49 protein-coding genes, 1 pseudogene and 1 riboswitch (2 of these 51 only partly in view) are annotated in these 57,075 nt (G+C 68.4%); of the genes and pseudogenes, 18 read left to right on the top strand and 32 right to left on the bottom strand.

Going from position 1 to position 57,075, the window contains the following annotated elements; all coding sequences use genetic code 11:
* The 4 genes from ACORQU_RS02605 to ACORQU_RS02590 form a co-directional block, all read right to left on the bottom strand.
* A protein-coding gene (locus ACORQU_RS02605) for a carbohydrate porin (RefSeq protein WP_491643225.1) crosses the window boundary here: on the bottom strand, positions 1-638 show its 5' end (the start). Its footprint begins 664 nt before the window's first position; 638 of the gene's 1,302 nt are visible here — the first part of the coding sequence; it begins with the start codon at positions 636-638; its stop codon lies beyond the left edge, outside the window.
* 100 nt (positions 639-738) lie between these two features.
* A complete protein-coding gene (locus tag ACORQU_RS02600; RefSeq protein WP_271646819.1) occupies positions 739-2,085 on the bottom strand; it encodes an ABC transporter substrate-binding protein in 1,347 nt (448 codons plus the stop codon).
* 196 nt (positions 2,086-2,281) lie between these two features.
* The gene (locus ACORQU_RS02595; RefSeq protein WP_271646818.1) at positions 2,282-3,235 is read right to left on the bottom strand and encodes a sugar-binding transcriptional regulator; all 954 of its coding nucleotides are present in this window, start codon (positions 3,233-3,235) and stop codon (positions 2,282-2,284) included.
* A gap of 37 nt (positions 3,236-3,272) precedes the next feature.
* A complete protein-coding gene (locus ACORQU_RS02590) occupies positions 3,273-3,962 on the bottom strand; it encodes an HAD family hydrolase (protein WP_491643222.1) in 690 nt (229 codons plus the stop codon).
* Between the two features lie 303 nt (positions 3,963-4,265).
* On the opposite strand from ACORQU_RS02590, the gene ACORQU_RS02585 reads away from it, so the two are divergent.
* The 6 genes from ACORQU_RS02585 (at position 4,266) to ACORQU_RS02560 (ending at position 12,158) form a co-directional block, all read left to right on the top strand.
* A complete protein-coding gene (locus ACORQU_RS02585) occupies positions 4,266-6,431 on the top strand; it encodes a RelA/SpoT family protein (RefSeq protein WP_491643220.1) in 2,166 nt (721 codons plus the stop codon).
* 106 nt (positions 6,432-6,537) lie between these two features.
* Positions 6,538-6,924 (top strand): RidA family protein, encoded by a 387-nt coding sequence (locus tag ACORQU_RS02580; protein ID WP_271646815.1) that lies wholly within the window; start codon positions 6,538-6,540, stop codon positions 6,922-6,924.
* 87 nt (positions 6,925-7,011) lie between these two features.
* Positions 7,012-9,174: an ATP-dependent DNA helicase RecG gene (recG, locus tag ACORQU_RS02575; RefSeq protein ID WP_491643219.1), complete on the top strand. Its 2,163-nt coding sequence runs from the start codon at positions 7,012-7,014 to the stop codon at positions 9,172-9,174.
* Between the two features lie 177 nt (positions 9,175-9,351).
* Complete coding sequence (locus ACORQU_RS02570; RefSeq protein WP_491643217.1) at positions 9,352-10,290, top strand: nucleoside hydrolase; 939 nt, start codon at positions 9,352-9,354, stop codon at positions 10,288-10,290.
* A 108-nt stretch (positions 10,291-10,398) separates the two neighbouring features.
* The gene (locus ACORQU_RS02565; RefSeq protein WP_093138572.1) at positions 10,399-10,641 is read left to right on the top strand and encodes a type B 50S ribosomal protein L31; all 243 of its coding nucleotides are present in this window, start codon (positions 10,399-10,401) and stop codon (positions 10,639-10,641) included.
* 236 nt (positions 10,642-10,877) lie between these two features.
* Positions 10,878-12,158: a citrate synthase gene (locus ACORQU_RS02560; protein WP_491643214.1), complete on the top strand. Its 1,281-nt coding sequence runs from the start codon at positions 10,878-10,880 to the stop codon at positions 12,156-12,158.
* Between the two features lie 156 nt (positions 12,159-12,314).
* Here ACORQU_RS02560 and ACORQU_RS02555 read toward each other — a convergent pair whose 3' ends face one another.
* The 6 genes from ACORQU_RS02555 to ACORQU_RS02530 all read right to left on the bottom strand — a co-directional run bounded on the left by ACORQU_RS02555 (position 12,315) and on the right by ACORQU_RS02530 (position 18,338).
* Entirely contained in the window at positions 12,315-13,325 is a 1,011-nt protein-coding gene (locus tag ACORQU_RS02555) for an HlyD family secretion protein (RefSeq protein ID WP_491643212.1), read from the bottom strand.
* A gap of 108 nt (positions 13,326-13,433) precedes the next feature.
* Positions 13,434-13,637, bottom strand: coding sequence for a DUF1656 domain-containing protein (locus ACORQU_RS02550; RefSeq protein WP_271646810.1), 204 nt, complete (start codon positions 13,635-13,637; stop codon positions 13,434-13,436).
* Complete coding sequence (locus ACORQU_RS02545) at positions 13,624-15,780, bottom strand: FUSC family protein (RefSeq protein WP_491643210.1); 2,157 nt, start codon at positions 15,778-15,780, stop codon at positions 13,624-13,626. The genes ACORQU_RS02550 and ACORQU_RS02545 overlap by 14 nt, the downstream gene beginning before the upstream one ends.
* The gene (locus ACORQU_RS02540) at positions 15,777-16,295 is read right to left on the bottom strand and encodes a MarR family winged helix-turn-helix transcriptional regulator (RefSeq protein WP_491643209.1); all 519 of its coding nucleotides are present in this window, start codon (positions 16,293-16,295) and stop codon (positions 15,777-15,779) included. The genes ACORQU_RS02545 and ACORQU_RS02540 overlap by 4 nt, the downstream gene beginning before the upstream one ends.
* 85 nt (positions 16,296-16,380) lie before the next feature.
* Entirely contained in the window at positions 16,381-17,220 is an 840-nt protein-coding gene (locus tag ACORQU_RS02535; protein WP_491643207.1) for a M23 family metallopeptidase, read from the bottom strand.
* An 8-nt stretch (positions 17,221-17,228) separates the two neighbouring features.
* Positions 17,229-18,338, bottom strand: a complete 1,110-nt coding sequence (locus ACORQU_RS02530) for a phytase (RefSeq protein ID WP_491643205.1) — start codon at positions 18,336-18,338, stop codon at positions 17,229-17,231.
* 126 nt (positions 18,339-18,464) lie between these two features.
* Positions 18,465-18,589: riboswitch (SAM riboswitch) on the top strand.
* 93 nt (positions 18,590-18,682) lie between these two features.
* On the opposite strand from ACORQU_RS02530, the gene metX reads away from it, so the two are divergent.
* The 3 genes from metX to ACORQU_RS02515 are packed head-to-tail and all read left to right on the top strand — an operon-like array spanning position 18,683 to position 22,025.
* Entirely contained in the window at positions 18,683-19,720 is a 1,038-nt protein-coding gene (gene metX, locus ACORQU_RS02525) for a homoserine O-succinyltransferase MetX (RefSeq protein ID WP_491643203.1), read from the top strand.
* On the top strand, positions 19,717-20,937 hold the full coding sequence (locus ACORQU_RS02520) for an O-succinylhomoserine (thiol)-lyase (protein WP_271646804.1): 1,221 nt from the start codon (positions 19,717-19,719) through the stop codon (positions 20,935-20,937). Before metX ends, ACORQU_RS02520 begins: the two co-directional genes overlap by 4 nt.
* Complete coding sequence (locus ACORQU_RS02515) at positions 20,934-22,025, top strand: homoserine dehydrogenase family protein (protein WP_491643201.1); 1,092 nt, start codon at positions 20,934-20,936, stop codon at positions 22,023-22,025. Before ACORQU_RS02520 ends, ACORQU_RS02515 begins: the two co-directional genes overlap by 4 nt.
* Positions 22,026-22,443: 418 nt before the next feature.
* On the opposite strand, the gene ACORQU_RS02510 is transcribed toward ACORQU_RS02515, so the two are convergent.
* The 5 genes from ACORQU_RS02510 to ACORQU_RS02490 all read right to left on the bottom strand — a co-directional run bounded on the left by ACORQU_RS02510 (position 22,444) and on the right by ACORQU_RS02490 (position 29,568).
* A complete protein-coding gene (locus ACORQU_RS02510) occupies positions 22,444-22,602 on the bottom strand; it encodes a hypothetical protein (RefSeq protein WP_491643199.1) in 159 nt (52 codons plus the stop codon).
* Between the two features lie 250 nt (positions 22,603-22,852).
* Positions 22,853-23,854, bottom strand: a complete 1,002-nt coding sequence (locus tag ACORQU_RS02505) for an alpha/beta fold hydrolase (protein WP_491643197.1) — start codon at positions 23,852-23,854, stop codon at positions 22,853-22,855.
* Between the two features lie 287 nt (positions 23,855-24,141).
* Positions 24,142-27,222, bottom strand: a complete 3,081-nt coding sequence (locus ACORQU_RS02500) for a ligand-binding sensor domain-containing diguanylate cyclase (protein ID WP_491643195.1) — start codon at positions 27,220-27,222, stop codon at positions 24,142-24,144.
* A 206-nt stretch (positions 27,223-27,428) separates the two neighbouring features.
* Positions 27,429-28,811, bottom strand: a complete 1,383-nt coding sequence (locus ACORQU_RS02495) for an L-serine ammonia-lyase (RefSeq protein WP_491643193.1) — start codon at positions 28,809-28,811, stop codon at positions 27,429-27,431.
* 31 nt (positions 28,812-28,842) lie between these two features.
* A complete protein-coding gene (locus ACORQU_RS02490; RefSeq protein ID WP_491643192.1) occupies positions 28,843-29,568 on the bottom strand; it encodes a GntR family transcriptional regulator in 726 nt (241 codons plus the stop codon).
* Positions 29,569-29,747: 179 nt separating this feature from the next.
* Between ACORQU_RS02490 and ACORQU_RS02485 the strand changes: the two genes are divergently transcribed.
* Positions 29,748-29,978, top strand: coding sequence for a glutaredoxin family protein (locus ACORQU_RS02485; protein WP_491644933.1), 231 nt, complete (start codon positions 29,748-29,750; stop codon positions 29,976-29,978).
* Between the two features lie 6 nt (positions 29,979-29,984).
* Here the strand turns inward: ACORQU_RS02485 and ACORQU_RS02480 are convergent, their stop codons facing one another.
* The 4 genes from ACORQU_RS02480 to ACORQU_RS02465 form a co-directional block, all read right to left on the bottom strand.
* A complete protein-coding gene (locus ACORQU_RS02480; protein ID WP_491643190.1) occupies positions 29,985-30,386 on the bottom strand; it encodes a nuclear transport factor 2 family protein in 402 nt (133 codons plus the stop codon).
* Between the two features lie 208 nt (positions 30,387-30,594).
* Positions 30,595-31,164, bottom strand: coding sequence for a YceI family protein (locus ACORQU_RS02475; RefSeq protein ID WP_491643188.1), 570 nt, complete (start codon positions 31,162-31,164; stop codon positions 30,595-30,597).
* Positions 31,165-31,168: 4 nt separating this feature from the next.
* Positions 31,169-31,753 (bottom strand): cytochrome b, encoded by a 585-nt coding sequence (locus ACORQU_RS02470; protein ID WP_491643186.1) that lies wholly within the window; start codon positions 31,751-31,753, stop codon positions 31,169-31,171.
* Positions 31,750-32,436, bottom strand: a complete 687-nt coding sequence (locus ACORQU_RS02465) for a YceI family protein (protein ID WP_491643184.1) — start codon at positions 32,434-32,436, stop codon at positions 31,750-31,752. Before ACORQU_RS02465 ends, ACORQU_RS02470 begins: the two co-directional genes overlap by 4 nt.
* A 200-nt stretch (positions 32,437-32,636) precedes the next feature.
* Here ACORQU_RS02465 and ACORQU_RS02460 point away from each other — a divergent pair, with 200 nt between their 5' ends.
* Both ACORQU_RS02460 and ACORQU_RS02455 read left to right on the top strand, forming a co-directional pair.
* Positions 32,637-36,185, top strand: a complete 3,549-nt coding sequence (locus tag ACORQU_RS02460) for a sensor histidine kinase (protein WP_491643182.1) — start codon at positions 32,637-32,639, stop codon at positions 36,183-36,185.
* 79 nt (positions 36,186-36,264) lie between these two features.
* Positions 36,265-39,798, top strand: coding sequence for a sensor histidine kinase (locus ACORQU_RS02455; protein ID WP_491643180.1), 3,534 nt, complete (start codon positions 36,265-36,267; stop codon positions 39,796-39,798).
* Between the two features lie 12 nt (positions 39,799-39,810).
* Here the strand turns inward: ACORQU_RS02455 and hemE are convergent, their stop codons facing one another.
* The 6 genes from hemE to ACORQU_RS02425 all read right to left on the bottom strand — a co-directional run bounded on the left by hemE (position 39,811) and on the right by ACORQU_RS02425 (position 44,309).
* Positions 39,811-40,881, bottom strand: coding sequence for a uroporphyrinogen decarboxylase (hemE, locus tag ACORQU_RS02450; protein ID WP_491644931.1), 1,071 nt, complete (start codon positions 40,879-40,881; stop codon positions 39,811-39,813).
* A gap of 29 nt (positions 40,882-40,910) precedes the next feature.
* Positions 40,911-41,468 (bottom strand): GNAT family N-acetyltransferase, encoded by a 558-nt coding sequence (locus ACORQU_RS02445; protein ID WP_491643178.1) that lies wholly within the window; start codon positions 41,466-41,468, stop codon positions 40,911-40,913.
* 2 nt (positions 41,469-41,470) lie between these two features.
* A complete protein-coding gene (locus ACORQU_RS02440; protein ID WP_271646789.1) occupies positions 41,471-41,728 on the bottom strand; it encodes a WGR domain-containing protein in 258 nt (85 codons plus the stop codon).
* A gap of 55 nt (positions 41,729-41,783) precedes the next feature.
* Positions 41,784-42,896 (bottom strand): 3-dehydroquinate synthase, encoded by a 1,113-nt coding sequence (gene aroB, locus ACORQU_RS02435; RefSeq protein ID WP_491643176.1) that lies wholly within the window; start codon positions 42,894-42,896, stop codon positions 41,784-41,786.
* Positions 42,893-43,438, bottom strand: coding sequence for a shikimate kinase (locus ACORQU_RS02430; RefSeq protein ID WP_491643174.1), 546 nt, complete (start codon positions 43,436-43,438; stop codon positions 42,893-42,895). The genes aroB and ACORQU_RS02430 overlap by 4 nt, the downstream gene beginning before the upstream one ends.
* 61 nt (positions 43,439-43,499) lie before the next feature.
* Positions 43,500-44,309, bottom strand: a complete 810-nt coding sequence (locus ACORQU_RS02425) for a kinase (protein ID WP_491643172.1) — start codon at positions 44,307-44,309, stop codon at positions 43,500-43,502.
* A 49-nt stretch (positions 44,310-44,358) separates the two neighbouring features.
* Between ACORQU_RS02425 and pdxH the strand changes: the two genes are divergently transcribed.
* From pdxH to ACORQU_RS02405, 4 genes are read left to right on the top strand one after another with little or no spacing between them, the layout of a single operon-like run.
* Complete coding sequence (gene pdxH, locus ACORQU_RS02420) at positions 44,359-44,976, top strand: pyridoxamine 5'-phosphate oxidase (RefSeq protein WP_491643170.1); 618 nt, start codon at positions 44,359-44,361, stop codon at positions 44,974-44,976.
* Positions 44,973-45,326 carry a YqfO family protein gene (locus ACORQU_RS02415; RefSeq protein ID WP_491643168.1) on the top strand — a complete coding sequence of 118 codons (354 nt, stop codon included), beginning with the start codon at positions 44,973-44,975 and terminating at the stop codon, positions 45,324-45,326. The genes pdxH and ACORQU_RS02415 overlap by 4 nt, the downstream gene beginning before the upstream one ends.
* Complete coding sequence (gene aac(6') / locus ACORQU_RS02410) at positions 45,323-45,766, top strand: aminoglycoside 6'-N-acetyltransferase (RefSeq protein ID WP_491643166.1); 444 nt, start codon at positions 45,323-45,325, stop codon at positions 45,764-45,766. Before ACORQU_RS02415 ends, aac(6') begins: the two co-directional genes overlap by 4 nt.
* Positions 45,767-45,770: 4 nt before the next feature.
* Positions 45,771-46,568 (top strand): cobalamin-binding protein, encoded by a 798-nt coding sequence (locus ACORQU_RS02405; RefSeq protein ID WP_491643164.1) that lies wholly within the window; start codon positions 45,771-45,773, stop codon positions 46,566-46,568.
* A gap of 9 nt (positions 46,569-46,577) precedes the next feature.
* Here ACORQU_RS02405 and ACORQU_RS02400 read toward each other — a convergent pair whose 3' ends face one another.
* From ACORQU_RS02400 to ACORQU_RS02390, 3 genes are all read right to left on the bottom strand, one after another.
* The gene (locus ACORQU_RS02400) at positions 46,578-47,045 is read right to left on the bottom strand and encodes a DUF4426 domain-containing protein (protein WP_491643162.1); all 468 of its coding nucleotides are present in this window, start codon (positions 47,043-47,045) and stop codon (positions 46,578-46,580) included.
* 9 nt (positions 47,046-47,054) lie between these two features.
* Positions 47,055-47,894 carry a pyrroline-5-carboxylate reductase gene (gene proC, locus ACORQU_RS02395; protein ID WP_491643160.1) on the bottom strand — a complete coding sequence of 280 codons (840 nt, stop codon included), beginning with the start codon at positions 47,892-47,894 and terminating at the stop codon, positions 47,055-47,057.
* Between the two features lie 285 nt (positions 47,895-48,179).
* Entirely contained in the window at positions 48,180-48,860 is a 681-nt protein-coding gene (locus ACORQU_RS02390) for a YggS family pyridoxal phosphate-dependent enzyme (RefSeq protein WP_491643158.1), read from the bottom strand.
* A gap of 102 nt (positions 48,861-48,962) precedes the next feature.
* Here ACORQU_RS02390 and ACORQU_RS02385 point away from each other — a divergent pair, with 102 nt between their 5' ends.
* Both ACORQU_RS02385 and ACORQU_RS02380 read left to right on the top strand, forming a co-directional pair.
* On the top strand, positions 48,963-50,000 hold the full coding sequence (locus ACORQU_RS02385; RefSeq protein ID WP_271646779.1) for a type IV pilus twitching motility protein PilT: 1,038 nt from the start codon (positions 48,963-48,965) through the stop codon (positions 49,998-50,000).
* 95 nt (positions 50,001-50,095) lie between these two features.
* The gene (locus ACORQU_RS02380; RefSeq protein WP_271646778.1) at positions 50,096-51,226 is read left to right on the top strand and encodes a PilT/PilU family type 4a pilus ATPase; all 1,131 of its coding nucleotides are present in this window, start codon (positions 50,096-50,098) and stop codon (positions 51,224-51,226) included.
* 134 nt (positions 51,227-51,360) lie between these two features.
* Here the strand turns inward: ACORQU_RS02380 and ACORQU_RS02375 are convergent.
* The 4 genes and pseudogenes from ACORQU_RS02375 to hslO form a co-directional block, all read right to left on the bottom strand.
* Positions 51,361-52,102: pseudogene (locus tag ACORQU_RS02375) on the bottom strand (IS3 family transposase); the annotation flags it as partial.
* A 150-nt stretch (positions 52,103-52,252) separates the two neighbouring features.
* Positions 52,253-55,114, bottom strand: coding sequence for a TonB-dependent receptor domain-containing protein (locus ACORQU_RS02370; protein WP_491643157.1), 2,862 nt, complete (start codon positions 55,112-55,114; stop codon positions 52,253-52,255).
* A gap of 254 nt (positions 55,115-55,368) precedes the next feature.
* Positions 55,369-56,232 (bottom strand): XOO1806 family protein, encoded by an 864-nt coding sequence (locus ACORQU_RS02365; protein ID WP_271644960.1) that lies wholly within the window; start codon positions 56,230-56,232, stop codon positions 55,369-55,371.
* Between the two features lie 123 nt (positions 56,233-56,355).
* Positions 56,356-57,075, bottom strand: partial view of an Hsp33 family molecular chaperone HslO gene (gene hslO, locus ACORQU_RS02360; protein ID WP_491643155.1) — the 3' portion only. Its footprint extends 180 nt past the window's final position; the window shows 720 of its 900 coding nt (coding positions 181-900); the start codon falls outside the window, past its right edge; the stop codon is at positions 56,356-56,358.

Below are 57,075 nucleotides of genomic sequence, written 5' to 3'. Positions count from 1 at the left end.
TCATAGCCGCCCACCTTGAAGAACCACTGATGGTCCGGAGTGAAGCTCACCACCCCGCCCCAAGCGCTCAGCGGCGAGCCGTACCAGCTGCTGCTGATGTTGTTGGACGAGCCACCGCTACAGAAGGTCAGATGCTGGAAGTTGCAGCTCAGCGCGAAAAAGTCCGCATCCGGATACAGGCGCCCGGCCTTGATGCTCAGGTGGTCGTCGAACAGGCGCTGGGTCAGCGAGAACTGGGTCAGGCGGGTGACAGTGCCGCGGCCATAGATCTGCTGGGACTGCAGCAGCGTGGGAATGTTGGCCTTGTTGTTGATCAGCTCGCCATTGCGGTTGGTGATCTCCACCTTGAACTCCGCGCCGCGCCAGCCCCACAGCCTGTCCAGATCGAAGTAGCCGCCCAGGAAGAACTGGTCGGCGTAGGCGGTCTCGTGGCTGTCGCCGCCGGAGGTGTTGTGCGCGGTCTGGCTGAAGTGGCCCAGCTTGAACTGCACGCCGTCGTTGGCCAGGTCACTGCGCCAGCCGCCCCAGTCGCCGCCGATGTGCTGATTGGGATCGAACTCCGCGGCCCGCGCGGCATTGGCGCTGACCAGCCCGGTGGCCAGCAGCGCCAGCGCAAGGGGAGTGATGCTGATTTTCATGGGTTGAACCTCGCTGTCTTGAACCTGCGGGCGCGCATGCCGCGCGCCTTCCGCGAACAGAGATGGGTCGGCCCCGCCAGCGGGCGGGGCCGCAGCCCGATTACTTGGGATAGCCGGCGCGCTTCATCTCGCGCTCGGTGGCCGCCTGGGCGTTCTTTAATGCCTCATCCACGCTGATCGACCCGGTGAGCGCGGCGGAGAACTGCTGGCCCACCGTGGTGCCGATCGCCTGGAACTCGGGGATGGCAGCGTACTGCACGCCCACATAGGGCACCGGCTTGACCGCAGGGTTGTGCGTGTCAGCGCTGTCGATCGCCGCCAGGGTCTGCTTGGCGAAAGGCGCGGCCTTGAGGTACTCGGGGTTGTTGTAGAGCGAGGTACGCGTGCCCGGCGGCACGTTGGCCCAGCCATCCTTGGAGGCGACCAGGTCGGTGTAGTGCTTGCTGGTGGCCCAGGCGATGAATTCCTGCGCCTTGTCGGCCTTTTTGGAACTGGCCGGGATGGCCAGGTTCCAGGCCCACAACCAGCCGGTCGTCTTGCCCTTGCCGGTATCCGGCGCGGCGGCGAAGCCCACCTTGTCGGCGACCTTGGATTCCTTGGGATTGGTGATGAACGAAGCGGCTACGGTCGCGTCGACCCACATGGCGCACTTGCCGGCGTTGAACAGGGCCAGGTTCTCGTTGAAGCCGTTGGAGGACGCGCCCGGCGGCCCGGCATCCTTCATCACGCTGACATAGGTCTGCAGCGCGGCCTTCCACTCGGGCTGGTCGAACTGCGGGCGCCAGTTCTCATCGAACCAGCGTGCGCCAAAGGCGTTGCCCATCGCGCTGAGCAGGGCCATGTTCTCGCCCCAGCCGGCCTTGCCGCGCAGACAGATGCCGTACACGCCGTCCTGCTTGTCGGTCATCTTGCGCGCGGCATCGACCACGAAGTCCCACGAAGGCTGTTCGGGCATGGTCAGACCTGCCTTCTGCAGCAGGTCGGTGCGGTACATCAGCATCGAACCTTCGCCGTAGAACGGGGCGGCGTAGAGCTGGCCTTCGTAGCTAGCGGCCTGCCGGATCTTGGGCAGCAGGTCGTCCACGTCGTAGTCCGGGCCGAACTTGAGTGGCTTGAGCCAGCCGCGCTCGGCCCAGATCGGTACCTCGTAGGTGCCGATGGTCAGCACGTCGAACTGTCCGCCCTTGGTGGCGATGTCGGTGGTCACGCGCTGGCGCAGCACGTTCTCCTCCAGCGTCACCCATTCGAGCTTGATGTCCGGATGCTGGTCGGTGAAGTCCGAGGTCAGCTTCTGCATTCGGATCATGTCGCTGTTGTTGACCGTGGCGATCACCAGCGTGTCCGACTTGGCCGCCGCGTCGCCACCGGCTGTGTCGCCGCTGTTTCCGCATGCGGCCAGTGCCGCGGTCAGGGCCACGCAGATCGTGGCCTTGGTCAGTGCGCTCATTCCGCTCCCTCCCAGAAATGATGTGAGCAAATGCCCTGTGGGTGCGCATATGCTCATGATGAGGCGTGGCTGTAAAGCACTTTCGATCGTGCACTGCAGCATCGTGAAGTGCGTGGCAAGGGGCTCGTGCTGGTCGAAAAGCGCGCACGCGCATGCCCGCGCCGTTGCCCCGGCGCGGGCATGCGGGACTTGCGGATCAGTGCGCCAGGATGGCCTTGGCGGTGCGCTCGTCGGTGATCAGGCCATTGAGGATGCGGCCCTTCAGTGCGGCCTTGATCGGCACCACCTTGACCTCGCCCACGGCTACGCCGATGGTCAGGCTGGTCGCCGGCACCGGGTGCGGAATGCTGGTCAGGCGCTGGTTGCTGCCACCTTCGATCACCTCGCCCTCGGCATTGAGGGCCCAGCCGATGACCTCACCCACGGCACCCAGGCGGATCAGTTCCAGCAGTTCGGTGCGGCTGATGAAGCCATCCACATGCAGGGGCGCGGTCTGGTCCAGTTGGCCCACACCGACCAGGCGCAGGTCGGCATGGCCGGCCAGGTCGCGAATGCGTCGCACGGCCTCGATGCCCAGCAGCGTCTGGCGCTCCTGGGCCGAGGACAAGAAGACTGGCAGCGGCATCGGGTAATGCTGCGCGCCGGTCAGGTCGGCCAGGCGGGCGACCGCATCGAAAGGGCTGGCCGAGCCATCCGGCGAGATGTTGCCCACTAGCGACACCAGCTGGTGGTTGCGTGTCTGCATGGGTGGAATGCGCTCGACCGCCGCGCGCATGGCGCGCCCGGTGCCGATGCCGATGATGCTGGGCGTCTCGCTGCGCAGCGTGGATTCCAGCAGTCCGGCGGCGCGTTCGGCCACGCCCGTGACCAGGGTGGGATCGGCCGGATCGCTGGGAACCACCTCGCAATAGCGCATGCCGAAGCGGTCCTGCAGTTGCGCGGCCAGGTCCATGCACGCGGCGATGGGGTGTTCCAGGCGGAAGGTGATCAGGCGCTGAGTCAGGCACAGCGACACCATGCGCTGGGCGGTCGCGCGCGAGACCTTGAGCTTGCGCGCGATCTCGTCCTGGGTATTGCCGGCGATGTAGTACAGCCATCCGGCGCGCGCGGCGGCATCGAGACGGGTGGTGTCGTTGTCGGAACTGGCCATCGGCATTGGGTCCCCGGGCGGTGAAGCGCGGCCTATCCTAGCCGCGCGAAGGGGTGGTGCCGGCCATGTCGAGGGCATCGGCGACACCGCGCATGTCGTCCAGCACCCGTGTCGCGCCGGCGTCGGTGAGCAAGTCGCTCGCCGCCTGGCTGCCCGCATGGTGCGCGCCGCCGGTGAAGCCCCAGACCTCCATCTGCGCGGCCTGAGCGGCGCGGACTCCGCTGGGACTGTCCTCCAGCACCAGACATCGGGCCGGTGTGGCGCCAAGTTGCGCGGCGGCGTGCAGGAACAGGTCTGGCGCGGGCTTCCCATGGCGGACCATCTCGGCGGTGTACACGTGGTCGCCGAAGAACCTGGCCAGCCCGGTGAGGTGCAGGCACAGGCGCACGCGCTCCAGGTGGCTGGAAGAGGCGACGCAGACCTGCGGCCCCCATGCCTCCAGCAGCTCGGCCACGCCTGGAATCGGCTGCAGCTCCTCGCGGAAGCGGGCCAGCAGCGTGGCATTGAGGCGGGCCTCGAAGTCCTCCGGAAGCGCGATGCCCTGTTCCAGCGCATGCGGCCTGACCACACGCAGGCTGCGGCCGAGGAAGTGGCGTTTTACCGACGTGACGTCCGCCGGAACGCCCTCGCGGCTGAGGGCTTCGGCCAGGACCGCGCAGGAGATCGGCTCGCTGTCCACCAGGACACCGTCGCAATCGAAGATCAGCAGGTCAGGACGCGCTTCCAACGCAGTGGCCCCGAGATGAAAGGAGCCAGGAGCATAGCAGTGACGGGCAAATGCCACTGCAATGGGCGAAAACTCGCTCAAGTATCCCTTGGCCTCCGGGGCCTTCCATCCAGCGCCTGCCCCAGCGCTGGCGCAGCGCTGCGCCAACTCGCGGTCGTCCTCTCGGCCCGAGCGGCGTCGGAAGCGGACCAGGACCTGGCCGCCAGCGACCGCGCGGCGCGCCTGGGGCGATGGGTGAATCGCGGTGGCCGCGCCCGGACCGCACGCATTGCCGCCACCGGGTGGCTGGCATAGGCTTTGCCGATGAATCCAGGTAGTGCCAGCCACGTGCTGTTCCCCACTTCGCCGCAGGACGATGCACCCGAATACGTGCAGCGTTTCGAGGCGGCCGCCAGCTACCTGCCTGCCGATCAGCTGCCGCTGCTGCGCAAGGCGTGGGAGGTGGGTGCGGTGGCGCACGCCGGGCAGACGCGCAAATCCGGCGAGCCTTATATCACCCATCCGGTGGCCGTGGCCCAGGTGCTGGCCGAGCTGGGCATGGACGTGGAGACGCTGATCGCCGCGGTCCTGCACGACACTATCGAAGACACCCCGCTGACCCGCGAGGAAATCGCGGCCGAGTTTGGCGAGGCGGTGGCCGAGCTGGTCGATGGCGTGACCAAGCTGGACAAGCTGAAGTTCCGCGACCGCAAGGAGGCGGCGGCCGAATCGTTCCGCAAGATGCTGCTGGCCATGTCGCGCGATCTGCGCGTGATCATGATCAAGCTGGCCGACCGCCTGCACAACATGCGCACCCTGGGCGCGCAGAGCGCAGAGGCGCGTGCGCGCATTGCGCGCGAGACGCTGGACATCTACGCGCCCATCGCCCAGCGCTTAGGGATGAGCCTGGTCAAGTCCGAGCTGCAGGACTTGAGCTTCGCGGCGATGTATCCGTGGCGCCACGCCATCATCCGCAAGCACATCCGCAGCCAGCCAGTGATGCGCCGCGAAGCGCTGGCCCAGATCGAGACCCAGCTCGCCCAGAGCCTGGCCCGCGAGGGCATCGCTCACCGCCTGGTCAGCCGGGTCAAGACCGCCTGGAGCATCTATACGAAGATGCGCGCGGAAGGCAAAAGCTTCGACCAGGTGATGGACGTGTTCGGCTTCCGCGTGGTCGTGACCAGCGTGCCGGACGTCTATCACGCGCTGGGGGCCGCACACGGGCAGTTCAAGCCGTTGGACGGACGCTTTCGCGACTTCATCGCCATCCCCAAGGCCAATGGCTACCAGTCGCTGCACACGGTGCTGTTTGGTCCGTACGGCTCGCCGATCGAGGTGCAGATCCGCACCGAGGAGATGGACCTGGTGGCCGAGCGCGGCATCGCCGCGCACTGGACCTACAAGTTCGGCACCGCCGTACCCAACAGTGCCCAGAGCCGCGCCCATGCGTGGATTTCCGAGCTGATCGAGAACCAGCGTTCGGCCGGCTCCTCGCTGGAGTTCCTGGACAACGTCAAGGTCGACCTGTTCCCCGACGAGGTCTACCTGTTCACGCCCAAGGGCAAGATCCTCTCTCTGCCGCGCAACTCCACCGCGCTGGATTTCGCCTACGCCGTGCATACCGACGTGGGCAACCAGGCCGTCGCTTCGCGCGTGGACAAGAAGCTGGTGCCGCTGCGCACCAAGCTCACCAGCGGGCAGAGCGTGGAGATCATCACCGCCAAGTCGGCCGCGCCCAAGCCGCAGTGGCTGGAGTTCGTGGTGACCTCCAAGGCGCGTACCGCCATCCGCCACCAGCTCAAGCAGCTGGGCCACGAGGACGCGGTGCAATTGGGCCACCGCATGCTCGATCGCGCGCTGGAAGACCTGGACAGTTCGCTGGACCGCCTGCCGGCGCAGCGCCTGGAGAACTTCCTGGTCGAGCACAAGTACCCGCGCCTGGAGGCCCTGCTCGAGGACGTGGCCCTGGGCAACTGGATGCCGGCCCAGGCCGCGCAAGCGATGATGGCCTTCGCTGAACTGCGCAGCGGCGGCCACTCCAAGCATTCGCAGGAGAAGATCCTGATCACCGGCGGCGAGCGTGGCGTGATCAGCTTCGCCAACTGCTGCCAGCCGATCCCGGGCGACGAGATCATGGGCTTCCACACCGCCGGCAAGGGCATCGTGGTGCATCGTCTGGATTGCCCCAATGTGGTGGAGTTCCGCAAGTCGCCGGACCGCTGGGTGGCCATCGACTGGGATTCGCAGGTCAAGGGCGACTACGACGCCAGCCTGCTGATCGAGGTGGAAAACCGCACCGGCGTGCTGGCCCAGGTCGCCGCGGCGGTGGCGCAGAGCCAGTCCAACATCGAGCGGGTGGAATACCTGGAGCGCGACATCAATGCCGCGGTCCTGCGCTTCAACATCCAGGTGCGCGACCGCAGCCATCTGGCCGAAGTGATGCGCCGCCTGCGCCGCCTGCAGACCGTCCTGGGCGTGCGCCGGCCCTGAACCAGTCGCGCCAGCCGCGCGGATGGAGGCGGGGGGTGGTCATGAGCCTGGAGTGGGCAGCGCCTACAATGCGCGCCTCTTTCGCAACGGCTCGAGGCCTGTCCCCATGTCCAAGCAGATCATCCATACCGACCACGCTCCGGCCGCCATCGGTCCGTACTCGCAGGCCGTGCGCGCCGGCAACACCGTGTATTTCTCCGGCCAGATCCCGTTGGATCCGGCGACCGGCAACCTGGTCGAAGGCGACATCACCGCGCAGGCGCGGCGTTCCTTCGACAACCTCAAGGCCGTGGCCGAAGCCGCGGGTGGCTCATTGGGCGACATGGTGCGCCTGGGCCTGTACCTGACCGACCTGGGTCAGTTCGCCGCGGTCAATGCGGTGATGCAGGAGTACTTCAGCGCGCCGTTCCCGGCTCGTTCGACCATCGAGGTCTCCGGCCTGCCCAAGGGCGCGCTGTTCGAAGTCGATGCGGTGATGGTGCTGGGCGCGTAAGCCCCGACGCGCGCGGCGGGGTTTTCCCACCCGGCCGCGCGTGATGTTCTGGTGGCAATGCCTCCGGGCCGGCGGCATCCTAATGCGATGCCAGTCGTCGTCCGCAGTCCGGAACCCACCTTTGCCCAGCCCATTTCCGCCCTGTCGGGCGTCGGGCCGAAGGTCGCCGAAAAGCTGGCCGCGCGCGGCCTGCTGACCCTGCAGGACCTGTGGCTGCATCTGCCGCTGCGCTACGAGGACCGCACGTCACTCACGCCCATCGCGCGGTTGCAGCCCGGTGTGGCCGTGCAGGTCGAGGGCGTGGTGGAAGCGGTCGAGCGCGGCTTTCGCTATCGGCCGATGCTGCGTGTGGCCATCGGCGATGCGTCGCGTGGCACGCTGGTGCTGCGGTTCTTCCATTTTCGTGCGGCCCAGGTGGCGCAGTTCGCCGTCGGGACGCGTTTGCGCGCCTATGGCACGCCGCGACCGGGGCAGCATGGGCTGGAGATCGTCCATCCCAGCTACAAGCTGCTCGGCGTGGAAGGCGAGGCGCCGCTGAGCGAGACGCTGGAGCCGGTGTACCCGGCCATCGAGGGCGTCGGCCCAGCGGTGCTACGCAAGTTGATCACCCAGGCGCTGGACCGGCTGCCCGACCAGGCCGCGCTGGAGCTGCTGCCCGAGCACCTGCTCGGCCTGCCCGATGGCAGCCGGCTGCCGTCCCTGCGCGAAGCGCTGCTGACGATGCATCGGCCTGCGCGCGATGCCGACGTGGCCGCGCTGTCGGCCTGTACCCATCCGGCGCAGCGACGCCTGGCGCTGGAGGAATTGCTGGCCCATCACCTGAGCCTGCGTCGCCAGCGCATTGCCCTGCAGCAGCACCGCGCCTACGCGCTTTCAGGCCGGGGCGACCTGGTGGCGCGATTGCGTGCGGCGTTGCCGTTTGAACTCACCGGTGCGCAGGAGCGGGTCTTCACGCAGCTGCGGGCCGACCTGTCCCGGCCGCAGCCGATGATGCGCTTGGTCCAGGGCGACGTGGGCAGTGGCAAGACCGTCGTGGCCGCGCTGGCGGCGATGCTGGCGGTGGAGGCGGGACGCCAGGTCGCCCTGGCCGCGCCGACCGAACTGCTGGCCGAGCAACATCTGGCCAACCTGCGCGGCTGGCTGGAACCGCTCGGCGTGCGCGTGGCCTGGCTGGCGGGCAAGGTCACCGGCAAGGCGCGCGCCAAGGTGTTGGAGGAGGTCGCCGATGGCACGGCCCAAGTCGTGGTCGGCACGCACGCGCTGATGCAGGACGCGGTGGCGTTCCACGATCTGGCGCTGGCCATCGTCGATGAGCAGCATCGCTTCGGCGTGCACCAGCGCCTGGCGCTGCGGGACAAGGGCGCACGCGCGGGTGATGGGGTGAGCCGCGTGCCGCACCAGCTGGTCATGACCGCCACGCCGATTCCGCGCACCCTGGCGATGGCCGCCTACGCGGACCTGGACGTCTCGGCCATCGACGAACTCCCGCCCGGCCGCACGCCGGTGCAGACCATCGCCCTCAGCGCCGAGCGCCGCCCCGAGCTGATCGAACGCATCCGCGTGGCCTGCGCCGAGCGACGGCAGGTCTATTGGGTCTGCACCCTGATCGAGGAGGCCGAGGAGGATCCGAAGGCCCCGTCGCGAGGCGGGCCGGCCAACCGGGTCGAAGCGCAGGCCGCGCAGACCACCTTCGAGCAGCTCACCGCCGCCTTGCCCGGCGTGCGCGTGGCCCTGGTCCATGGGCGCATGAAGCTGGCCGAGAAGCAGGCCGTGATGCGTGCGTTCAAGCAGGGCGAGGCCGACCTGTTAGTCGCCACCACCGTGATCGAAGTGGGCGTGGATGTGCCCAACGCGTCGCTGATGGTGATCGAGAATGCCGAGCGCCTGGGCCTGTCGCAGCTGCACCAGCTGCGCGGCCGGGTGGGGCGCGGCGCGGCGGCGTCCTCGTGCGTGCTGCTCTACCAGGGGCCGCTGTCGCAGATGGCCCGCGAACGCCTGGACACCCTGCGCCAGACCAGCGACGGCTTCGTCATCGCCGAAAAGGACCTGGAGCTGCGCGGCCCCGGCGAACTGCTCGGCACGCGTCAGACCGGTCTGGCCGCCTTCCGCGTGGCCGACCTGGCGCGCGATGCCGGCCTGTTGCCACAGGTGCACGCGCTGGCCGACCACTTGCTCCAACACGCGCCGGCGCTGGCCGAGCGCATCACCGCGCGCTGGATCGGGGGCGCGGCCCGTTATGCCAGTGCGTGAGCCATGGCCGCCCGCGGCGGGCGTGCGCGTTGTCACCCGTAGGCGGCACGCCACCGAGGGTTGGCCATTCGTTCGCCTCTCTCCGACAGGCTGCCTTGGATGGCAGCCTTCTTTTTGCGTTGCATCCAGTACGACGGCGGCTGGACGGGCCTCACCGGGCGCGGTCCATAATGGGGAATGACTGAAAAGACCCCTTTGCTGATCGATACCGACCCGGGCGTGGACGACGCGCTCGCCCTGCTGATGGCCTTCAACGACACCGCGCACGAGGTGGTGGGCCTGACCATCGCCGCGGGCAACGTCGGCCTGGACCACACCGTGCGCAATGCGCTCAAGCTCTGTGAAGTGGCCGGCCGCAGCGATGTGCCGGTCCATGCCGGTTGCCCTGGGCCGCTGCTGCATCCCTCGCCCGACGCGGCCGATGTCCACGGCAACGATGGCTTTGGTGATGTCGGCTATACCCCGGCCGCGCACGGCGTCCAGGCCGAACACGCCGCACTGGCGATCCTGCGCCTGTCCCACCAGTACGCGGGCGAGCTGCTGCTGGTGACGCTGGGGCCGCTGACCAACCTGGCCGTGGCACTCAAGCTGGATCCCACGCTGCCCCAGCGCATCAAGCGGCTGGTGGTGATGGGCGGGGCGGTGTCGGCGCACGGCAACCTGACCCCGGCGGCCGAGTTCAACGTGGCCTTCGATCCGGAAGCGGCGCACCTGGTGTTCCAGGCCTTCGAGCGTATCGACGTGGCCGACTGGGAGGCCACCCTGGCCCACGGCCTGCCCCATGCCCAAGTGGAGCAGTGGCTGCGGGCGCCTTCGCCGCGGGCGGCGTTCTACGACCAGATTTCGCGCCAGACCCGGCTGTGGTCGGCCGATCGGCGCGGGGATCGCTGGCATAGCGCCGACGCCCTGGCGATGGCCTTCGCCCTGCATCCGGACGGCGCCACCGAACTGGCCGAGCGTCCGCTGGGCGTGGAGCTGGTCGGCACCCTGACCCGGGGCGCCACGATCACCGACTGGAACCGGCAGACCGGCCGCCCGGACAACGCCCGGCTCCTGCTGCGCTACGACCAGTCCCGGTTCGAGGACCTGGTAAAGGCAGCGCTGGCGGCAGGCTAGGGCGGCTCGCCTGCGGTCCCGGCGGAGGTGTCCTGCCGGGAGTTGCAGGCGCCTGAGCGGGCCGCTACAATGCGCGGCTCACCTTTTCGACATCCTGGTGGTAAGCCCATGAAGGCCGACATCCATCCGCAGTACCGCGACGTCGTCTTCCACGATGTCACCTCCGACTTCAAGATCCTGACCCGTTCCACCTTGGCCAGCAAGGAAACGGTCAAGTGGGAAGACGGCAACGAATACCCGCTGGTCAAGGTTGAAGTGTCCTCGGCTTCGCATCCGTTCTACACGGGCAAGCACAAGGTCATGGACACCGGCGGACGCATCGACAAGTTCCAGAAGCGCTACGCGCGCTGATCGAACGCCTCGCTGTTCGCACAAAAGACGGCCGCGTCCCGCAGGGGACGCGGCCGTTTTCTTGTGCCTGCACCACTGGGTGGGGCATAGGACTGTGACGTGATCCATTCAAAACCGGCATCGATCCGGAGGCGTATGCGATAATCCTCGGACTCCGTAGCGCGCGTTTCAGCTGCGGATCCTGTCTACGCGCCATGGCCGGCAGGCTTTGGCGTCCCCACGTGAAGGAGTGCACTGTGTCCGATCTTGACCAGGTCACGCTGACCGCCGGCGACAAGCCGGTGGCCCTGCCTGTACTGAAACCCACGCTTGGCAACGACTGTGTCGATGTGTCCAAGCTGACCAAGGAAACCGGTCTTTTCACCTACGATCCCGGCTTTGGCGCCACTGCCAGCTGCAAGTCCGCCATCACCTACATCGATGGCGACAAGGGCGTGCTGCTGTACCGCGGTTACCCGATCGACCAGTTGGCCGCGAACTCGAGCTTCACCGAGGTCTCCTACCTGCTGATGAACGGCGAGCTGCCGTCCAAGACCGAGCTGTCCCAGTTCGAGGACGAGGTGACGCATCACACGATGATGCACGAGTCGCTCAAGAGCTTCCTGCAGGGCTTCCGCCACGACGCGCACCCGATGGCCATGCTCGCCGCCTCGGTCGCTTCGCTGTCGGCGTTCTACCACGACACCCTGGACCTCAACGATCCCGAGCAGCGCCGCCTGGCGGCGATCCGCCTGATCGCCAAGATGCCGACTCTGGCGGCCGCCGCATTCCGCTACACCAACGGCCAGCCGATCCGTTACCCGCGCAACAGCCTGGGCTACGTCGAGCGCTTCCTGCACATGATGTTCGAGGTGCCCAGCGAAGAGCTGGAGCTCAGCCCGGTGGTGGCCAAGGCCATGGACCTGCTGTTCATCCTGCACGCCGACCACGAGCAGAACGCCTCGACCTCGACCGTGCGTCTGGTCGGCTCCACCGGCGCCAACCCGTACGCCTCGGTGGCCGCGGGCATCACCGCCCTGTGGGGCCCGGCTCACGGCGGCGCCAACGAGGCGGTGCTGAAGATGCTCGCCGAGATCGGCACCGCCGACAACGTCGAGAACGCCGTCAAGCGCGCCAAGGACAAGAACGACCCGTTCCGCCTGATGGGCTTTGGCCATCGCGTGTACAAGAACTTCGATCCGCGCGCCAAGATCATCCGCGAGATGACCCACAAGGTGCTGGGCGAGCTGGGCGTCAACGATCCGATGCTGGACGTGGCGATGAAGCTGGAAGAAGTCGCGTTGCAGGACGAGTACTTCGTCGAGCGCAAGCTCTACCCCAACGTCGATTTCTACAGCGGCATCATCTACAAGGCGCTGAAGATCCCGACCGAGATGTTCACCGTGATGTTCGCCATCGGCCGCACGCCGGGCTGGGTGTCGCACTGGCTGGAACAGCAGGTCGATCCGGAAGCCCGCATCGGCCGTCCGCGCCAGATCTACACCGGTTCGGACGTGCGCGACTACCCGAAGGGCTGATCCACGCCTTCGACGTTAAAAAAGCCCCGCACGCGCGGGGCTTTTTTTGTGGGACATCCGCTGCAGGCGGCTGGCCTTGTGAGAGCCGCCATGGCGGCGATGGGGCCTTGCCGGTTAAGTCCTTCAACGCCATCGCGACTTCCGCCGGCGAGCTCCTCAGCGTGCGTCGCGCTGAGCCGGATGCACGGTCACCGAGGCGGTCATGCCGGCGGCCAGCACCATGTCCTTGGGGACGCTCGCTGGATCGATGCGCACCCGCACCGGCACGCGCTGGGCCAGGCGGATCCAGTTGAAGGTCGGGCTGACCGAAGCCAGCAGGTCGCTGCTGCTGGTCGGGTTGTCGGCGTCGGTGATGCCGCGGGCGATGCCTTCGACGGTGCCGTGCAGCGCGCGGCCGCCGCTCATCAGGCGGATGTCGGCGGCGTCGCCGGCGCGGATGTGCGGCAGCTTGGTTTCCTCGAAGTAGCCGTAGACCCACATCGTGTCGCTGCGCACCAGCGCCATGCGCGCGGCGCCCGCGCTGGCGTAGTCGCCCACGCGCACGTTGAGGTTGGTGATGTCGCCATCGGCGGCGGCACGCACGGTGGCGCGCTCCAGGTTGAGTTGGGCCAGGTCCAGCGCGGCCTGGGCCTGTTCCACCGCGGCCAACGCCTTGGATTGCGAGGCGGTGGCGGCACTGCGGTTGGCACGGGCCTGTTCCACCGCGGCCTGCGCGGCACGTGCGGTGGCGGCGGCATCGGCGCGGGCCTCGGCCGAGATCACCGAGGCGGCGGCCTCGCGACGCTGGGCTTGGGCCGCGTACTTCTGGTAATCGGCCTGGCTGGCCGTGGTGCTGGCCGCGGCGGCGGAGATGTTGGCGCCGGCGGCGCGCGCCGCGGCCTGCGCGGCGCCCAGATCGGCCCGGGCCTGGGCAACGGCCAGTTCGAAGCGGCGCGGATCGATGCGGAACAGGACCTGGCCAGCCTTGACGTGCTGGTTGTCCTGCACATCGACCTCGGCCACGAGGCCGGACACGTCCGGGGCGACGCGCACGATCTCGGCACGGACCCGGCCATCGCGGGTCCAGGGCGAATACATGTAGTGGTTCCAAAGCGCGTAGCCGATCAGGGCGGCGGCCAGGACCACGATGCCGGTCAGGGCGGTGCGGATCAGGGCGGGTGTATTCATGGGGGCGGGAGTGGGTTCGGGATGGAAAGGAAAGCCGGGTCACGATCCGGTCGGCGGCGCGGCGCTGGCGATGTCGCGTGCGCGCGGTGGTGGCCGGGGCGGGCCGCGCTAGGTCAACAGCATCAGGCCGAGCAAGCCGAAGACGCAGACATACAGGGCCAGGCGGAACAGCGGCGGATGCCAGGCGTGCCGATACAGGCCGACGCGACCGGCCAATCCGTCCAGCAGCCAGAACAGGACGAACAGGCCGGCGGCCAGGACCAGCAGGCCGGGCACATAGACCCCGCCGATGGAGATTTCAGGAGGCAGCATGGGCGTGCTCCGAGGGGGTATCAGGGTGAGCGCCGGCCGCGCCGGAGAGGACCGAATCGGCGTCGCGCAGGGCGCTGCGCAACAGGTGCAGGTGCTCGCGCACCGGCTGCAGGCGGGCGGGGACGGCGCCATCGATGGCGGTTAGCGACAGGGCGGCGTCCAGATGCCGGGAGGCCGCGTCGTGATCGGCGGCGCCGAGGTGTTCGTACAGGCGCGCGATCGCCGCCACGGCCGCGTCGATCTCGCGCTCGATGTCCGCAGGGACGGCCGCATCCAGGCTGTCGTGGCGCAGTTCGATCAGCGTCCGGCCGGTCTCGTGCACGGCCAGCGCCCAGGCCAGCAGAGTGCGCGATTCCTGGCTTCCGGGCTGGGTGTAGGTGATCACCTGCAGGAACAGGTCGCGGCTGACGCTCTCGAAACGTGGCGCCAATCCATCCAGCGGCGCGCGGGCGGCCAGGGTCACCTGGCGGCGCAGTTCGGTGAGCAGGCGCCGACGCTGCCACTGCGTGCCGACCACCGAGGGGATCAGCTGGAAGGCGAGCATCGCCAGGATCGCGCCGAGCAGGAAGGCCACGCCATTGTTGAGCAGGCTGGCCACGTCCTGGCTTGGTGACAGGCCGAGCCCCAGCGTGACCATGAAGCCCAGGCAGGTGCCCAGGCTCAGCCCGAACAGCGGCGGGCGCGTGGACAGATACACCGCCACCATCAGGAACGGCGCGGTCCCCAGCACCAGCATCGGGAAGCTGTCCAGGCGCGGCAGGACCAGGGTGAAGCAGACGACGGCCATGAGCACGCCCAGGCTGAAGCCCTTGGTGATCTGCACCGCGGCGGCGGCGGGGTTGGCGCCGGCGGCCAGGATCGCGGTAAAGGCGATGACATTGGCCAGCGCCCCGGCGCCACTGCTCCAGCCGCTATGGATCCAGGCCAGGCCGAGCAGCAGCGAGACCAGGAAGCTGCGCGCCACCGTCACGGCGACCGCCGCCGGATCGGTGGCGTAGCGGAAGCGCACCTTCTCGCTGGCGCGGTGCAGTTTTCCGCGCAGGCCAGGCTGCTGCAGCGCCGCGGCGGTATGGGTCATGTCGCGCAGTTCGGCGGTGAACCGTCGCAGCAGCGAGACGCCGGTGTCGAAGTCATCCAGTCGCGCGGCGGGCAGGGCCGTGCGCAGGCCAGCGGCGCGGGCGGGCTGTGCGTCGAGCACCTGGTCCAGGCGCTGGGTGACATCGGCATGATCGCCGGCGACGCGCTCGGCCAGGGCGTCGCCCAGCGGGCGGTAGAGCTGCATCAGGGCGCCGGCCACGATGTCGTCCGGGTCGCCGCGCAGCAGGCGGTTGATCAGGTGATGCAGCGACTGGAACCGGGTCGAGGCCGCCATGAAGCGCTGGTTGAGCAGGCGCATGCGGCGGCTGCGCACCCGCGCCTCCGGATCCTCGAACACCACCGACGCCCGCAGGTCTTCCAGGCTCATCGACTCGCGCACGAAACGCAGGTGCGCCTGTTCCATCTGCGCACGTGGCAGCGCCCCGCGGGTGCCGTCGCGCACGAAGTCCAGAAATGCGCTCATCAAGCCGTTGGAAGCCGTGCGCAGGCTGTTGCGCAGGCGGACGGGGAACACCACGTCGAACACCACCGCGCTGACCAGCAGGCCGAGCAACACTTCGGTCAGGCGCGCGGTGGCCAGGGTGAAGACCGCGGTCGGCGCATTGACCGCAGGCAGGGCGATGATCGCCACCGTATAGCCGGACAGGACGAAGCCATACGAGCGGAAGTTGCGGAACATCAGCGCACCGCCGGCGCACAGCCCGACCCACAGCGACAGCGCCAGCAGGAACAGCAGCGGCTGCTGGGGGAACAGCGCGGCGATGGCCACCGCCACGATGCTGCCCACGATGGTGCCCAGGGTGCGGTAGAAGGCCTTGGCCAGGACCATGCCGCTCTGCCGGTTCATCACCACGATCACGGTGATCATGGCCGTGGACGGCGAGGAGAATCCCATGCGCATGGCGATCCCGCAGGCCAGGTACATCGACAGCAGCACCTTGAACACGAACAGCCAAGCCGCGCCCTCGCCGCGCAGTGCCTCGCGGACCTGCGCGCGCCAGGACGGTCGGGGCGCCGGCGCGGCGCTGGCGGGCGTCGCGCTCACAAGGTCTGTTCCACGCCGTGCAGCAGTTTGGTCAGCAGGTGCCGCAGGGCGGCCTGCTCGGTGCGGTCCAGGTCGCGCACATAGCCCTTCAGCACGGCCCAGATATCCGGCAGGAACGCGGCGATCGATGCGTGGCCGGCCTGTGTCAGGCATAGCAAGGTGCTGCGTCGATCTTGCGGACTGGGTTGGCGCTGGATCAGGCCCTTGTCGACCAGTTGCTGGGTCAGGCGGGTGACATTGGCCGACTTCTCCCCGGCCGCCTCGCCGATCAGGGAAGGGCTCAGGGCACCATCCGGACTGCTGTCGATCATCATCAGCACGTTGTATTCCGGGTAGCTCAGCCCGTGCGCGCGCAGCGTGTCGTTGCCGTGATCGACGGTGAGCTTGTGGATGAGCTTGATCATGCGCACGACAGCGGCGGCTTCCTTGGGAAACCCGGGATGGCGCCGATCGGTCGCTTCGAGACGCTCGGCCGTGGAGGCGAAACGGCTGTGCTGGAGGTCGAATTGATTCACGTCCTAATAATACACTTATGTACTAATGAGGGCGTCAACGCTCCTTAAACGGCGCTCGGGCCGCCTGGAGAGACAGGACCACGGATCAGTGCGCGAAGCGCAGTTCGCCAAGCGGACCGGCCAGGGTGATGGGGATGGAGACCAGTCGCATGCCGGCGTTGACCTGGACGACGAAGTGCAGGTGCGGCCCGCTGGAAAAGCCGGTATTGCCCGATAGCCCGATGCGCTGGCCGGCCGTGACCGACTGTCCCACCCGGACCAGCACGCCTTGGGGCTTGAGATGTGCGTAGAGCGCCATGGTCCCGTCAGCATGCAGGACGCGGACGAAGTTGCTCTTGCCCGCGCCGGCCTCGCGTCCCAGGCCGACCTGCCGATGATCGCCTTCGACCTGGAGCACGATGCCCTCGCGCGCCGCCAGGATCGGCGTGCCCTCGGGCAGGGCGAAGTCGATGGCATCGAAGTTCTGCGCATCGTTATGACTGAAGTGGCCGCCGGGCCCCTGGTCGACCCGGGCCGGTGCGTCGAAGGGCAGCCGATAGCTCACGTCCAGCGGTTGGACATGCGGGTCGCCAGGTACCGCGTCCAGCGCCAGCCCGAAGTCGGCGGCGTCCGCAGGGGCGGTGAGGATCAGGCTGGCGACCAGCCGGCTGCCACGGGCGGGCAGCAGGACGCGGGTCGGCAGCGCCGGCGAGGCGATGATCCCGCGTCCACGCGGCAGCGAGAGTTCCACCTGCACCGGGCCGGGCAGTGCGTTATCCACCCAGGCTTGGTAGCGAGTTGGCGTCTTGACCAGGCGTAACCGGACCAGGGGCGCGGCCTGGGCGGAAGTGGCGGGCGTGGAGGCCTGGGCGGGCAGGGTTTGCGCAAGCGCGCACGTCGGGAGCGACAGCAGGGCCAGGGCGAGTACGACCCACGCCCCCGCCATCCCTGACCTCACGGCAGGCAGGCGCCATGCAGGTGCAGGGCCGCGGCGATATCGCGCAGGTCGAAGGCGGCCAGCGCGCGGTTGTCGTGCTGGACGAACAGCGCCCCATCGGGAAAGCGCGGTGTGCCGGCCACATACAGGGCCACGCCGTCGGTGTCGGCCGCGACCTGACCGGAGAAGGTGCCCACGGGCGCCAGACTTGCGCGGTCGTACACCCGGAACAGGGTCGGACGGGTCTGGTCGGTCGCCACCCACCAGCCGCTGTCCACATCGCAGTCCCACAGCGCCACCCCCTCGGCGTCGGCGTCGAACACCGGCAGGCTGCGCCCGGCGTAGCGCCCGTCCATCGTGTACTCGCGCAGGGTCGAACCGACGCGGCGGTCCTCCTCGGCGATCAGCAGGCGCTCGTGGGCCGGGTCGCCGGCAATGGACTCGACCATGTGCAGCATGCCGGCATCCCCGGTATCGCCGAAGCTGCCCGTCTCCACCGCACTCAATCCGCCCTCCGGCGGCAGGCTCACCGTGTAGCGCCGCACGCGCTGGTCCATCTGCGCACGCGGCGGCAGTAGGCCGGCGCGGAAGTCGGCCATGAAGCTGTCGGTGACCAGCAGCTCGAGCGTGTCCGGGGCGGTCTCCTGCACCCAGATGCCGTAGGGCACCTTGAGCGTCTCGGCCCCGACGAATCCCAACGGGGTGAAGTCGGGCAGGGACAACGCCTGCACCCGATGGTTGTCACGCTCGACCACGAACAAGGTGTCGCCCCAGACCGCGATCCCGTTGGGGCGGCCGAACTGACCGGGACCGTCCCCCGGACCGCCCACGGTGCGCAGGCGCTGCCCGGTATCGGCGTCGAAGACCAGCAGTTGGTTGCCGGACTTGGCCGTGGCGATCACCCAGGCGCCGCCCTGCTCGGTGGGCCACACCGCCAGGGAGTCCAGTTCGTCCTCCGGGTGAGCGGAGGAGATCCAGGCTTCCTTGACCACCGCATCGGGATGCGGCGCTCGCGCCTGGGGCGTGGTGGCCGCTGCGGACGGCGGGGCAGGGGGCGGGGAGAGGCTGGCGCAGCCGCCAAGCAGGAGTGCCACGCAGGCAGCGCGGATCAGGGAAAAGGAGCTCATGCCCGCCATGATGCGGTGCCGAGCCCGGATGCGTCATCCGTTCGCCGACGGTCCGGTTGCAGGCGCAACCATCGCTCCATCTTGATAAAGCGATTGACAACCGGATTCGGCGCTGGCAACCTGCGTCCACCATCGAGACCGGCAGAGGGACAGGCCCTTTGAAGCCGGGGCAGCCAGCGACGCAGAACAGCGTGTCGTGGTGGTGCCAAATCCTGCGGCGACGCCTTTGCGTTTAGACCGAAAGATGGTTCGTACGGTGCAGAGGCGGTGGTGTCTTCCGTCCCTCGCACGACGAACGCGAGCTTCCCCGCGAAAGCTCGATGGCCGTTCCTCCCGGATCCGCCATGAGCCTCGTGAACACAGTCGCCGCCCATTCCAACGAAACCACCGAAGCCGACGTGTGCTGTACGCCGGCCGCCGCTGCGCCCGCGATCCGCGGCGAGCTGTCGGTGGCCCTGGCCATGCGCCATGCCGGCGCACGCACGCTGACCCTGCGCTACGAACTGCAGGGCCCGGCCGAGGCGCCGGTGGTGTTCGTGGCCGGTGGTATCTCCGCGCACCGCCATGTCGCGGCCAGCGCGCAGTTCCCCGAAAACGGCTGGGCCAACGACCTGGTCCGTACCGGGCGCACGCTGGATCCGGCGCGCGTGCGCATCCTGTCCTTCGATTTCCTTGGCGCCGACGGCCAGCTTGACGCGCCGATCGACCCGGCCGACCAGGCCGACGCCATCGCCACCCTGCTCGATGCGCTGGAGATCCCGGCGCTGCGCGCCTTCGTCGGTTATTCCTACGGCGCGCTGGTCGGCCAGCACCTGGCCGCGCGGCATCCGCGGCGGGTCGAGCGCCTGGTGGCCGTCAGCGGTGCCCACCGGCCGCATCCGTTCGCCTCGGCCTGGCGCGCGCTGCAGCGTCATGCCGTGGCGCTCGGCCAGATGCAGTGCGCCGACCAGCAGGGCCTGTCGCTGGCGCGCCAGTTCGCCATGCTCAGCTACCGCACCCCGGAAGAATTCGGCGAGCGCTTCGACGCCGCGCCGGAGGTCATCAACGGCCGCGTGCGCGTGGCCGCCGAGGACTACCTGGATGCCGCCGGTGCGCAATACGTCGCGCGCACCCCGGTCAACGCCTTCCTGCGCCTGTCCGAATCCATCGACCTGCACCGCATCGACCCGGCCACCATCGCCGTGCCCACCACCGTGGTCGCCGTCGAAGGCGACCGCCTGGTGCCGCTGGCCGACCTGGTCACCCTGGTCGAAGGCCTGGGCCCCAACGGCCACTTGCGCGTGCTGCGCTCGCCCTATGGCCACGACGCCTTCCTGAAAGAAACCGACCGCATCGACGCGATCCTCGCCACCGCCCTGCGCCCCACCGGAGACACCCCATGAGCCATTCCGCCGACAATGCCATTCCCTGCAGCGCCGCCACCGCCGCCGTGCGCGCGGGGATCGACCGCGACACCGCCTACGGTGCGGTGACCCCGCCGATCGTGCTGTCGTCCAATTTCTCCTTCGACGGCTTCGGCAACAAGCGCCAGTACGATTACACCCGCAGCGGCAATCCCACGCGCGACCTGCTGGGCGAGGCGCTGGCCGAACTGGAAGGCGGCGCGGGCGGGGTGATCACCGCCACCGGCATGGGCGCGATCAACCTGGTGCTCAACGCGCTGCTGCAGCCGGGCGACAAGCTGGTGGTGCCGCACGATGCGTACGGCGGCAGCTGGCGCCTGTTCAACGCGCTGGCGACCAAGGGCCACTTCGAACTGATCACTGCCGACCTGACCAACCCGGTCTCGCTGGGCGAGGCGCTGGCGCAGTCGCCCCGGCTGGTGCTGATCGAGACCCCGTCCAACCCGCTGCTGCGCATCACCGACCTGCGCTTTGTGATTGAGGCGGCGCACAAGGCCGGCGCCAAGGTGGTCGTGGACAACACCTTCCTGTCGCCGGCGCTGCAGCGGCCGATCGAGTTCGGCGCCGACCTGGTCCTGCATTCGACCACCAAGTACGTCAACGGACACAGCGACGTGGTCGGCGGTGCGGTGATCGCGCGCGATGCCGAGCTGCACCAGCAATTGGTGTGGTGGGCCAACGCGCTGGGCCTGACCGGCTCGCCGTTCGACGCTTTCCTGACCTTGCGCGGTTTGCGCACCCTGGACGCGCGCCTGCGCGTGCACCAGGAAAACGCCCAGGCCATTGTCGAGGCGCTCGACGGCCATGCCGCGGTCACCCAGGTCTACTACCCAGGGCTGGCCTCGCACCCGGGCCATGCGGTCGCCGCGCGCCAGCAGAAGGGCTTCGGCGCGATGATCTCCTTCGAGCTGGACGGCGGTGAAGCCGCCGTACGCGCCTTCGTCGACGGCCTGCGCTACTTCACCCTGGCCGAGTCGCTGGGCGGCGTGGAGAGCTTGGTCGCGCATCCTGCCACGATGACCCACGCGGCGATGACCCCGGAGGCACGGGCCAAGGCTGGCATCTCCGACGGCCTGCTGCGGCTGTCGGTGGGGATTGAACTGTCCGAGGACTTGGTGGCCGACCTGCAGGCCGGACTGGCCCGCGCCCAGGCCGTGGCCGCCGCCCAGGGCGCACGGAAACTGGCCGACGCATGAGCGCGGTCGTCCGGCTCGGAACCCAGCGTGCGCCACGCCTGGCCCTGCTGGGCACCGGCGTGGTCGGCGGCGCACTGGTGGCCCGCTACCAGCGCCTGCTGGCGCGCGGCACGCCGTTGCCGGCGTTCGCGTGGATCGCCAACTCACGCGCCGTCATCGACGGCGAGGCGGATCTGCATGCTGGGCTGACGCAGTTGCGTACCGCGCCGGCCAATACGCGCATCGTGCCGCCGTGGGCCGAAGCCGACGCGCTGGACGCCGGCGACATCGTCATCGACGCCACCGCCAGCGACGCCATCGCCCTGCGCCACGCCGAATGGCTGGCCCGCGGCGTGCACGTGGTGACGGCCAACAAGCTGGGCCGGGGCGCGGACCTCACCCGCGCACGGGCGATCACCGAGGCCGCGCGCGCTGGCGCGGCGGTCTACGGCGACAGCGCCACCGTCGGCGCCGGTCTGCCGCTGCTGCGCAGCCTGCGTGCGCTGGTCGACGGCGGCGATGCGATCACCTCGGTCGAAGGCGTGCTGTCGGGCTCGTTGGCCTTTCTGTTCCACACCTTCGACGGCAGCGTGCCGTTCTCGGCCTGCGTGCGTCAGGCGCGCGAGGCTGGCTTCACCGAGCCGGATCCGCGCATCGACCTGTCCGGCGAGGACGTGCGTCGCAAGCTGTTGATCCTGGCGCGCGCCGCTGGCCTGCCGCTGCAGGCCAGCGAGGTGCGGGTCGAATCGCTGGTCCCACCGGTCCTGGCCAACGCCTCCGGCGCACAGGTCGATGCGCTGCTGGACACATTGGATGCGCCGCTGCAGGCGCATCTGGTCCAGGCCCAGGCACGCGATGCCCAGCTGCGCTTCGTCGGGCGCTTCGATGCGCGCGGCGCGAGCGTGTCGCTGCAGGCTTTGCCGGCGGGCCACGCCTTGTGTGGCGGGGCGGGCAGCGACAACCGCGTGGCGATCCATAGCGATCGCTACGCGCAGCAGCCGCTGCTGATCCAGGGCCCGGGCGCCGGCGCCGAGGTCACTGCCGCGGCGCTGCTGGACGACGTGCTGACGCTGCTGCCGCTCGCGCGCGCTCGCGCTCGCGCAGCCTGAGGCAACGCGCGGCTCCTAGATCGCGGGGAGTTGCACCGCGCCGGCGGCAGGGACGCCGGTGGGCCGTCATCTGGGCGACCTGGCACGACCTGCCCCAATGCGTCGCATTGCGCCGGGCATGCCTGCGCGGTGATTTCGATTTGATGCTCGAGAAGCGGCGGCAACGTGTCCCGGCCCAGCAATTCGGCCACCGTCGGCAGCTGAGTTACGCAGAACGCCAGGACGGTGGCGGCCGATTCGACAAGCGCCCGGGAAGCACAGTGGGCGAGGCCAGCGGATCCTTGCGGGACTATGCGGCCAAGGCGGCCGGAAGGACTTCAATCGGTCTCCATGCCGGCCCGCCGTCAAGGCGTGGGCGTCACGGCAGGCGCGGTCCGACTATGTCCAAGGACGTCACCGCGTAGAGGCAGCGGCGCAGTCAGTCGCGCGGCAACAGGCCTTGGGCATTGCGCTGCGGCAGCTTGACCCGGCTGTGGCGCAGCTGGCCCAGCAGGCGCTCTTCCAGCGCGCTGTGCCATCCATCGGCGTTGCGCTCGTAACAGGGCGTGCAGACCAGCACGCCGTAGCGTTCGATCACATGGCCATGGTCAGAATCTGGCCGGAAGTACAGTTTTTGGTCACAACAGAAGCAGTTTGCGGTGACGACGTCGGCTTGCATGGCCTGTTTCCCCTGGTGTTGGCGCTGTCGCATGCCAACCCCTGCCGCACGGTGCGTGCCAGCTTCTGGCGGGAAAATGTGACGAAGTCTTAGGATCTGCATTCTCGTCGTCCCTGCGCGCAGATGCGTGTCTATCAACGCGTGGGCAACGAGGGACAGGCCATGCCGATCATGGCTGTCCCAGCGCCTTGAGCAACGCGGCATTGAAGCGCGCCGGGTCGGCCACCTGCGGCGAATGGCCCAGGTCGGCGAATTCCACCAGGGTCGCCCCCGGGATCGCCCCGGCGGCGCGCTTACCCAGGACCGGATAGTTGCCCAGGGTGGCGCGGATCTCCGGCGGCGCCTTGCCCTTGCCGACCGCGGTGCGGTCCTTCAGCCCGATGAACAGCGTGGTGGGCACCTCGATGTCCGACAGCTCATAGACGACGGGCTGGTTGTAGACCATGTCGTAGGTCAGGGCCTGGTCCCAGGCATTGATGTCCTTGCCGTCGCCGGCGTACATCCCGGCCTGCATGCGGGCCCAGCGCTCGTATGCCGGCGTCCAGGTGCCCGCGTAATACACGTCCATCTGGTACTTCTTGGTGCTTTCGTAATCGGTCTTGAGGGTGCCGGCATACCACTGGTCCACGCTTTGGTAGGGCACGCCGACGGCCTTCCAGTCCTCCAGGCCGATCGGATCGACCAGGGCCAGGTGGCTGACGTCCCGCGGGAACATCAGCGCATAGCGAATGGCCAGCATGCCGCCCATCGAATGCCCGATCACCACGGCGCGGTCGATGCCCAGGCTTTCCAGCAAGGCGTGGGTGTTGTCGGCCAGACCCGACAGCGAGAACTGGTAGTGGCGTGGCTTGGACGACTTGCAGAAGCCGACCTGGTCCACCGCGATCACCCGATAGCCGGCCTGGCTCAGCGCGCCGATGTTCGGCTCCCATGTGGCCGCGCAGAAGTTCTTGCCGTGCAGCAGCACCGCGGTGCGGCCATTGGCCGGGCCGGTCGGGGCGATGTCCATGTAGGCCATCTCCAGCGGCTGCCGCTGGGCCTGGAACTTGAACAATTTGATCGGATAGGGGTAGTCGAAGCCTTCCAGGCGCGCGCCATACACCGGTTGCTGCTGGGCCAGTGTGGGCAGGGACGCGGTGGCCAGGGCGAGGGCCAGGAGCATATTGCGCATCGTGCGGGTCCGTGGGGGCGGGCCGACAGGATAAGAGGCCCGACGTCCGTAGCCGGTCACGTATCCATCATCATCGATGCCAGGCGCACCCATCCGCGCGCCCGGCGCCGTTCAGGGCACTTGCCGGTCATGCGCCGTGGCGCCCTGTCACCCGACGGGTCGCTATCGCCAGGCTGCGCGCGCAGAGGCCGCCCTTTGGGGGGGGGCTGCGCGTCGTGGGGTGTGTCGAGGGACGTTGTGGATTTCGCCCGCGTTGTGGCGCAGCTCGCGCTGCGCCGCCAGGCGGTTTAGTCCGTGGGCACGATGGAGCCGACCAACTGCAACTGGCCGCCGTCGAGCAAAGCGTCGACCTGCCCGTCGCGCGCGTTCGCCGGGACGGTGGCCTGCGGCGCTGCGCGGTAGGCGGCCCATCCATTTCGGCCATTGCGCTTGACTTCGTACAGCGCGCGGTCCGCCAGGGCGACCATCTGCTCCCAGCCCAGCAACTCCGGCGCGTTCGGGAAGGGGGGGTATTCCATCAGGCCCAGCGAGACGGTGATGGGCAGCGCCCCGCCGCCGCCGATGTCGAAGCGATGCCCGGCGATGGCCTGGCACACGCGCTGGCCCAGCGTGGCCAACTGCGCGCGCGGCATCGGCCGGAACACCAGCAGGAACTCCTCCCCACCCCAGCGCACCACATAGTCGCCCTTGCGGGTCAGATCGCGCAGGCACTGGGCCAACTGCTGCAGAACCCGGTCGCCAGCCTCGTGCCCGTGGACGTCGTTGACCTGCTTGAAGTGATCCACGTCCAGCAGCCCGAAGAACACCGCATCGTGCTGGACGTCCATGCCGACGTTGCGCGCGTAGAACGCCAGGTCCAGCGGAATCTGGCGCCCCAGGTAACGCCGGTTGTGCAGTCCGGTCAGCGGATCGGTGACGCTCAGCGCCTCGAGCCGCGCATTGGCATCGCGCAGGTCGCGCGTGCGCGCCTGCACCAACAGCTCCAGCGCGGCGCGCTGGCGTGCGTGGCGGCGCGACAGCCAGCCATAGACCAGCAGCAGGACCGAGAGGATCGCCAGGGCCGCCGCCAGGCGGAACCACCACTGCTCGTAGAAGTACGGACGGATGCGGAAGGCGAGCCGCGCCGGCTCCGGGCTCTCCACGCCGGTGTTGTTCACTCCCAGCACCTCGAAGGTGTAATGGCCCGGCGGCAGGTTTGTGTAGTTGACGCTGCGTTGGTCGATGTTTTCCAGGCTCATCCACCGCGCGTCGTAGCCGCGCAGGCGGTAGCGGATGTCGGTGTGCTCCGGCGCCTGGAAACTCAGCGCGGTGAATTCGAAGCGCAGGTCGCGCGCCTGGGCCGGCAGCGTCCAGCTTCCGCCGGCTTCCACGTCGCGCCACTGGCCCTGGATCTGGACGCGTTCCACGCGTGGGGTGGGGGGGACGGGGTTGCCGTGGTCCGATTCGGTGTCCAGCGCCACCAGGCCATCGCGCGTGGGGAGCCAGAAGGCGCCGTCCTGGAGAAAGCCGCGGCCGTTGCCCGCGCCGTTGCAGCAATCCCCCTTCTGCCCGCCGTGGCGGTCGCCACGCTCGTTGAGCATCTGCTGGACGTGCAGCCGCGTGCCGTGGGAATCGGCGGCTTGCGCCAGGTCGGCCAGCGGCAGGCGATACACCCCGCGTAGGCCACCCACCCAGAGCTGGCCGTGGGCATCGATGGCCATGGCGAAGATGGGATTGGCCGGGATGCCGCGACGCTGGTCCAGTTCGACCCATCGCTTGCCGTCGAACAGCAGCAGCGTTTCGCGCGAGAGGTTGCCGAGCAGCAGACGGCCATCGTCGAGCTCGTGAATGGCGGTGACATGCAGGTCGGGTGCAAGCCCCTGGCCCAGTCCCAGCGGCTGCAGGCGTTCGTCTTGCCAGGCATACAGGCCACTGTAGCTGCCCACCAGCAGGCGTCCGTCGCGGGTGATGCGCAGCACGCGCACGCGTGGATCGGCCAGGCCCTGTTCGACGCCATAGCGGGTCAGCACGCCGTCGCGCAGGCGAAACAGGCCGTTGGAGGTGGCGAACCAGAGCCAACCGCGCAGGTCTCGCACCATGCCGTTGATCTGCGCTCCGTCCATCGGCGCAAGCAGCGGCGAGTGCTGGACCCGGCCGTCGCGCAGCACCGCCACGCCCGAGCGCGTCCCGATCCAGGCCTCGCGCGGTTCCACCAGCAGCGAGTACGCGGCCGGGTGCGGCAGCTGGCGCCCGCTCACGACCGTCTGAAAGCGGCCATGGTCGAAGATCGAGACCCCATCGTTGGTCCCGACCCAGATCTGCCCGTCGTGGCCCCGGCCCAGTGCCCACAGCAGCGGGTCGGTGAGGCCATCGCGGGTGGAATAGCGGCGCGTGGCCCCGTTCCAGACCCGGGTCACTCCGGAAATCAAGGTGCCCAGCCACAGGTTGTGCTCGCGGTCCTCCAGCAGGGTACGGGCGGCCAATTGGGGCGTGCCGTCGATCCGCTCCGTGACCCGGGCATCGCGCAGGCGCAGCAGGTGGTCGGCGGCGGCGACCCACAGGTTGTCGTCGTGGTCGAGCAGCATCGCCTCGATCGGCGCGCGCCGTAGCAGGGGGTCGTCCGTGTAGCGCTGCCAGCGCGCGTCCTGCAGGAAGAACAGCCCCACACTCGTCCCTGCCCACAGCCGGCCCTGCGCATGGATCAGCACGTGGACCGAAGCGGCACTGGCCTCTTCGGGCAGGGGCAGGATGTGCACGCTGCCATTGGCATAGCGCTGGCGCACCTCGCCCACGCCGCCAACCCATAACGTCGGGCCGTGCTGCAGCAATGCGGTGGCCGCCGCTTCCAGCCGGGGGACGCGGACCAGGTGGTCCTGCTCGACCACGAAGACGCCCTGGCTGGAGGCCACCAGCACGCGGTCGAGCATGTCGCTGTCCAGCGCGGCGACCTCGAACGGGCCACTCACCGCCGGCAGCGGGTCGTAATGGCGGAAATCGCCCCGGCTGTACATCGCCAGCCCCTGGGCCGTGCCCACCCAAAGATCGCCATCCTCGCCCGGTAGCAATGCACGGATGTCGCCGCTGCCCAGTCCCGGCCAGGCGCGTCCGTCGAAGCTGGTGAAGCGGCTACCGTCGAAGCGTGCCAACCCGGCCTGGGTCCCCATCCACAGATAGCCGGTGCTGTCCTGGGCCAGGGCGGTGACGCTGAGCTGGGGCAAGCCCTGCTCGACCGACCAGTTGTTGCGCACGTAATCCTGGAACCGCTTGTCCGGCTCCAGCGCCAATGCGCGCTGCGACAGCAGCAGTGCCAGCGCGCACAGCCAGACGCGAGCCCACGGTCTGGCCCGGTGACGATCCGCCTGCGATCCACGCGCTGTGTGGCCTGCCATTGCGCCGCTCTCCCCTGCAACGGTTAGCGGCTCGGCGCCTCCCGGCTGTAGCCGGAGGGTGTGCGCCGCTTCGCCAACTGCCGGCCCCCCCGGCTGCTGCAGTGGTCTTTGTCGCCGATTGGAGGCCGTCTGTCACGCCTTTGGTGTGACGACGCGTCCAGGCATTGGCGTGAAGGCGGCCACCGGCAGGCGACGCGCCGGCCGAGTCAGCACTCGATGACGTTCACCGCCAAGCCGCCGCGGCTGGTTTCCTTGTATTTGTCGCGCATGTCGCGGCCGGTATCGCGCATGGTGCGGATCACCTTGTCCAGCGAGACCTTGTGCTTGCCGTCGCCGCGCATGGCCATGCGCGAGGCGTTGATCGCCTTGACCGCGCCCATCGCGTTGCGCTCGATGCAGGGGATCTGCACCAGCCCGCCGATCGGGTCGCAGGTCAGGCCCAGGTTGTGCTCCATGCCGATCTCGGCGGCGTTCTCGATCTGGCTGGTGTTGCCGCCCAGCGCCGCGGTCAGGCCGGCGGCGGCCATCGAACAGGCCACCCCGACCTCGCCCTGGCAGCCGACCTCGGCCCCGGAAATGCTGGCGTTTTCCTTGTACAGGATGCCCACCGCCGCGGCGGTCAGCAGAAAATCGAAGATGCGCTGCTCGCTGCTGCCAGGGCAGAATCGGTCGTAGTAGTGAAGTACCGCCGGGATGATGCCGGCCGCGCCGTTGGTGGGGGCGGTGACCACGCGGCCGCCGGCGGCGTTCTCCTCGTTGACCGCCAGGGCGTACAGGTTGACCCAGTCCAGGGTGGTCAGCGGATCGCGCATGGCGGCCTCGGGCTTGGCCGACAGTTCGCGGTGCAGGGCCGGGGCGCGGCGCGAGACATGCAGGCCACCGGGCAGGGAGCCCTCCTGGCGGATGCCACGCGCCAGGCAGGCCTGCATCGCCTCCCAGATCTCGCGCAGGCCGGCGTGGATCTCTTCGGCGCTGCGCCAGGACTTCTCGTTCTCGAACATCAGCTGGGCGATGGACAGGCCGCTCTCGCGGCTGCGCGCGATCAGCTCGTCGCCGCTGGCGAACGGGTAGGGCAGCGGCGTGTCGTCGGCGACGATGCGGTCCTCGGCCGCCTCGTCCTGGTTGACCACGAACCCGCCCCCAACCGAGTAGTAATCGCGCGTAGCCACTACCTCTTCAGCTGCGTTGTAGGCGGTGAAGCGCATGCCGTTGGTGTGGAACGGCAGCTTCTGGCGCTTGTTCATCACCAGGTCGCGCTTGTCGACGAAGGCGATGCTGTGGGTGCCCCCCAGCATCAGCCGCCCCTGCTCGCTGATGCGCTCGAGGATGGCGGGAATCTGGTCGGGGTCGACCAGGTTGGGCTGGTGGCCTTCCAGGCCTAGCAGCAGCGCCTTGTCGGTGCCATGGCCGCGCCCGGTCAGGGCCAGCGAGCCGAACACCTCGGCCCGCACGCGGACCACTTCATCCAGGCGGCCGGGCTGGGCCAGCCAGCGCGACACGAAGCGCGCCCCGGCGCGCATGGGGCCCACGGTGTGGGAAGAACTCGGTCCGATGCCGATCTTGAACAGGTCGAAGGTACTGACAGCCACGGTGAGATCCGAAAAGAAAAGAAGGAAAAGTTCAGCGCCCAGCGCGCGCCTGCGGCGGCGCGTCCTGGCGCTGCAGGTGTTGTTCCAGCGCGGCGCGCACGCTGGCCTGGGTGCGCGCCATGTGCTCGTCGTGCAGGCGGCAGGCCTTGATCACGTTGCGGGCCAGGGCGGCGTCGGCGATGGCGATGTGCTCGTCCAGGGAAAAGCGCTTGTCGCGCGAGCGCGGCAGGGCCGCATACCGGTAGCGCTCGGCCTGGTGGTAGAACATGTCCTGCAGGCGCAGCAGCCAGGGCGAGCGGCACGCGCCCAGCAACGCGCGGTGGAAGGCGAAGTTGCGGGCTTCCAGCGCATCGAGCACGTCACCCGGCGGCTGGGTGCTGCTGCCGGACAGGTCGCGTTCGATCTCGGCCAGCGCGGCCAGCGCGCTGGAGACCTGGGCTTCCCAGGCCGCGTCGCCATGGACGATGGAGTCGTTCATGGCTTCGTTGACCACCAGCACGCGCACCTTGGCGATATCGTCCAGCTCCTGCAGCGACAGCGCCGCCACCCAGAATCCACGCTGGTCGGCGCTGACCACCAACTGCTCTCCGCACAGCCGCGACAGCGCCTCGCGCAGCGGCGCCAGGCCGATCCGGTAGCGCTGCTGCAGCTCGACCAGCTTCAGCTTGGAGGCGGCCTTGAGCTGTCCGCGCACGATGTCGTGGCGCAGCTGCTGGTGGATGCGGCTGGCGTGGGTGCCGAGCACGGCGATGTCCATAAAATCGAAATTTCTTCGCGTCTTGCCGGGGTGAGTCCCATTGTAGGCGCGAATTTCGAGATTAATTTCGATTTTTAAGGGGTGAGCTGCGGGGCTTCAGGGCGGGCTGCGATGCGGTGGGCCTCGACGCCGCCGGGGGCGTCGGGTTACCACAGGCACCTGTTTGGACCGTGACCGCCATGCCTGCCTATCTGCTCTACCAGCGTGATGACTGCCATCTGTGCGACCTGGCCTTGGACGTGTTGGCTGTCGCGCGACTGCCGGATTTCGAGACCTGCTACATCGATGCCGACGCCGCGCTGGAGGCGCGCTATGGCCTGCGCGTGCCGGTCCTGCGCGACGCCGAGGATGGGCGCGAGCTGGACTGGCCATTCGATGTCGCCCTGGTGCAGACCTTTCTGCGGAAGTGAGCTGAGTCAGGGTGCCTTTGGGGGCTGCTGTGCGCGGACGGGCGTGTATTGCGCCGACAGCAGGTGCCAGCCCTGTGGCGTGCGCTGTGCCGTGGCGCCCAGGGCGAGCGTCATCGCATGCCCGGGGACGGTATAGCGCAACTGCGCAGTGAGGATGGCCGTGTCTCCATGGTCGTGGACGACCAGGTCGGTCAACTCGACGGGTGGAGCCGCCACCTTCTTGTCCGGCGCGTAGAACGACAGCACCGCGTCGTGGTCATCGACCTGGCCGAGCGGACTGGTCTCGACGAAGTGCGGGTCCAGCACGGCGCGCAAGGCCTCCAGGTCGAAGCTCGATTCAGCCTGCACGTACTGGCGCAGGGCGTCCTGCGCGGTGGCGGGTGTGGCCGCGCCGCTGGTGCCTGTCATTGACAGCAGCAGAGCCGCACCGAGAGGAAGGAGCGCGTGGCGGAGATGCATGTGGGTGTCCCTGCGTGGTTGGCCTGGCGAGCATCGCGCGCCGGCCATGGGCCTCGCGCGGACCGGAAGTCACCCTGCCTTCCGGCAATGCGGCGCGGGAGCAAACGCAGCGCGCCGGGCTTGGCCCGGCGCGCAATCACATTCGTGGCGGGTCGGATCAGTTGGCCGGCTTGAGCAGGACCTTGGTGCTGATCGCCACCGCGTCCGGCAGGGTGTCGGTGTCCTTCCAGTCCCCATCGCCCACACCGAAGGCCAGACGCTTGACCGTGGCCTTGCCGGTGAGCACGGGGGTCGCACCGCCGGTCCACAGGAAGGTGAAGGTCACCGGCTTGGAGACCCCACGCAGGGTCAGGGTGCCGTCGGTGCTGTAGCGGTTGCCGCCCAGCGGTTTGAAGCCCTTGGCGCTGTAGGTGGCCTGCGCGTACTTGGCCACGTTGAAGAAGTCCGTGCCGACCAGGGTGGTGTCGCGGTCGTTGTTGCCGGTGGCCGTGCCGGCCAGGCGGATGGTGACCTCCAGCGTGCCCAGGTCCGGCCGCATCGGGTCGAAGCTGACCTTGGTGTCGAACCCACCGAACTTGCCGGTAAAGGTCTCCCCGTCGTAACTGGTGGCGAACACCAGCGTGGAGCCGGGGGCCTGGGTGAAGTCGGCCGCCTTTGCGGGTGCGGTGGCAAAGGCCGCGACCAGCGCGGCGGCGGTCAGGGCAGGGGGAAGCAGGGTGCGGGACATCGGGTCAGTCCTTGGTCGGAGTGGGAGTGTCGGCCGTGCGCAGCCAACCGCGCGGCAGCATGCGCGCCAGCGTGGCATCGCCCTGGAACAGGTGGTGGTAGAAGGCCGCGCCGGCATGCAGCACGACCAGGGTCAGCAGGACGTAGAACCCCCATTCGTGCACCTGGTGGGACAGGTGGCGCAACTGGTCGTCGGGCGCGACCAGCTTGGGCATATTGAACAGGCCGAAGAACTTGAACGGCCGCAGCCCACTGGCCGAGTCGAACATCCACCCCGACAGCGGCATGGCGAACATCAGCACGTACAGCAGCACGTGGGTGAGAGAGGCGATGGTGTGCTGCCAGCCCGGTGTGCCGGGGACCGGCCGCGGCGCGCCGGCATACAGGCGCCAGGCCAGGCGCAGCACGACCAGCACCAGCACGGTGATACCCACCGACTTGTGCGCGGTGAACACCCAGAAGTACTTCGGCGTCTTGGGCAGATCGTCCATGGTCAGGCCGACGATGGCCAGGGCGGTGATCAGCAGCACGATCAGCCAGTGCAGGGTCTGGCTGACCGCACCCCAGCGCTGGGCGTTGGGTCGGGTCATGGTGTGGCGGGATCCTGGGAGGAGGGAGCGGTGGTGGCGGGCGCGGACGCGTCGGAGGCCGGTGCGGCATCGTCGAAGTCTTCGCGGGTGCGCGTGGCTTCCGCCTGGATGGTCAACTGCACCGTATCGCCGATGACCGACTTCCAGGCGGTGATGCCGAATGCGGCGCGGCTGATGGTGGCCGTGGCGGAAAAGCCGGCGGTGCGCCGGAACGGCGGCAGCGGATGACGCTTGAGCTGGTTGAAGGTCACCATCAATGTGACCGGCCGGGTGACGCCATGCAGGGTCAGCTCGCCGAGCACCTCGGCGTGGGTCGCATCGTGGGCGACGACCCGGGTGGAGACAAAGCGCGCCTGCGGATGGTCGGCCGCATCCAGCAGATTGCCGGCCAGGACCGCCTTGTTCCAGGCCGCGTCGCCCAGGTCCACGCGGTCCAGCGGGACGCTGACCTCCACGCGCGCCGAGGCCCAGTCGTCCGGATCGAACTCCACCAGTCCGGTGCTGCCCGAGACCGTCCCCATCGCCTGCGAGAAACCGGCGTGGGAAATGGCGAACAGCACCCGGGTGTGAACCGGGTCGAGTGCGTAGGTCTGGGTGGCCGCCGTGGCGGCACTGCTGGCCAGCGCACAGGCCAGCAAGAGGGTGAGACGTGCGCAAAACCCGGGGCGGTGCGGAATGTCCATGGGGGGATTCTAGACACCTGGCGCGGCCGGAGTGCCGCGCCTGTGCGCAACAGGCCATTGCGTGGCGTGTCATGGCGCCGCGCGAGCCCCCATGGTTGCCACGCGGTCGTGCTTGCTTGCACGATGGGCCCCGCGCATGCGCCGGGCCGGCTTTGGCCGGGCGCGATGGACGCGTGTGCAGGCCATGGGGAAAGGACCGGATGCGGGCAATCATCATCGTGCTGTGGGCCATGCTGGCCTGGGCCGGCGTGGCCCACGCCGTGGTCCCGCTGACCCCGCAACCACGGCAGCTCGGTGTCGCCGACGGCCTGCCCAGCGGGCGCGTCAATGCCTTTGCCGAGGATCGCCTGGGCTATCTGTGGATGGCGACCTACGATGGCCTGGCCCGCTATGACGGCCGTGGCTTCCGCGTCTGGCGGCTCGAGGATGGCCTGCGCGACAACCTGGTCTGGGCGGTGCACGTCGATGACGGGAACCGCCTGTGGATCGGCACCGAGAATGCGGGCATCGCCGAACTGGACCCGGCCCGCAAGGCCTTTACTTTCCACGATCGCGACAACACGCCGGCTCTGGGCAGCAACACCATCTGGTGCATCGCCGCCACGCCCGACGGCAGCCTGTGGTTCGGGACCTCCGGTGGTGGCTTGACCCGGCGCACGCCAGACGGGCGGTTCGAGCGCTACATGCCGGTCAAGGGCGAGGCGCGCAGCCTGCCCGATCCCAACGTCGTGCACATGGCCGTCGCCGCCGATGGCAGCCTGTGGATCGGCACGCAAGGCGGAGCGGCCCGCTGGACCGGACACGACTTCGAACGGGTTCCGGCCGCTGCCTTGCCCTCGCAGATCATCAACCGCATCGGCGTCGAGCCCGATGGACGGATCTGGATCGCCACCGATCGCGGGGCGGTATTGCGCACGCCCGACGGGCGCTACGTGCAGCAGCCCTGGGCATCGACCTCCTCGGTGCCGGTCCTGCAGACCCTGCTGCACGACCGCGCAGGCACCTACTGGCTGGACACCGCCTCGGGCCTGGGCGTGCTCAAGGATGGGCGGATCGAGAACGTGCCGCTCTACAGCGTCTCGGCGCATGGCATCGTCAAGCCCAACTGGGTCACCGGCTTCCAGGACCGCGATGGCGGTCTGTGGTTCGCCAGCCTCAACGCCAACCTGTGGCACCTGCCGGCCAGCTGGCGCCAGTTCGCCGTGCTCACCAACGAGGCCGACGATCCGGACACGATGTACAACCCTTACGTCCTGGCCAGCGCGCCGGCGGCCGACGGCGGGCTATGGCTGGCCGGCACCCGCGGCGCCCTGGACTGGCTGGATCCCCGCACCGGCCGGATCGTGCACCACCTGCGGGTGATCGACCCGGTGCAGTGGCCGCAGACCGTGACCGTGGATGCGCGTGGACGGGTGTGGATCACCATGCCCGGACAACTGCAGCGTTACGACCCCCAGACGCATGGCGTGCAGCGCTGGAGCGCCGGGCAGGACCTCGATCCTGCCATGCCCGGGCGCGTGGAACTGGCCGCCGCCTGTGGCCGGACCGTGTGGTTGTACGACCGGGTGGGCGGTCTTCAGCAACGCGACCTGGAAGGGCATGTCCTGCACCAGCTCAAACCGACCACGGCGGCGTTCCCGCTTGGCGGGTTCGTCCAGTCCATGGTCTGCGGCCCGCAGGCGCACGTGTGGCTGGGGACCGACAAGGGGGTGATGCGGGTCGATGCCGACGGCGCGCAGGTGCATGCGGTCCCCGGCCTGGGCGGGGAGCCGGTGTTCTCGCTGGCCTTTCACGGCCAGCGGACCCTGTGGATCGGGCAGATGGGCCAGCTGCTGCGCGCCGGCTGGGATGGCCATCGCCTGGCCCGTGAACAGGTCATCGGCACCGATCAGCAGTTTCCCGCCATCGCCCCGACCGGCATGGTCGTCGATGCAGAGGGGATCGTCTGGACCAGTTCGGCCCGGGGCCTGGCGCGGACCGACCCGATCCACGGACAGGTGCGCCAGTACGGCGTGCGCGACGGGCTGCCCAGTCCGGAACTGCGCGAGCGCACCCTGGTGCAGGCCACCAGTGGCCAGATCTCGGCGGCCACGCCCGACGGACTGGTGCTGTTCGATCCGGCCCAGCTCAAGCCTTCCACGCGCAAGCCCGCCCTGCAGCTGGAGTTCGTCGGGGTGCGGCGCGGTGAAGAGGGCCTGGACCTGACCCATCAGCAGATGCTGGTGCTGCGCAGCGAGGATCGTGATCTGCACGTGGTGGCGCGCCTGCTGTCCTTCTCCAGTTCCAACGACATGGACTATCGGTTTCGCCTCAGCGACTACGATCCGGGCTGGGTGGACGTGGGCACGCAGGGCGAGCGTCTGTTCTCGCGTCTGCCGGCAGGGAGTTACACGCTGGACGTGCAGGGGCGCAGCAGCGACGGGGTGTGGTCTGACGTGCGCACGCTGCGCTTCCGGGTGCTGCCGCCATGGTGGCGCAGCCCGTGGGGACTGGCCGGATTGACCCTGCTGTCGGTGCTGCTGCTGGCCTGGGCCGCGTGGCTGTACCGCCTGCGCCTGCGCCGGCGCCACGCCTGGCAACTGGACCAGCACAAGCGCGCGGTCGCCGAACAGGCCTCGCAGGCCAAGACCCGGTTCCTGGCCACGCTGGGGCACGAGGTGCGCACGCCGATGACCGGCGTGCTGGGGATGAGCGAACTGCTGCTGTCCACGCCGCTGGATGCGCGCCAGCACCGCTACACCCGCTCGATCCAGGACGCCGGCACCCACCTGCTGCGCCTGGTCAACGACGCCCTGGACCTGGCCCGGATCGAGGCCGGCCGACTGGAGCTGGACCAGCAGGATTTCGACCTGCGCGAACTGCTGGACGGGGTCGTGGCCCTGGTGGCGCCCATGGCCGAGAAACGCGGCCTGGCCTTTTCCAGCGTCGTGGCGTCCAACCTGCCCGACGCGGTGCGCGGCGATCCGGGCCGGGTCCGCCAGATCCTGCTCAACCTGCTGGGCAATGCGGTGAAGTTCACCGAACACGGATCGGTCCGCTTGCAGGCCATGCCGCTGGGCGCCGGGGCCCAGGGCGTGCGACTGGTGGTCAGCGATACCGGGCCGGGCATCGGCGCCGACCAGGTGCAGCGGCTGTTCCAGCGGTTCGAGCAGGCCGATGGGGCGCGGACCTCGGCGCGTTACGGCGGCAGCGGGCTGGGCCTGGCGATCAGCCAGGAGCTGGCCGGCGCGATGGGCGGCCGGATCAGCGTGGAGAGCCTGCCGGGGCAGGGCACGCGATTCTTGGTCGAATTGCCATTGCCGACCGCCAGCCGCGGTGTGCCCGAGACCGCGCAGGACCGGCCCATCGTCGATGGCCAGGCCCTGTCGGTCCTGCTGGTGGAGGACGATGCCACCATCGCCGAGGTGATCACCGGCCTGCTGCAGGCGCGCGGCCACACGGTCAAGGCGGTGAGCCATGGCCTGGCGGCACTGACCGAGGTGGTGGTGGGGCAGTTCGATATCGGCCTGCTGGACCTGGACCTGCCCGGCATGGATGGGCTGGGACTGGCGCGACAGTTGCGCACGCAGGGGTTTGCCGCGCCCCTGCTGGCGGTGACCGCGCGTGCCGACGGCGAGGCCGAGGTGCAGACGCGCGAGGCCGGCTTCGACGGGTTCCTGCGCAAGCCGGTCACCGGCGAGATGCTGGCCGAGGCGATGGCGGCCGCCCAGCGCGTGGCGGCCCTGCGGCGCAACCAGGCGGACGGCTAGGTAGCGGCCTCGGTTGCGCCGGCTCAGCCCGGTTGCGAGGATGCCGGTCAGGCACCCCAGAACGGACGAGCTCGAACACATGGATGGATTGCGTGCGCTGCTGCGCGCCGCATTGCTGGTGTGGATGCTGGGCTGCTGCGCGTCGGTGCAGGCGCAGGTTGTCCAGCGCCCGGTGTTCCGCCTGACCGGCGTGGCCCAGGGCCTGCCTTCGGCCACGGTCTCGGCGCTGGCGCTGGATCGGCAGGGCTACCTGTGGCTGGCGACCTATGACGGCCTGGCGCGCTACGACGGGACCGAGTTCGACGTGTGGCAACACGATCCACGCGATCCGGCGTCGATCTCCAGCAACCTCACCCAGGCGTTGTACATCGATGACCAGGACCGGATCTGGGTCGCTGGCGCCGGGGTCAGCGTGCTCGATGCCGAGCGCAAGAGGTTCGTGCGCTACGACACCGACCACCAGCGGCAGATGCACAGCGACGATGTGTACGCCATCGGCGGGCAGGGCGCGGATGTCTGGTTCGGCACCAATGGCGGTGGCCTGTACCGGGTCACCCCAGATGGCGCGCTGACCCGCTTCGACAAAGAGAACACCGGCGGGGCCCTGCCCTCGGACGAGGTCATCTCGCTGGCCAGCGACGCGCGCGGGCGGCTGTGGGTGGGCACCATCGACGGCATGGCCTACATCCAGGACGGCAAGGTGATGAAGCCGGCCGCCGACGAGCAGCCGGCGCATCCCGCGCCGCTGCTGATGCGCGTGGGCGACACGCTGTGGGCATCCGGCGCCTGGGGCCCGGCCATGCTGGGGCCCACCGGGCCGTGGCGGGTGCCGCGCTGGGCCTCCATGTTCGAGGAGGAGAACCAGATCGTGTCTGTGGGCGATGCCGGCCGGGGCGAATACTGGCTGGGCACGTCCCAGGGCCTGTGGCTGACCCACGGCCAGCGCGCGCCGCAGCCGGTGCGTGATCGCGATGCGCTGTTCGCCAATCGCTACGTTCCGGCCTTCCAGCAGGTCCCTGGCGCCGGGACGTGGGTGTCGGTGATGGGCAAGGGCCTGGCCTATGTGCCGGCCAGCTGGCGCCGACTGGCGGTGATTCCCCCGGTGAAGGGCACGGCGATCAGTCCTTACTGTTCGGTGGCGCCCGGTGCCGATGGCATGCTCTGGCGGATCGATGGCGACGGCGCGCTGGAGCAGTTCGATACGCGCAGCGGCGATGTCGGCCTGAGTGCCATGCGCGACCGCCAGCTCAAGGGCATGGCGCCCTCCACTGGCCTGGAGGACCGTCGCGGCCAGGTCTGGCTGGGGCACCGGCCCAGCCATCTGGCGCGCTTCGACCCGGTGACCGGCGAGCGCAAACGCTGGCGGATCGAGCGCTATCCCGGCTACGGCATGGCGCCCGAGGCGCTGATGGAAGACCCGCGCGGGGATGTCTGGGTCGGCGTGGCCGGGATGGTCCAGCGCCGTGACGGGCGCAGCGGCGAGGTCCTGGACGAGATCCGCAACCACCCGTCCACGGGTGAGGATCTGGCCTTTGCCCAGCTCAGCCCGGGGGCGGACGGCGAGCCGTGGGTGGCCAGTGCCACCGGCATCCTGCGCTGGGATCCCGAACGCCGTGCGCCTGTGCCGCTGCAAGGCATCACCGGCGAGGAAGACGTCTCCGGCTTCGTCCCCGAATCTGCCGACGTGGTGTGGCTGTTTCGCGAAGGCCAACTGGAGCGCTGGGTGCATCGCGGAAAGCGGTGGACCCTGGATCGCACCATTCGCGAGGGACTGCCGAGCGTTCCGGCCAACGGCATGCAACGCGATGATCAAGGGCGGCTGTGGGTGGCCACCCAGCGCGGGCTGCTGCGCGTCGATCCGGCCAGCGGCCACATCCGCATCTTTGGCGTGCGCGACGGCCTGCCCAGCCAGGAATTCCTGGACTTCTGCCTGTATCGGCTGGATACCGGCGTGCTGGCCAGCACCACCAGCGACGGCGCGCTGGTCCTGATCGACCCCAAGCTGCCTGATCGCCCGCCCATGACCCCGCCGCTGCTGGTCCAGCCGCCGACGGTGGTGCGTGGCGGCGCGGTGGTGGTCTTGCCCGACGCTTCGCCCCGGCTGCTGCCCGGCGACCGTGAACTGCGGGTCAGCGCACGCCTGCTGGCCTTCGACGACCCGGGCGGCAACCGCTATCGCAGCCGCCTGGTCGGGCTGGACCCGGACTGGGTGTCCCAGGGCGCCAGTGGCGATCGGGTGCTGTCGGCGCTGGCGCCGGGCGCCTACACGCTGGAATTGCAGGGCTTCGACACCGGCGCTAATGCTTCGCGCGTGCATCGGCTGCACTTCACGGTGGACCCGCCGTGGTGGCGCAGCGCGACGGGCATCGCCCTGCTGACCGCTGCGGTGGCCTTGGGGCTGGCCCTGTGCGCCTGGCTGTATCGCGAGCGCGTGCGCCGACGCACGGCATGGAACCTGGCCCAGCACAAGCGCCAGCTCGCCGAACAGGCCTCGCAGGCCAAGAGCCATTTCCTGGCGACCCTGGGGCACGAGGTCCGCACGCCCATGACCGGCGTGCTGGGCATGAGCGAGCTGCTCCTGGGCACGGCCCTGGATCCCCGCCAGCGCGGCTATACCACCGCCATCCAGAAGGCCGGGACGCATCTGCTACGCCTAGTCAACGACGCGCTCGACCTGGCCCGCATCGAGGCGGGGAAGCTGGAACTGGACCAGCAGGATTTCGACCTGGGTGAGCTGCTCGACGGCGTCGCCGCGCTGAGTGCCCCCCTGGCGACCCAGCGCGGTCTGGACTTCGCGTGCACGGTCGATCCTGCGGTGCCGACCTGGCTGCGCGGCGACCCGGGGCGGGTGCGCCAGATCTTGCTCAACCTGCTCGGCAACGCGATCAAGTTCACCGAGCACGGCCGGGTCGACCTGCACGCGTCTGCACTGGTCGGCGGCGGGGTGCTCCTGTCGATCCAGGACACCGGCCCGGGCATGAGCGCCGAGCAGCAGGCGCGCCTGTTCCAACGCTTCGAGCAGGCCGAAGGCGCGCGCACCGCCGCCCGCTACGGTGGGAGCGGCCTGGGGCTGGCGATCTGTCAGGAACTGGCCGTGGCCATGGGCGGACGCATCCAGGTGCAGAGCACGCCAGGGCAGGGCACGCGCTTCCTGGTCGAGCTGCCGCTGCCCGCCGCCGCCGCACCGCGCGCACTGCTACGCCCGCTCGCACCAGAAGCCGCCGGCGCGCTGTCGGTGTTGCTGGTGGAAGACGATGCCACCATTGCCGAGGTCATCACCGGCCTGCTCCAGGCCCGCGGGCACCAGGTGCGCGCGGTCCCGCATGGCTTGGCCGCCCTGACCGAGGCTGCGCTGGCCCGGTTCGACATCGCCCTGCTCGACCTGGACCTGCCCGGCATGGATGGCCTGGCCTTGGCTCGGCAGTTCCGCCTACAGGGCATGCCCCTGCCGCTGCTGGCGGTGACCGCCCGTGCCGACGGCCAGGCCGAGGCCCTGGCCCGCCAGGCCGGTTTCGATGGCTTCCTGCGCAAGCCGGTCACCGGCGAACTGCTGGGCGAGGCGATGGCGGCGGCATTGGAGGCGGCCGCGCAGCGGGCAGCTGCGTCAGGCTGAATGGCAGGCGCCTCAGCGCGCGCTGTGTCGTTGCACGGCTTCGACCAGGGCGGCGACGTGGTCGGGGTTCATGTCCGGGGACATGCCGTGGCCCAGGTTGAACACGTGGCCGTCGCGGTTGCCGCCGTTGGCAGCGGCGTAGCTGTCCAGCACCACGGCGACCTCACGAGCGATGGCCTCGGGCGATCCGTAGACCACGGCCGGGTCCAGGTTGCCTTGCAGGGCGACGCTGCCGCCCGTGCGGCGCCGGGCCTCGCCCAGTTCCACCAGCCAGTCCACGCCGACCGCGTCGGTGCCGGAGGCGGCCAGGGCTTCCAGATGCGCGGCATTGCCCTTGCCGAACAGGATCAGGGGCGCGCGGTCCTCGCCGTCGCCACGCTCCAGTTCGGCGGCGATGCGCTGCAGATAGGGCAGGGAGAATTCGCGGTACATCGCCGGGCTCAGCACGCCGCCCCAGGTATCGAACACCTGCAGCGCCTGCGCGCCGGCCGCGCGCTGCGCGCCCAGGTAGGCGATCACCGCATCGGTGTTGACCTTGAGCAGCGCGTGCAGGGTGTCCGGGTCGTTGAGCGCCATGGCCTTGATCCGGGCGTAGTCCTTGCTGCCGCCGCCTTCGACCATGTAGCAGGCCAGGGTCCACGGGCTGCCGGAGAAACCGATCAGCGGCACGCTGCCGTCCAGTTCGCGGCGGATCAGGCGCACCGCGTCCATCACGTAGCGCAGCTCGGTCTCCATGTCCGGCACGCCCAGCCTGGCGGCCTCGGCCGCGCTGCGCACGGTGTGGCGGAACTTGGGGCCTTCGCCTTCGACGAAGTACAGCTCCAGGCCCATCGCATCGGGGATGGTCAGGATGTCGGAGAACAGGATCGCGGCATCCAGCGGAAAGCGGCGCAGCGGCTGCAGGGTGATCTCGCAGGCGATCTCGGGATTCTTGGCCATGCCCAGGAAGCTGCCGGCCTTGGCGCGTGTGGCGCGGTATTCGGGCAGGTAGCGGCCGGCCTGGCGCATCAGCCACACGGGCGTCCGGTCGGTGGGCTGGCGGCGCAGGGCGCGCAGCAGGCGGTCGTTCTTGAGCGGGGGCAGGGACAAGGCAGGTCTTCCGTAAAGAGGGATCAGGCGGGTGAGTGCGAGGGGACGCGACCGGGCAGGACCAGGCCGTACAGCAACAGGTCCTCGAAGACCCCGTGCTTGCATTCGTGCGCGACCAGGCGGCCTTCGGCGCGCAGGCCGGCTTTTTCCATGACCCGCGCCGAGGCGGGATTGCGCGCCAAACATGCCCCGCCGATGCGGCTCAGGCCGTGCGCGGCATGGCCATGGTCGATCAGGCATCGCACCGCTTCGGTGGCATACCCCTGGCCCCAGTACGGCACGCCGATCCAGTAGCCCAGCATCGCCCGCGCATGGGCCGGGACGATGTCGTGCAGGGCGACGGTGCCGATCACGGCGCCGTCCTGTCGCAGGGTCGCCGCGTAGACGATGCGGGTGCCGGCGGCGAAGGCCGCCGCCAGCCCGGCGATCCAGGTCTGCGCCGCGCCATCGGGATAAGGGTGGGGGATATTGGCCGTGGTGTCGGCCACGCGCGCGTCGCCGGCCAGACGCTGCACCTGAGCCGCATCGGCGAGCACGTACGGGCGCAGCAGCAGGCGCCCGGTTTCGAGAACCGCTTGCATCGCTAGGCCCGCGGGGCGTCGGCGCCACGCACGAACATGACCTGGAAACCGCGCTTGAGGTGGGTGTCGCGGGCCTTCTCGAAGGCGGCGGTGGCCTCGGCCTGGGCCAGGTACTGCTCGCGGCGCAGTTGGCCGCGTCCGCCGATTTGGCCGCTCTCGCGCAGCAGCTCCCAGCCGCCGAACAGGTCGGGCTGCAGGGTCAGCTGCAGGTAGCGGGGCGATTCGCCGGCGGCGGGGTGTTGCTGGAGGAAGACGCGCATGGCGCCGAGTTTATCGCAGGCCGCCGCAAGGCCCGCGTCCGGCGGGCCGGGCGGTTCAGCCCATGCCGGCCAGGACCGGCAGCACCTGGACCTCGTCCACGTCCGGGACGACCTCGGCCTGGCCGATGCCGCGCCACAGCACCAGACGCAGGCGCCCGGCGATGTTCTTCTTGTCCAGGCGCATGCGCCCCAGCAGCGCCTCGGGCGACAGGCCGGCGGGGACGCGCGTGGGCAGTCCGTAGGCTTCGAGCAACGCCACCAGGCGCGCGGTGTCCTCGGCCGGGCTCATGTCCAGGCGGGCCGAGAGGGTCGCCGCCAGCACCATGCCCACCGCGACCGCCTCGCCATGGTTGAGGTTGTCGTTGCCCACCCCGCCATAGCCCTGCTCGGTCTCGATGGCATGGCCGAAGGTGTGGCCCAGGTTGAGCAGGGCGCGCTCGCCCTTTTCCAGCGGATCGCGCGCCACGATCGCCGCCTTGGCCTCGCAGCTGCGGGCGATGGCGGTGGCCAGCGCGCCGGCGTCGCCATCGAGCAGCGGCTGGCGCTCGGCCTCCAGCCACTCGAAGAACAATGGATCGCCGAGCGCGCCGTACTTGATCACCTCGGCCAAGCCGGCGCGAATCTCGCGCGGCGGCAGCGTGGCCAGCGCGGCGGTATCGGCGAACACCGCGCGCGGCGGATGGAAGGCCCCGACCAGGTTCTTGCCCTGCGGAATGTCCACCGCGGTCTTGCCCCCCACCGAGGAGTCGACCATCGACAGCAGCGTGGTCGGCACCTGGACCACATCCACCCCGCGCATCCAGCACGCAGCGGCGAAGCCGGCCAGGTCGCCGACCACGCCACCGCCCAGCGCGAACACGCAGGCATCGCGGGTGGCACCCAGCGTGGCCAACGCTTCGATCGCACCGCCGAAGTGGACCAGGGTCTTGGATTCCTCGCCGGCCGGCAGAACAAACCGGGCGAGCCTGAGGTCCGGGCGCGCAGCCAGCAAGGCGTCTTCCAGCGCCTGCGCGTACAGCGGGGCGACGTGGGAGTCGGACACCACCAGCGCGTGGCGTCCACGTGCGTGCGCGGCCAGGGCGCCACCGTCGCCGACCAGGCCGGGGCCGATGTGGATGTCATAGGGCACCGCGCCGTGGACGTGGACGGTCTGCATCGCGTGTTTCATGAAGCATCCACCCCGCTGCGCTGCCATTCGCGCGCCAGCCGCCCCACCAGTGCGGCGGTGGCCTCGCCCGGCGTCAGTCGGTCGGCATCGAGCACCAGGTCGGCGACCTCGCGGTAGAGCGGGTCGCGAACCTCCAACAGTCGGGTCAGCACCTCGCGACGGTCCACGCCCTGCAGCAGCGGACGGTTGCGGTCGCGGCCCACGCGGGCCAGCTGGGTCTCCACCCCGACGTGCAGATAGACCACAAAGCCGCGCTCGCGCATCAGGGCCCGGTTGGCCGGATCCAGCACCGCGCCGCCGCCGCTGGCCACTACCTGGCCCTCGCCGTCGAGCAGCCGGGCCAGGGCGGTGTGCTCGCGGGCGCGAAAGCCGGCTTCGCCGACGGCCTCGAAGATCGCCGGGATGCTGGCGCCGTTTTCTTCGATCACGGCGTGGTCCACGTCCACGAAATCCAGGCTGAAACGCTCGGCGATCCGGCGTCCGATGGAGGTCTTGCCGGCGCCCATCGGGCCGACCATCACGAGATTGGGTGCGGGATTCATCGGGGTCGATGATAGCGGCGGCACCCCGGCACCGGCCACGACCGTTGCAGGCGAAACCGCGTCAGCCAGCGAGCACGTGCCGCTGTGCATCGACGCGGACCACATGGTCGGCGATGGTCGGCAGGGTCGCCAGCGCGTGGCGGCTGATGCGCTCGTAGTGTTGGACGAAGCGCTCGAGCTGCGAGCGGGTCATGGCGGTGCGCCCGGGCTGGGTGGCCTGCAAGCGTTGTTCGGCCTGCCAGCGCCAGTCCAGGACAGGGTCGAAGCCGGGCGGCTGCAGGAACCACAGGCTGTCGCAGGTCGCCCATAGCGCGGGGTAGTCGCGGGCCAAGGTGGCGTTGCAGTAGCCGCGCCAGACGCCTTGCGCGTCCTCCTCGCGTTCCAGTGTGTTGATCGGCGTGACCAACGGGCCGGTCGCCTGCGCCGGCGTGCCCAGGCACCAGCCTTCGAAGATCACCAGGTGCACCGGCGCATCGAGGCGTGGCCAGTCGCGTTCGGGCAGGCGATCGTCGGCAAGCTTGTCGAAGCGCGGCAGCGCCACCGGGCGGCCTTCGCGCAGGGCCTGCAGCGTGTGCAGGGCCAGCGGCAGGTCATGGGTGCCAGGGGGGCCTCGGGTTTCCAGCAGGGGATGGACCTGGCGCGCGAGTGCCTCTCGGGCGCCGCGGGTCAGGTAGAAGTCGTCCAGCGACAGCACCGCGACCCGCAGGCCTTGGCCGTGCGCGGCCTGGGCCAGCTGTGCGGCCAGGGTCGACTTGCCGGTGCCCTGCAAGGCCGACAAGCCCCACACCGGGAGCGCGCGTGGCAGTGCGAGGGCGCTGCGCAGGGCTTGGCAGACCAGCGATGCGGGGAAGCCGTGCGCGTGGGACGTCATCGGGCGACAATAGCGCACCGCCTGCGGGCCGCTGCCAAGTTCAATCGTGATGAGCGAAGACGTCCAAGTCGATCTGTATGCCGAAGCCCTGGCCACGTTCTCCGAGCTTTACCTGGAGGCCAGCCAGAGCACCGCTGAGCCCGAGTACAACGCCATGAGCGTGGCCACCGCGACCCTGGCCGGGCGTCCTTCGGTGCGCACCGTGCTGCTCAAGGCGCACGATGCGCGTGGCTTCGTGTTCTACAGCCATTTGGACAGCCAGAAGGGCCAGGAACTGCAAGCCAATCCACGCGCGGCGCTGCTGCTGCTGTGGCGGACCTTGCGCGAGGCCGGCATCCAGGTGCGCATCGAGGGCGCGGTGCAGCTGGTGGCCGACGAGGAGGCCGATGCCTACTTCGCCACCCGTGCGCGTGAAAGCCAGTTGGGGGCCTGGGCCTCGGCGCAGTCGCACACGCTGGAGAGCGAGGAGGACTTCGAGGATCGCCTGGCCCAGGTGCAAGTTGAGTTCGAAGGCGGTGAGGTGCCGCGCCCGGATGGCTGGACGGGGTTTCGCGTGGTGCCGGACAGCTTCGAGTTCTGGTACGGCGCCAAGTTCCGCCTGCATGAGCGCTGGCGCTATGAACGCGCCGCCGACGGCAGCTGGTCCAAGCGGATGCTGTTCCCTTGAGCGCCACGCTGCAGCTGCTGCCGGTGTACCGGATCACCGTGTTCGTGCCGCCGGCCGAGGTCGAGGCGGTCAAGGCCGCGATCTGCGCGGCGGACGATCTGTCCATCGGCCACTACCGCGAGGTGATGTGGACCTCGGCACCGGGGACCGAACAATTCCGTCCCGGTCCCCAGGCCACGCCCACCGTGGGCAGCGCGGGAGCGCTGACCGCCGACCCGACCGTGCGCCTGGAATGCAGCATCACCCGTGATGCGGACCGCCTGGAGCGCGTCCTGCAGGCGATCAACGTCGCCCATCCCTGGGAAGTGCCGGCGGTGTTCGTCGACGAATCGCTGTTTCCGTTGCCTTGAGCGAGGTCTTCTCGATCCGCGCCGCCAGCGGCGGCGACCTGCGTGCCTGGGTGCAGTTGCGTCGCGCGCTGTGGCCGGATGAAACCGATGCGGTCGGCAACGTGGCCGAGGCCTTGCAGCGCGCCGATGCCAGCAACTTCATCGCCTTCGCCGACGGCGTAGCGGTGGGGTTCGCCGAAGCAACCCTGCGCCAGGACCACGTCAACGGGACCGATTCCTCGCCGGTCGGGTTCCTGGAAGGCTGGTACGTCAGCGAGGCCTGGCGCGGGCGCGGCATCGGGCGCGCGTTGCTGGCCGCGGTCCGCGACTGGGCCGGCGCGCAGGGCTGCACCGAACTGGCGTCCGACGCGACACTGGACAATCTGGCCGCGCAGCGCGCACATGCGGCCTGCGGGTTCGAGGAAACCGAGCGCGTCGTCTACTTCCGCATGGCGCTCTGAGGCGATGGGCCCGCAGCGCATCGTCTGCCTGACCGAGGAACCCTGCGAAACCCTGTACGCGCTGGGCCAGCAGGACCGCATCGTCGGCATCAGCGGCTTTACCGTGCGCCCACCGCAGGCGCGGCGCGAGAAGCCCAAGGTCGCCGCGTTCACCAGCGCGAAGATCGACCAGATCCTGGCGCTCAAGCCGGATCTGGCCATCGGCTTTTCCGACATCCAGGCCGACATCGCCGCCGCGCTGGTCAAGGCCGGGGTGGAGGTGTGGATCGCCAACCATCGCAGCGTGGCCGGCATCATCGACTACGTGCGCCGGCTCGGTGCGCTGGTGGGCTGCGCGGCACGCGCCGAGGTGTATGCCGATGCGCTCGAACGCGGCCTGGATGTGATCCGCGCGCAGGCCGCACAGCTGCTGCGCCGGCCGACCGTCTACTTCGAGGAGTGGGACACGCCCCTGATCACCGGCATCCAGTGGGTGGCCGAACTGATCGAGATCGCGGGCGGCCGCGACGCCTTCCCCGCGCTGTCGCGCGAACCGCTGGCGAAGGGGCGCATCCTGGCCGATGGCGCGCCGGTGATTGCCGCGGCCCCGGACATCATCCTGGGCTCCTGGTGCGGCAAGCGCTTTCGTCCGGAACAGGTCGCCGCGCGCCCTGGTTGGGATGCCATTCCTGCCGTGCGCGACGGCCAGCTGCACGAGATCAAATCGCCGCTGATCCTGCAGCCCGGTCCGGCCGCGCTGACCGACGGCGTGCAGGCGATCGCCGCGATCATCCAGGCCTGGGCACAGCGGACGGACTGCTGACAGGCGCGCTCAGAAACTGCGCTCGAAACGCACCGCGCCGCCCCCGGCATCGCTGCTGACCTGCAGCGCGAAGCGCAGCGTGTCGTGCGCACTGACATCTACCACGCCGATGTGGTCGACGTAGTCGCCGGTGCGCACGGGACGGAAGGCGATCGGCTGGCGGCGGCCGGACAGATCGGTGGCCATGCCGCTGACCTCGCCTTGCAGGGGCTGCTCCTGGCCTGCCTCCATCCGGCGTAGCACGACCACGACCAGCGCGCGGCCAGCGCCGCGCTCGATCCCGTAGGCCTGCGCGGCCGTCGCATTCATCGACAGACTGGGCAGGGCGTTGTAGCGCACTCGCACCGTGCCGAGATCCTGCACCGCCTCGGGCGGCGCGATCGGCGTGACCCGCTGCGGCGTCTGCTGCTCAGAGCAAGCGGCCAGGGCCAGCGCGCAGGCAAGCCCGGCCAGGCGAGGGCGGTGCGGGGCGGCCATCGCGCCGACTCAATCGTTGGCGGCGGACAGCTCGCCGCCACGGCGTGCCGCAGCGGCGATCGCCTTGGCGGTGAGGGCTTCCAGCCCGCCGGCCTGGAACGTCTCGATCGCGGCCTGTGTGGTGCCGTTGGGCGAGGTGACGCGTCGGCGCAGTTCGGCCGGGGCTTCGTCCGATTCGGTCAGCATGCGCGCCGCCCCGAGGATGGTCTGCAGGGTCAGCGTGCGCGCCGCCGCGGCCGGCAGGCCCTGGGCGATGCCGGCGGCCTCCATCGCTTCGGCCAGCAGGAACACATAGGCCGGGCCGCTGCCGGACACGGCGGTGACCGCGTCCATCTGCGCCTCGTCCTCGATCCACACCGTCGGGCCGGCGCTGGACAGCAGGGTCTCGGTGCGCGCGCGGCCGGCGGCATCGACTTCGGGCGAGGCGAACAGCCCGGTCACGCCCGCGCCCAGCATGGAGGGCGTATTGGGCATGGCGCGCACCACCGCTGCAGCGCCGCCCAGCCAGCGCGCCAGCTGCCCGGCGGTGATGCCGGCGGCGATGGACACGGCCAGGGGGCGCTGCACCTGCGCCGCAGCGGCCAGCGACTCACACACCCCGCGCATCACCTGCGGCTTGACCGCGAACACCCACAGGGCCGCGCCCTGTACGGCCTCGGCGGCGTTCTCGAAGACCTGCACCCCGAACTTGTCGGCCAGGCCCTGGCGCAGCTCGGCCACCGGCTCGGCCACGCGGATGTCCGACGGCGCGGTGCCGCGCGCCACCAGTCCGCCGATCAGGCTGCGGGCCATGTTGCCGCCGCCGATGAAGGCGATGGTGTCGGAAGCGGTCGTCTGGGTCGAAGTCATGGCATGCACCTGTTGCGTCGGGAGAACCCGCCCAATTATCGCCGCATCACGCTGCTTCTTGCGGAAGCCGCCACGGCGGCGAGGTGGTTTTCCCGGGCACACCCAGATCGCCGCCATGGCCGCTCCCACTGTAGCGCCGAGCTTGCTCGACGAGGCTTGACCGAAAATGCCTTCGACCACGTTTGTTCGACGGGGGCTCTATCGCGAAGGCCTCAGCCGAGCAAGCTCGGCGCTGCGTGGGTGCTGTCGAGCCCCGATGGCCGCCGTGGCGGCTTTCACAAAAGCTCAGGCTTTTGCAGACCGCGGACCGAATAAGGCGGTGCCTACGCGCACCATCGTGGCGCCCTCGGCCACCGCCAGCGCGCAGTCCTCGCTCATGCCCATCGACAAGGTGTCCACGCCGGAATGCTGCGCGGCCAGGGAGTCGAACAGCTGCTTCATCCGGGCGAAGGCGGCCCTGCGTAGGGCCGGGTCTTCGTGTGGCGCCGGGATGGCCATCAGGCCGCGCAGCGCCAGGGCGGGCTGGGCGGTGACGGCGGCGGCCAGCGCGTCGATGTCCTGCGGCGCGCAGCCATGCTTGCTGGCCTCGTCGTCGATGTTGACCTGGATCAGGACATTCAGCGGGCCGCGCTCCGGCTGTCGTGCCTGGGCCAGTGCACTCACCAGCTTGGGCCGGTCCACGGTCTGCACCCAGTCGAACAGCTCGGCCGCCAGCGCGGCCTTGTTGGACTGCAGGTGGCCGATCAGGTGCCAGACCAGGTCTGGCCTGTTCAGCTCGGCCTGCTTGGCCTGCGCCTCCTGCACGTAGTTTTCGCCGAACACGCGCTGGCCGGCCTCGGCCAGGGCCGCGACGGCCTGGGCGGGCTGAAACTTGGACACCGCCACCAGCGTGGGCACTGGCCGGGCGGCCTCGGTGGCCGCGTTGTTCAGCCTGTTCAGGGTGTCGGCGAGACGGTCGGAAAGCACGGCGGGCAAGCTCGTTGGCAGGTGCGACAAGGGCGCTATACTGCCTTTCGGGGATGTAGGCTTCCAGTTTCGCAGTACTTTCCACAGGGGAACACGCAACGCATGGATATCGCCGAACTGCTGGCCTTCTCGGTCAAGAACAAGGCTTCGGACCTGCACCTGTCCGCCGGGTTGCCGCCGATGATCCGCGTGGACGGCGATGTCCGCCGCATCAACATCCCCGCGCTGGACCACAAGCAGGTCCACGCGCTGGTCTACGACATCATGTCGGACAAGCAGCGCCGCGACTACGAGGAATTCCTCGAAGTCGACTTCTCCTTCGAGATTCCCTCGCTGGCCCGCTTCCGCGTCAACGCGTTCAACCAGAACCGTGGCGCCGGCGCGGTGTTCCGCACGATTCCGTCCGAAGTGCTGACCCTGGAGGACCTGGGCTGCCCGCCGCTGTTCCGCGAGATGGTCCAGCAGCCGCAGGGGCTGATCCTGGTGACCGGGCCGACCGGCTCGGGCAAGTCGACCACGCTGGCGGCGATGATCGACTTCATCAACAAGAACGAATACGGCCACATCCTCACCGTCGAGGACCCGATCGAATTCGTGCACACCTCGCAGAAGTGCCTGATCAACCAGCGCGAGGTGCACCGCGACACCCACGGCTTCAACGAAGCGCTGCGCTCGGCGCTGCGTGAGGACCCCGACTACATCCTGGTCGGCGAGTTGCGCGACCTGGAAACCATCCGCCTGGCGCTCACCGCCGCGGAAACCGGCCACCTGGTGTTCGGCACTCTGCACACCAGTTCGGCGGCCAAGACCATCGATCGCATCATCGACGTGTTCCCGGCCGGCGAAAAGCCGATGGTGCGCTCAATGTTGTCCGAGTCGCTGCGCTCGGTGATCTCCCAGGCCCTGCTGAAGAAGGTCGGCGGCGGGCGTACCGCCGCGTGGGAAATCATGGTCGGCACCCCGGCCATCCGCAACTTGATCCGCGAGGACAAGGTCGCGCAGATGTATTCGGCCATCCAGACAGGCCAGCAGTTCGGCATGATGACCCTGGACCAGCACCTGCAGGACCTGGTCAAGCGCAGCCAGATCACGCGCCAGCAGGCCAAGGAATACGCCAAGGACAAGCGCCTGTTCGAGTAATCGCCGGTGCGTGGTCGCCACGTGGCGACCGACAGGTTCGATCCCATGCGTTTTGCCGCTGACCCCACCCGGGCCGACGGCCCACGGAGAGACAGATGAGCAGCATCGACTTCACCTCGTTCCTCAAGCTGATGTCGCACCAGAAGGCATCGGACCTGTTCATCACCTCCGGCATGCCGCCGTCGATCAAGGTGCATGGCAAGCTGACCCCGATCACCCAGACGCCGCTGACCCCGCAACAGTCGCGCGATCTGGTGCTCAACGTCATGACGCCGGCCCAGCGCGAAGAGTTCGAGAAGACCCACGAGTGCAACTTCGCCATCGGCGTGGCCGGCGTGGGCCGCTTCCGCGTGAGCTGCTTCTACCAGCGCAACCAGGTTGGCATGGTGCTGCGCCGGATCGAGACCAAGATCCCCAGCGTCGACGAGCTCAACCTGCCGCCGGTGATCAAGACCCTGGCGATGACCAAGCGCGGCATCATCATCTTTGTCGGCGCCACCGGCACCGGCAAGTCGACCTCGCTGGCGGCGATGATCGGCTACCGCAACCAGAACTCGACCGGGCACATCATCACCATCGAGGACCCGATCGAGTTCGTGCACAAGCACGAGGGCTGCATCATCACCCAGCGCGAGGTCGGCATCGACACCGATAGCTGGGAGAACGCGCTGAAGAACACCCTGCGCCAGGCGCCGGACGTGATCATGATCGGCGAGGTGCGCACCCGCGAAGGCATGGACCACGCCATCTCCTTCGCCGAAACCGGCCACCTGGTGCTGTGCACCCTGCACGCCAACAACGCCAACCAGGCGATGGACCGCATCATCAACTTCTTCCCCGAGGACCGTCGCAGCCAGTTGCTGATGGACCTGTCGCTGAACCTGCGCGGCGTGGTCGCCCAGCAACTGGTGCCGACCCCGGATGGCAAGGCGCGCCGGGTAGCGATGGAGATCATGCTCGGCACGCCGCTGATCCAGGACTACATCCGCGAAGGCGAGATCCACAAGCTCAAGGAGGTCATGAAGGAGTCCACCAACCTGGGCATGAAGACCTTCGACCAGAGCCTGTTCGAGCTCTACCAGGCCGGCGAGATCTCCTACGAGGACGCGCTGCGCTATGCCGACTCGCAGAACGAAGTGCGCCTGCGCATCAAGCTGGCCTCCGGCGGCGACGCGCGCACCCTGGCCCAGGGGCTGGACGGGGTCGAGGTGGCCGAGGCGCGCTGACGCAGGATGAGCAGGTGAGCGCGGACGCCTAATGGCGCCGCAGGGTGCAAATCACCTTCGGTGGTTCAGGGCGCGGCACACACCATGCCCGAAATCGCTCGCTCTCGATCGCGACCGCCGCATGGGGCGCGTCACATTGACCAGCCCACGACCCGCTGGTTTAAAAGGTCCAGCACCACCGCACGGGTAGAGCTTGCCTTCGCCGGTCTTAAGCTCGGTGATGTCGGTGACGCAATTGGTCTCCGATTCCCGCGCGGTGAAGTCACGTTTCAGCAGGTTGCGTACATTCGGTGGCGTCAGCGGCGGCTGAGCGCGTTAACTGCGGGGCTTCGGCCGCGCGGCCGGCCCTGCAGGCCATCGGCTGCCACCAGCCGGGCCATAGGGGTCAGACTAGATGACTCGCCTTCATCGGCCAAGTCTTCGTACACGCGACTGGCACCCAGACTTCTCCGGCTGTCATCGTGCAGCTCGCGGATCCGCTCAAGCAGCCGCGTGTCGTCGAGTTCACGAGCGCAGGGCAAGCGCTTGCTCCAGTCGTAACAGCCGCTGGCCGACACCTGCGGGCAGCGACATATCAGCCGAACTGGAAACAAGATGATGCTTTGGCAAAGAACGTCGCCGCTGCTCGCAAAAAATCTCGCTCCTTCTCCACCTGCGCCAGCTCGCGCTTGAGCTGTGCCACTTGTTCGTCACGTGGCGTCCCGGTGTCGACGAAGACCACTTTGCCCTGGCGCTGGGTTTCCCACTTCCAGACGGTCAGCAGGTTGTCGCCGATCCCAGCCCCCGCGCGACCTGGGCACAACTCACGCCCGGCCGGCTGGCCCGTTCAACCGCACCACGCTTGAATTTCGCACCGAACTTCCTTCGCTTCGACATGAACACTTCTCGGGCCTCGATCGGCGTTCTTGTAAATGTCCGTGATAAGGGGAGGCGAGTCAGCCGCTTTTTTTCATTGACATTTAGATCAGTCGCTTAAAAAAACAACGGCCCCAATGGGGCCGCTGTTTTTAACCGTATTTCTTTCTATCAAAAGCGCTGCTGATACTTCATGTAGACGAAGCGCCCGATATCATAGCCGCCGTAGTACGAATAGCCGGAGTTCGGCTGGGCGTATTGGGGGGCTGCGTAATGCTCAAAGACATTATTGGCGCCGACGGCAATCGTCGCATTCCAAGGCGTGTTGTAACTGACCTGCACGTCATGGAAGGTGTTCGAGCCGATTTTGTTCTTCGGCACGATTGCGCCCTCAAATTCGGGCGCCGTAAAGTCCGGCAGGCTGCAACGATCGTCAAAGTAGCAATCTTCCTTGACACTGGAATAGTAGCGTGCGGACCAGGTGATCTGCAGATCGCCCAGTTCCCAGCCCAAGGTCAGGTTTGAGCGGATCCGGAAATAACCGTCGTAACCGTTCAGCTGGCTCGGCGCGCCTTCAAGGTTGTCGGACTTGAGCTCGTACTTGGAGACATACGTGCTCAACCAGGCCGCACTAAAGGTGCCGTAATCCGTAGCCAGACGATAGTTGGCGTCGAAGTCGAAGCCTTCGGTTTCAACATAACCCGCATTGCGTAAGCCGAACGAAAGCGCGGTGATCGCACCAGTCGCCGGGTCGCGGGTGAACGTGTTGGGGCCCGCGCAACGTGATGCAATGCCACGCAGGTAGCAGTCATTGAGCAGATCGTCTGGCGAATCGGCAACGATGGTGTTCTCGATCTTGTAATTCCACCAGTCCAAGGATGCGTTGAATCCAGCAATGAACTCCGGGCTCCACACCACGCCCAAGGTTTTGGACTTGGAGGTTTCGGGGGTCAGAGTCGGAGTCGAGCCTGCTACGAACGGGACGTTGCTCTGCTCGCCCGGGCCGGGCGCTGGTGCGGTGCCCGAACCGTTCAACTGATGGAAGTTAGCCGGGACGTCAGCCAAGCATGCAGCGCTATTGGCGGCCGGACCGAAAGAGGTATCGCACGGATCGGTGTAGTACTCGAAGCTCTGCGAGATACCGCCATACAGGTCGGCGACCGTCGGCGCACGGAAGCCCTCAGCATAGGTGCCGCGCACCAGCAACGATTTAATTGGCTTCCACTTGAAGCCGAACTTGCTGTTGGTGGTATCGCCGAAAGTGTCGTAGTCAGAGTAACGGGTTGCCAAGTTGACGCTGAGTTCTTCGGCGAGCGGTAGTTCAGACAGGATCGGTACCTGCAGCTCAAGGTAGGCTTCGTCAAGCGAATAGCCACCCTTGGTGGGACCGGCGGCCAGGTCGGTCGAGATACCGGTCTGAGCTAGAGCATCCGGTGAGAACGAGCCGCTTTCACTACGATGTTCGAAGCCGACCGCAATACCAAGGTCTCCCGCAGGCAGGCTGGCGAGGATGCCGGACACGTTCGCGTAATAGATCTTGGTTTCGGTCTCGGACAATGCCTGGCCCGGCTGATACAGATAGGCCTGGACATTCGGATCGGCCAAGCCGTTGGAGGCCGCATAGCCTTCGGGGACCAACGGATTCCAGGGCGTGCAAGCACCGGGACCCGCACCTAGAGGAATGGGATTAGCTGCGGTACCACACTGCGCCTGCCCCTGCGAATTGATGAAAGACGGACCGGTCGCCAAGCCCGCTGCATAAGTGTTCAGGTTGCCGGTGCTGACCTGGGTGCCTTTATTCTGGTTGTATAGATAGCCAGCTTCCCAGTCCCAAGTCTTCTCACCGATATCAAATGCGCCACTGAACGCGCCAGTGAAGCGGTAGGTGGTCAGGCTATTGCGGACTTCACGCGGCACTTCCCAGCCACGCCGCACGTACTGAACATCCTGCCCGACAGGATTGAACACGCTGTCAGCAGACAGGCCGCCGCTGCTCAGGTCGAAGTTGGCACTATTGAAGGGATAGCCTGCGTTCTGCGCGAACGAGTCACGATCGGTGTACAGAATGCTGGTATCGAAACCCACATTGTCAGTAAAGTCGAAGTGGCCGTTCATAAAAGCCGACTTGCGCTCGATGCCGCTATAGACCGTAGAGGCGAGCGCCGGATTTGACACGTCACTGCTATTGATTGGGCGGTAGCTGGCGAAATCGGAGGGATCAAGGCCAGGCACGTCGCGGCGGAGTGTGTAGTCGACTCCGTTGTAGCGGAAACGGCCATATTGGCTCGTGCCGGAAAGGCCACCTGGGCGCGGATCGCTTTTCTCGCCGGTCGGGAAACGATCGCGGCTGAACCAGCGGTCCTTGGCGAACACCGGATCTTCCTTGGTGTATTCCACGCCAGCCGTCAGCGAGCCACGATCACCAGTGAAGCCCATTGTGAAATCGTAGACCTCGCGTTGGCCGTCGCCCTGGCCCCACTGGCCGATATAGGCGTTGGCTTCGGCACCTTCGAAATTCTTGCGGGTGATGATGTTGATCACGCCAGCAATCGCATCGGAACCATAGATCGTCGACGCGCCATCCTTCAGTACTTCAATACGTTCGACCATCACTGCAGGGATGGACGCAACGTCCTGCAAGCCATCATTGGTGATGCCCAGACGCTTGCCGTCGACCAGGATCAAAGTGCGGTTGGCACCCAGATTCCTCAGGTCGATGTAATAGCCGCCGACAGCCTCACCTGAGCTCAGCGGCGAAGTGCGGCTGATAGCAGGCGATCCCGCAGTGGGGATGTTTTGCAGGATATCTGCAACGGACTTGTAGCCCTGCTTCTCGATTGCCTCGCGGCTAATCAGCAGGAGCGGCTGGGCCGTTTCAGTATCCACCTGGCGGATGCGCGAGCCGGTGACTTCAATGCGATCCAAGTTGGTGGCCTTGGAGTCGGACTCTTGGGCGTAGGCGTTGCCGATGCCGGCGCTGGCAGCCAAGGCCAGCACAACTGCGTCGCGCAGTTTGTGGGTAGTGCACTTCATCTGGGTCTCTCCGAATGATTCGCGCGAATACGATGTCGTCCCCGACGATCTGGTTTCATTTTGAACCATTTGTCGCCGGTTGCCCGGATGTTACCGCCCTTGTCGTAAAAATTAAAGCCGCGTTAATAGTTCGGAATTTTTTAAGAAAGCTGCGCGCAACCAGTTGTGAAACGGTCGGTCGCCGTCCGCCGCCTGAACTGAGTGATGACAGTGTGGTCACGCACCGTGGCGTGTATCAGCGTGCGTCGGTGCGCTTAGAGATCCTGCTCGTATCGCACGTACGGCACGGTGCCGTCGTCGGCGATCGGGGCGTCCGGGGCAAATGGATTCTTGCCGCTGGTGACGATGTTTTCCGCGCCTACGGTCAGCTGGCCGCTCCATGGGGTGCGCCAGGTCAGTCCAACACCAAGGCCTTCCCACTTGCCCGGCTGGCCAGGGGCATCGATGACGCGGCCGATGATGCTGCCGCTGAAGGGGCCGTAGCCTCCGCCAAAGCTGAAGCTCTTGCTGTTCCAACGATCGGGGATGATGCTCAGCTCCGACGCGGGTACCAGCCGTGCCCGCGCTAGCGTGCCGCCGATGGTGACAAAGCCCTCGCGGCCGATGTTCTTCTGCCCGAACACGGCCAGATCGTTCTGCTCGAAGCGTCCAGCCGACGAACTGCCGGGAGACATCCAGGCTGGCAGGGTGTCCCGACCGGTTCCCACGCTCAACCCGAGCTTGCCTTCCGGGCGACTCAGGCTGGCCGAGGCGTTGAAATGCTGGTCGTTGCTGGAGGACGCGTCGTCATTCACCATCGCCACGTTGCAATAGGCGATCAGGCTGCTGATGCTGCTGCCGATACCATTGCGGTTGTTGCACAGCAGCCCCAGCGACTCGCTCGAATCCAGGCCGAATGCGGCGCTCAGGGTGTTGCGCCCCAGCCGCCAGCGCGCCCCGGCAGCGGCCTCGTCGGTGGGTTCGAGAATCAGGGCGCCTTCGACCTGGCCACGGCTGTTCCAGACCGGCAGCATCGTGGTGCCCGCGGTGGCATTCCCGCGCGTTTGGGCATGCGCACCCATGCTCGCCGAGGTGGCGAGCAGCAGCGCAAGCAGCGAACGGCGGAAAGGAAGGCGCATCGTGCGACTCAGACAGACGGGACGGGAAGAAGTTCCCGTCACGTGAGGGTTACGGAAAATTATCCGATTTATGTTTATTTAACAAGATCTGCGTGAAGGCGCTGTGTCAGTTCGTGACCTCACTCACTGCAGGCGCTCAGGTCCCTGCGCCATGAGCGTTCCGGGCGCAAAGAGCGCCTCGATCTGGTCGGGGCTGAACAGGTAAGACCGGCCACAGAACTCGCAGCGGACCTCGGCCGTGCCTTCCTCGGCCGCGGCCATGGCTTCTTCCTGGCCCAGCGAGGCGAGCATGCCTTCGACGCGTTCGCGAGAGCAAGAACAGGCAAAGCGCAAGGGCTGCCGATCCACGATGGCAACTTCTTCCTCGTGGAACAGGCGGTGCAGCAACTGCGCCGGCGGGGTCTGCAGCAGTTCATCGCGACCGAGCGTCTCGAACAGCGTGCCGGCCCGCCGCCAGCCATCGGTATCGCCTTCGTCGCCGGGGAGCTTCTGCAGCATGATGCCGGCAATCTGGTCGGCATCTGCTGCGAGCAGCAGACGGGTCGGCAGCTGCTCGGAGTTGCGGAAATAATCCTCGAAGGCGCCATCCAGCGAAGGCGCTGCCAGCTCCACCAGGCTTTGGTAACGCTGCGGTTCGCGAGGATCCAGCCCGGGGTTCTCGATGGTGATGGCCAGCAGCGCGTCCTGGCCAAGGGCGGTCAGGTCCGACGGAGCATCGGCGCCTTCGGCCAACTGCACGATGCCGCGCACGGTGCCGGCCGACGTGCATTCGGCAAACAGGGTCCGCATGCCGCCGCTACTGCGCAGTTGGATGGACAGGCGTCCGTCGATCTTCACGTGGCC

The organism is Pseudoxanthomonas sp. JC1303, from assembly GCF_058448525.1.
Note: the sequence above shows the minus strand (reverse complement) of the source record. Positions and strands in the feature narration are given on the sequence as shown.

Bases quoted from the DNA above. Each gene is read 5' to 3' on its own strand.
- ACORQU_RS02600 (WP_271646819.1), bottom strand. From the start codon at position 2,085: ATGAGCGCACTGACCAAGGCCACGATCTGCGTGGCCCTGACCGCGGCA.
- ACORQU_RS02595 (WP_271646818.1), bottom strand. From the start codon at position 3,235: ATGGCCAGTTCCGACAACGACACCACCCGTCTCGATGCCGCCGCGCGC.
- ACORQU_RS02585 (WP_491643220.1), top strand. From the start codon at position 4,266: ATGAATCCAGGTAGTGCCAGCCACGTGCTGTTCCCCACTTCGCCGCAG.
- ACORQU_RS02580 (WP_271646815.1), top strand. From the start codon at position 6,538: ATGTCCAAGCAGATCATCCATACCGACCACGCTCCGGCCGCCATCGGT.
- recG (WP_491643219.1), top strand. From the start codon at position 7,012: ATGCCAGTCGTCGTCCGCAGTCCGGAACCCACCTTTGCCCAGCCCATT.
- ACORQU_RS02570 (WP_491643217.1), top strand. From the start codon at position 9,352: ATGACTGAAAAGACCCCTTTGCTGATCGATACCGACCCGGGCGTGGAC.
- ACORQU_RS02565 (WP_093138572.1), top strand. From the start codon at position 10,399: ATGAAGGCCGACATCCATCCGCAGTACCGCGACGTCGTCTTCCACGAT.
- ACORQU_RS02555 (WP_491643212.1), bottom strand. From the start codon at position 13,325: ATGAATACACCCGCCCTGATCCGCACCGCCCTGACCGGCATCGTGGTC.
- ACORQU_RS02550 (WP_271646810.1), bottom strand. From the start codon at position 13,637: ATGCTGCCTCCTGAAATCTCCATCGGCGGGGTCTATGTGCCCGGCCTG.
- ACORQU_RS02535 (WP_491643207.1), bottom strand. From the start codon at position 17,220: ATGGCGGGGGCGTGGGTCGTACTCGCCCTGGCCCTGCTGTCGCTCCCG.
- ACORQU_RS02530 (WP_491643205.1), bottom strand. From the start codon at position 18,338: ATGAGCTCCTTTTCCCTGATCCGCGCTGCCTGCGTGGCACTCCTGCTT.
- metX (WP_491643203.1), top strand. From the start codon at position 18,683: ATGAGCCTCGTGAACACAGTCGCCGCCCATTCCAACGAAACCACCGAA.
- ACORQU_RS02520 (WP_271646804.1), top strand. From the start codon at position 19,717: ATGAGCCATTCCGCCGACAATGCCATTCCCTGCAGCGCCGCCACCGCC.
- ACORQU_RS02515 (WP_491643201.1), top strand. From the start codon at position 20,934: ATGAGCGCGGTCGTCCGGCTCGGAACCCAGCGTGCGCCACGCCTGGCC.
- ACORQU_RS02505 (WP_491643197.1), bottom strand. From the start codon at position 23,854: ATGCGCAATATGCTCCTGGCCCTCGCCCTGGCCACCGCGTCCCTGCCC.
- ACORQU_RS02500 (WP_491643195.1), bottom strand. From the start codon at position 27,222: ATGGCAGGCCACACAGCGCGTGGATCGCAGGCGGATCGTCACCGGGCC.
- ACORQU_RS02490 (WP_491643192.1), bottom strand. From the start codon at position 29,568: ATGGACATCGCCGTGCTCGGCACCCACGCCAGCCGCATCCACCAGCAG.
- ACORQU_RS02485 (WP_491644933.1), top strand. From the start codon at position 29,748: ATGCCTGCCTATCTGCTCTACCAGCGTGATGACTGCCATCTGTGCGAC.
- ACORQU_RS02480 (WP_491643190.1), bottom strand. From the start codon at position 30,386: ATGACAGGCACCAGCGGCGCGGCCACACCCGCCACCGCGCAGGACGCC.
- ACORQU_RS02475 (WP_491643188.1), bottom strand. From the start codon at position 31,164: ATGTCCCGCACCCTGCTTCCCCCTGCCCTGACCGCCGCCGCGCTGGTC.
- ACORQU_RS02470 (WP_491643186.1), bottom strand. From the start codon at position 31,753: ATGACCCGACCCAACGCCCAGCGCTGGGGTGCGGTCAGCCAGACCCTG.
- ACORQU_RS02465 (WP_491643184.1), bottom strand. From the start codon at position 32,436: ATGGACATTCCGCACCGCCCCGGGTTTTGCGCACGTCTCACCCTCTTG.
- ACORQU_RS02460 (WP_491643182.1), top strand. From the start codon at position 32,637: ATGCGGGCAATCATCATCGTGCTGTGGGCCATGCTGGCCTGGGCCGGC.
- ACORQU_RS02455 (WP_491643180.1), top strand. From the start codon at position 36,265: ATGGATGGATTGCGTGCGCTGCTGCGCGCCGCATTGCTGGTGTGGATG.
- ACORQU_RS02445 (WP_491643178.1), bottom strand. From the start codon at position 41,468: ATGCAAGCGGTTCTCGAAACCGGGCGCCTGCTGCTGCGCCCGTACGTG.
- ACORQU_RS02440 (WP_271646789.1), bottom strand. From the start codon at position 41,728: ATGCGCGTCTTCCTCCAGCAACACCCCGCCGCCGGCGAATCGCCCCGC.
- aroB (WP_491643176.1), bottom strand. From the start codon at position 42,896: ATGAAACACGCGATGCAGACCGTCCACGTCCACGGCGCGGTGCCCTAT.
- ACORQU_RS02430 (WP_491643174.1), bottom strand. From the start codon at position 43,438: ATGAATCCCGCACCCAATCTCGTGATGGTCGGCCCGATGGGCGCCGGC.
- ACORQU_RS02425 (WP_491643172.1), bottom strand. From the start codon at position 44,309: ATGACGTCCCACGCGCACGGCTTCCCCGCATCGCTGGTCTGCCAAGCC.
- pdxH (WP_491643170.1), top strand. From the start codon at position 44,359: ATGAGCGAAGACGTCCAAGTCGATCTGTATGCCGAAGCCCTGGCCACG.
- ACORQU_RS02405 (WP_491643164.1), top strand. From the start codon at position 45,771: ATGGGCCCGCAGCGCATCGTCTGCCTGACCGAGGAACCCTGCGAAACC.
- ACORQU_RS02400 (WP_491643162.1), bottom strand. From the start codon at position 47,045: ATGGCCGCCCCGCACCGCCCTCGCCTGGCCGGGCTTGCCTGCGCGCTG.
- proC (WP_491643160.1), bottom strand. From the start codon at position 47,894: ATGACTTCGACCCAGACGACCGCTTCCGACACCATCGCCTTCATCGGC.
- ACORQU_RS02385 (WP_271646779.1), top strand. From the start codon at position 48,963: ATGGATATCGCCGAACTGCTGGCCTTCTCGGTCAAGAACAAGGCTTCG.
- ACORQU_RS02380 (WP_271646778.1), top strand. From the start codon at position 50,096: ATGAGCAGCATCGACTTCACCTCGTTCCTCAAGCTGATGTCGCACCAG.
- ACORQU_RS02370 (WP_491643157.1), bottom strand. From the start codon at position 55,114: ATGAAGTGCACTACCCACAAACTGCGCGACGCAGTTGTGCTGGCCTTG.
- ACORQU_RS02365 (WP_271644960.1), bottom strand. From the start codon at position 56,232: ATGCGCCTTCCTTTCCGCCGTTCGCTGCTTGCGCTGCTGCTCGCCACC.